At 65.3% G+C, this 57,671-nt stretch carries 50 protein-coding genes and 1 pseudogene (2 of these 51 cut by a window edge); 24 read left to right on the top strand and 27 right to left on the bottom strand.

Going from position 1 to position 57,671, the window contains the following annotated elements:
• From KK137_RS11765 to KK137_RS11755, 3 genes are all read right to left on the bottom strand, one after another.
• On the bottom strand, positions 1-539 hold the 5' portion of the coding sequence (locus KK137_RS11765; protein WP_214536607.1) for a hypothetical protein. Its footprint begins 202 nt before the window's first position; the window shows 539 of its 741 coding nt (coding positions 1-539); its start codon is at positions 537-539; its stop codon lies off the left edge, out of view.
• An 81-nt stretch (positions 540-620) separates the two neighbouring features.
• The gene (locus KK137_RS11760; RefSeq protein ID WP_214536606.1) at positions 621-2,627 is read right to left on the bottom strand and encodes an adenylate/guanylate cyclase domain-containing protein; all 2,007 of its coding nucleotides are present in this window, start codon (positions 2,625-2,627) and stop codon (positions 621-623) included.
• Positions 2,628-2,643: 16 nt separating this feature from the next.
• Positions 2,644-5,721 (bottom strand): CHAT domain-containing protein, encoded by a 3,078-nt coding sequence (locus KK137_RS11755; protein WP_250893836.1) that lies wholly within the window; start codon positions 5,719-5,721, stop codon positions 2,644-2,646.
• A 175-nt stretch (positions 5,722-5,896) separates the two neighbouring features.
• Here KK137_RS11755 and KK137_RS11750 point away from each other — a divergent pair, with 175 nt between their 5' ends.
• A complete protein-coding gene (locus KK137_RS11750) occupies positions 5,897-6,682 on the top strand; it encodes an enoyl-CoA hydratase-related protein (protein WP_214536605.1) in 786 nt (261 codons plus the stop codon).
• Between the two features lie 58 nt (positions 6,683-6,740).
• On the opposite strand, the gene KK137_RS11745 is transcribed toward KK137_RS11750, so the two are convergent.
• Positions 6,741-7,553: a class I mannose-6-phosphate isomerase gene (locus tag KK137_RS11745; protein WP_214536604.1), complete on the bottom strand. Its 813-nt coding sequence runs from the start codon at positions 7,551-7,553 to the stop codon at positions 6,741-6,743.
• 17 nt (positions 7,554-7,570) lie between these two features.
• On the bottom strand, positions 7,571-8,641 hold the full coding sequence (locus KK137_RS11740; RefSeq protein ID WP_250893835.1) for a glycoside hydrolase family 130 protein: 1,071 nt from the start codon (positions 8,639-8,641) through the stop codon (positions 7,571-7,573).
• Between the two features lie 15 nt (positions 8,642-8,656).
• Between KK137_RS11740 and KK137_RS16635 the strand changes: the two genes are divergently transcribed.
• Positions 8,657-8,812, top strand: a complete 156-nt coding sequence (locus KK137_RS16635; protein ID WP_250893834.1) for a hypothetical protein — start codon at positions 8,657-8,659, stop codon at positions 8,810-8,812.
• 22 nt (positions 8,813-8,834) lie between these two features.
• Here the strand turns inward: KK137_RS16635 and KK137_RS11735 are convergent, their stop codons facing one another.
• The 5 genes from KK137_RS11735 to KK137_RS11715 form a co-directional block, all read right to left on the bottom strand.
• Positions 8,835-11,183 (bottom strand): glycosyltransferase family 4 protein, encoded by a 2,349-nt coding sequence (locus KK137_RS11735; RefSeq protein WP_214536602.1) that lies wholly within the window; start codon positions 11,181-11,183, stop codon positions 8,835-8,837.
• 336 nt (positions 11,184-11,519) lie between these two features.
• Positions 11,520-11,711, bottom strand: a complete 192-nt coding sequence (locus tag KK137_RS11730; protein WP_214536601.1) for a helix-turn-helix transcriptional regulator — start codon at positions 11,709-11,711, stop codon at positions 11,520-11,522.
• The gene (locus tag KK137_RS11725; protein WP_214536600.1) at positions 11,708-12,124 is read right to left on the bottom strand and encodes a hypothetical protein; all 417 of its coding nucleotides are present in this window, start codon (positions 12,122-12,124) and stop codon (positions 11,708-11,710) included. The genes KK137_RS11730 and KK137_RS11725 overlap by 4 nt, the downstream gene beginning before the upstream one ends.
• Before the next feature lie 3 nt (positions 12,125-12,127).
• Entirely contained in the window at positions 12,128-12,304 is a 177-nt protein-coding gene (locus KK137_RS11720) for a hypothetical protein (protein WP_214536599.1), read from the bottom strand.
• A gap of 135 nt (positions 12,305-12,439) precedes the next feature.
• On the bottom strand, positions 12,440-14,524 hold the full coding sequence (locus KK137_RS11715) for a TonB-dependent receptor (RefSeq protein ID WP_214536598.1): 2,085 nt from the start codon (positions 14,522-14,524) through the stop codon (positions 12,440-12,442).
• 140 nt (positions 14,525-14,664) lie between these two features.
• On the opposite strand from KK137_RS11715, the gene KK137_RS11710 reads away from it, so the two are divergent.
• Positions 14,665-15,885, top strand: a complete 1,221-nt coding sequence (locus tag KK137_RS11710; protein WP_214536597.1) for a helix-turn-helix domain-containing protein — start codon at positions 14,665-14,667, stop codon at positions 15,883-15,885.
• 104 nt (positions 15,886-15,989) lie between these two features.
• Positions 15,990-17,930 (top strand): ATP-dependent zinc metalloprotease FtsH, encoded by a 1,941-nt coding sequence (gene ftsH / locus KK137_RS11705; RefSeq protein WP_250893833.1) that lies wholly within the window; start codon positions 15,990-15,992, stop codon positions 17,928-17,930.
• 43 nt (positions 17,931-17,973) lie between these two features.
• Here ftsH and KK137_RS11700 read toward each other — a convergent pair whose 3' ends face one another.
• The 3 genes from KK137_RS11700 to rpoZ form a co-directional block, all read right to left on the bottom strand.
• Positions 17,974-19,020 carry a DUF3667 domain-containing protein gene (locus KK137_RS11700; protein ID WP_214536596.1) on the bottom strand — a complete coding sequence of 349 codons (1,047 nt, stop codon included), beginning with the start codon at positions 19,018-19,020 and terminating at the stop codon, positions 17,974-17,976.
• A 60-nt stretch (positions 19,021-19,080) separates the two neighbouring features.
• A complete protein-coding gene (locus KK137_RS11695; RefSeq protein WP_214536595.1) occupies positions 19,081-19,818 on the bottom strand; it encodes a ParA family protein in 738 nt (245 codons plus the stop codon).
• Positions 19,819-19,950: 132 nt separating this feature from the next.
• Positions 19,951-20,295, bottom strand: coding sequence for a DNA-directed RNA polymerase subunit omega (rpoZ, locus tag KK137_RS11690; protein WP_214536594.1), 345 nt, complete (start codon positions 20,293-20,295; stop codon positions 19,951-19,953).
• Between the two features lie 102 nt (positions 20,296-20,397).
• Between rpoZ and KK137_RS11685 the strand changes: the two genes are divergently transcribed.
• On the top strand, positions 20,398-21,570 hold the full coding sequence (locus KK137_RS11685; RefSeq protein ID WP_214536593.1) for a phospholipase D-like domain-containing protein: 1,173 nt from the start codon (positions 20,398-20,400) through the stop codon (positions 21,568-21,570).
• Positions 21,571-21,659: 89 nt separating this feature from the next.
• Here KK137_RS11685 and KK137_RS11680 read toward each other — a convergent pair whose 3' ends face one another.
• Positions 21,660-23,168 carry a replicative DNA helicase gene (locus KK137_RS11680; RefSeq protein WP_214536592.1) on the bottom strand — a complete coding sequence of 503 codons (1,509 nt, stop codon included), beginning with the start codon at positions 23,166-23,168 and terminating at the stop codon, positions 21,660-21,662.
• Between the two features lie 259 nt (positions 23,169-23,427).
• On the opposite strand from KK137_RS11680, the gene KK137_RS11675 reads away from it, so the two are divergent.
• From KK137_RS11675 to KK137_RS11655, 5 genes are all read left to right on the top strand, one after another.
• Entirely contained in the window at positions 23,428-23,862 is a 435-nt protein-coding gene (locus KK137_RS11675) for a MarR family winged helix-turn-helix transcriptional regulator (RefSeq protein WP_250893832.1), read from the top strand.
• 137 nt (positions 23,863-23,999) lie between these two features.
• On the top strand, positions 24,000-25,271 hold the full coding sequence (locus tag KK137_RS11670) for a methyltransferase domain-containing protein (RefSeq protein ID WP_338028057.1): 1,272 nt from the start codon (positions 24,000-24,002) through the stop codon (positions 25,269-25,271).
• 136 nt (positions 25,272-25,407) lie between these two features.
• Complete coding sequence (locus KK137_RS11665) at positions 25,408-26,379, top strand: glycosyltransferase family 2 protein (RefSeq protein ID WP_214536590.1); 972 nt, start codon at positions 25,408-25,410, stop codon at positions 26,377-26,379.
• A 63-nt stretch (positions 26,380-26,442) separates the two neighbouring features.
• Positions 26,443-26,925, top strand: a complete 483-nt coding sequence (locus tag KK137_RS11660) for a UPF0262 family protein (RefSeq protein ID WP_214536589.1) — start codon at positions 26,443-26,445, stop codon at positions 26,923-26,925.
• Between the two features lie 23 nt (positions 26,926-26,948).
• Entirely contained in the window at positions 26,949-27,647 is a 699-nt protein-coding gene (locus KK137_RS11655) for a glycoside hydrolase family 25 protein (RefSeq protein ID WP_214536588.1), read from the top strand.
• A gap of 82 nt (positions 27,648-27,729) precedes the next feature.
• On the opposite strand, the gene KK137_RS11650 is transcribed toward KK137_RS11655, so the two are convergent.
• Positions 27,730-28,101, bottom strand: coding sequence for a hypothetical protein (locus KK137_RS11650; protein WP_214536587.1), 372 nt, complete (start codon positions 28,099-28,101; stop codon positions 27,730-27,732).
• 174 nt (positions 28,102-28,275) lie between these two features.
• Here KK137_RS11650 and KK137_RS11645 point away from each other — a divergent pair, with 174 nt between their 5' ends.
• Positions 28,276-29,544, top strand: a complete 1,269-nt coding sequence (locus KK137_RS11645) for a Rieske 2Fe-2S domain-containing protein (RefSeq protein ID WP_214536586.1) — start codon at positions 28,276-28,278, stop codon at positions 29,542-29,544.
• Positions 29,545-29,657: 113 nt separating this feature from the next.
• On the top strand, positions 29,658-30,380 hold the full coding sequence (locus tag KK137_RS11640; protein ID WP_214536585.1) for an HAD family hydrolase: 723 nt from the start codon (positions 29,658-29,660) through the stop codon (positions 30,378-30,380).
• A gap of 6 nt (positions 30,381-30,386) precedes the next feature.
• On the opposite strand, the gene KK137_RS11635 is transcribed toward KK137_RS11640, so the two are convergent.
• Both KK137_RS11635 and KK137_RS11630 read right to left on the bottom strand, forming a co-directional pair.
• Positions 30,387-31,190, bottom strand: coding sequence for a lipid II flippase Amj family protein (locus KK137_RS11635; protein WP_214537490.1), 804 nt, complete (start codon positions 31,188-31,190; stop codon positions 30,387-30,389).
• A gap of 83 nt (positions 31,191-31,273) precedes the next feature.
• Positions 31,274-32,404 carry an aminotransferase class V-fold PLP-dependent enzyme gene (locus tag KK137_RS11630; protein ID WP_214536584.1) on the bottom strand — a complete coding sequence of 377 codons (1,131 nt, stop codon included), beginning with the start codon at positions 32,402-32,404 and terminating at the stop codon, positions 31,274-31,276.
• Positions 32,405-32,577: 173 nt separating this feature from the next.
• Between KK137_RS11630 and KK137_RS11625 the strand changes: the two genes are divergently transcribed.
• On the top strand, positions 32,578-32,979 hold the full coding sequence (locus tag KK137_RS11625) for a hypothetical protein (RefSeq protein ID WP_214536583.1): 402 nt from the start codon (positions 32,578-32,580) through the stop codon (positions 32,977-32,979).
• A 130-nt stretch (positions 32,980-33,109) separates the two neighbouring features.
• Complete coding sequence (locus tag KK137_RS11620; RefSeq protein ID WP_214536582.1) at positions 33,110-33,514, top strand: hypothetical protein; 405 nt, start codon at positions 33,110-33,112, stop codon at positions 33,512-33,514.
• Position 33,515: 1 nt separating this feature from the next.
• Here the strand turns inward: KK137_RS11620 and KK137_RS11615 are convergent, their stop codons facing one another.
• From KK137_RS11615 to KK137_RS11590, 6 genes are all read right to left on the bottom strand, one after another.
• A complete protein-coding gene (locus KK137_RS11615; protein ID WP_214536581.1) occupies positions 33,516-33,917 on the bottom strand; it encodes an acyl-CoA thioesterase in 402 nt (133 codons plus the stop codon).
• A gap of 612 nt (positions 33,918-34,529) precedes the next feature.
• Positions 34,530-35,780, bottom strand: coding sequence for a cytochrome b/b6 domain-containing protein (locus KK137_RS11610; RefSeq protein ID WP_338028056.1), 1,251 nt, complete (start codon positions 35,778-35,780; stop codon positions 34,530-34,532).
• Positions 35,761-36,555 carry a hypothetical protein gene (locus KK137_RS11605; protein ID WP_214536579.1) on the bottom strand — a complete coding sequence of 265 codons (795 nt, stop codon included), beginning with the start codon at positions 36,553-36,555 and terminating at the stop codon, positions 35,761-35,763. Before KK137_RS11605 ends, KK137_RS11610 begins: the two co-directional genes overlap by 20 nt.
• Positions 36,555-36,929, bottom strand: a complete 375-nt coding sequence (locus KK137_RS11600; RefSeq protein ID WP_214536578.1) for a DUF6152 family protein — start codon at positions 36,927-36,929, stop codon at positions 36,555-36,557. The genes KK137_RS11605 and KK137_RS11600 overlap by 1 nt, the downstream gene beginning before the upstream one ends.
• A gap of 11 nt (positions 36,930-36,940) precedes the next feature.
• Positions 36,941-37,345, bottom strand: a complete 405-nt coding sequence (locus KK137_RS11595; RefSeq protein WP_214536577.1) for a DUF6152 family protein — start codon at positions 37,343-37,345, stop codon at positions 36,941-36,943.
• Positions 37,335-38,210: a hypothetical protein gene (locus KK137_RS11590; protein ID WP_214536576.1), complete on the bottom strand. Its 876-nt coding sequence runs from the start codon at positions 38,208-38,210 to the stop codon at positions 37,335-37,337. The genes KK137_RS11595 and KK137_RS11590 overlap by 11 nt, the downstream gene beginning before the upstream one ends.
• A gap of 155 nt (positions 38,211-38,365) precedes the next feature.
• Between KK137_RS11590 and KK137_RS11585 the strand changes: the two genes are divergently transcribed.
• From KK137_RS11585 to KK137_RS11575, 3 genes are all read left to right on the top strand, one after another.
• A complete protein-coding gene (locus KK137_RS11585) occupies positions 38,366-38,944 on the top strand; it encodes an ANTAR domain-containing response regulator (RefSeq protein WP_055925183.1) in 579 nt (192 codons plus the stop codon).
• Positions 38,941-40,155 (top strand): ABC transporter substrate-binding protein, encoded by a 1,215-nt coding sequence (locus tag KK137_RS11580; protein WP_214536575.1) that lies wholly within the window; start codon positions 38,941-38,943, stop codon positions 40,153-40,155. Before KK137_RS11585 ends, KK137_RS11580 begins: the two co-directional genes overlap by 4 nt.
• Before the next feature lie 310 nt (positions 40,156-40,465).
• On the top strand, positions 40,466-41,680 hold the full coding sequence (locus tag KK137_RS11575) for an alginate export family protein (RefSeq protein WP_214536574.1): 1,215 nt from the start codon (positions 40,466-40,468) through the stop codon (positions 41,678-41,680).
• A 5-nt stretch (positions 41,681-41,685) separates the two neighbouring features.
• Here the strand turns inward: KK137_RS11575 and KK137_RS11570 are convergent, their stop codons facing one another.
• On the bottom strand, positions 41,686-43,383 hold the full coding sequence (locus KK137_RS11570; protein WP_214536573.1) for a bifunctional protein-serine/threonine kinase/phosphatase: 1,698 nt from the start codon (positions 43,381-43,383) through the stop codon (positions 41,686-41,688).
• 92 nt (positions 43,384-43,475) lie between these two features.
• Here KK137_RS11570 and KK137_RS11565 point away from each other — a divergent pair, with 92 nt between their 5' ends.
• The 5 genes from KK137_RS11565 (at position 43,476) to cobA (ending at position 51,416) form a co-directional block, all read left to right on the top strand.
• Positions 43,476-44,684, top strand: coding sequence for a nitrate/nitrite transporter (locus KK137_RS11565; RefSeq protein WP_214536572.1), 1,209 nt, complete (start codon positions 43,476-43,478; stop codon positions 44,682-44,684).
• Positions 44,685-45,022: 338 nt separating this feature from the next.
• The gene (gene nirB / locus KK137_RS11560) at positions 45,023-47,512 is read left to right on the top strand and encodes a nitrite reductase large subunit NirB (RefSeq protein WP_214536571.1); all 2,490 of its coding nucleotides are present in this window, start codon (positions 45,023-45,025) and stop codon (positions 47,510-47,512) included.
• A 1-nt stretch (position 47,513) separates the two neighbouring features.
• Positions 47,514-47,870: a nitrite reductase small subunit NirD gene (nirD, locus tag KK137_RS11555; RefSeq protein WP_214536570.1), complete on the top strand. Its 357-nt coding sequence runs from the start codon at positions 47,514-47,516 to the stop codon at positions 47,868-47,870.
• A 101-nt stretch (positions 47,871-47,971) separates the two neighbouring features.
• A complete protein-coding gene (locus tag KK137_RS11550; protein ID WP_338028113.1) occupies positions 47,972-50,569 on the top strand; it encodes a molybdopterin-dependent oxidoreductase in 2,598 nt (865 codons plus the stop codon).
• The gene (gene cobA / locus KK137_RS16630) at positions 50,562-51,416 is read left to right on the top strand and encodes a uroporphyrinogen-III C-methyltransferase (protein WP_250893831.1); all 855 of its coding nucleotides are present in this window, start codon (positions 50,562-50,564) and stop codon (positions 51,414-51,416) included. Before KK137_RS11550 ends, cobA begins: the two co-directional genes overlap by 8 nt.
• 18 nt (positions 51,417-51,434) lie before the next feature.
• On the opposite strand, the pseudogene KK137_RS11545 reads toward cobA, so the two are convergent.
• Positions 51,435-52,661 (bottom strand): annotated as a pseudogene (locus tag KK137_RS11545) (mannitol dehydrogenase family protein); the annotation flags it as partial.
• 23 nt (positions 52,662-52,684) lie between these two features.
• Positions 52,685-54,085 carry a glucuronate isomerase gene (gene uxaC, locus KK137_RS11540; protein ID WP_214536568.1) on the bottom strand — a complete coding sequence of 467 codons (1,401 nt, stop codon included), beginning with the start codon at positions 54,083-54,085 and terminating at the stop codon, positions 52,685-52,687.
• Positions 54,086-54,159: 74 nt separating this feature from the next.
• On the opposite strand from uxaC, the gene manD reads away from it, so the two are divergent.
• Entirely contained in the window at positions 54,160-55,368 is a 1,209-nt protein-coding gene (gene manD, locus KK137_RS11535; protein ID WP_214536567.1) for a D-mannonate dehydratase ManD, read from the top strand.
• Position 55,369: 1 nt separating this feature from the next.
• Positions 55,370-56,338, top strand: coding sequence for a sugar kinase (locus KK137_RS11530; RefSeq protein ID WP_214536566.1), 969 nt, complete (start codon positions 55,370-55,372; stop codon positions 56,336-56,338).
• Between the two features lie 11 nt (positions 56,339-56,349).
• Here the strand turns inward: KK137_RS11530 and KK137_RS11525 are convergent, their stop codons facing one another.
• Positions 56,350-57,671, bottom strand: partial view of a tryptophan 7-halogenase gene (locus KK137_RS11525; RefSeq protein ID WP_214536565.1) — the 3' portion only. 133 nt of this gene lie beyond the right edge of the window; the window shows 1,322 of its 1,455 coding nt (coding positions 134-1,455); its start codon lies off the right edge, out of view — the gene reads right to left on this strand; its stop codon occupies positions 56,350-56,352.

Here is a 57,671-nt window from a genome sequence, read left to right as displayed (position 1 = left end):
CACGGCGTCAGCATGTCACCGTCGGCAAAGTTGATCGTCTCGGTCTTGCCACCGCCCGCTGGGCTGAGCGTAAAGCTCGCGTCGCCTTCGGTGGTGTTGCGCCAGATGCGCACCCGGTCGGTCTCGGCCAGGCAAACTTTTCCGGGCTTGGCCACGTCCACGTACCACAGGTTCGGTGGCTGGACCTGTGCGCTCACCTCGTCGCCGCGAACCGCCCCGGTGCGCATCCTCTGGGCCGAACGTCGTTCTGTCAGGACCGCGAATGTGCCGCTCTTGCTCGGCCCGGCCTGCTGGTCGAGCGAGAACGTCCCCGCTCCGCGCAGGACCCGAGTGCCCTTGCCGTCGAGCACTGTGAGCGCATCGCCTGCGCGCAGAACGATCTTCTCGCTGTCGCCGAGCTTCTTGCCGACCGGAAAATGGGAAGCCGAAGGTCCGCTCGACGCCACGACCACGCCCGCCGAGGCCATCGCAGGCGCGAGCACACAGGCGGCCGCAGCCAGCGCGAACGGCAACAGCCGCTTCGTCTTCGCTTGGTTCACCCCACGTTCCCCTTTCATCGACCGAGACCCCCCTATCAAAATTCGCCCGGAGTTGTCAGTGAAATTCCGGGAGTTGTGCATTCAGCCAAGGGCGAAAGCGTAGTTGTTCGACAGGCGCTCGGTCCGTTCCACGAGATTGGCCAGCGCCGCATCGTCGGGATGCTTTTCGGCGATCCTGCGCAGTACCTCGAGCGCGGCCGGCCGGTCTTTCTCGACCAGGATCATCGCCTGATGGAGCGCCGCGCGATCCTCCTGCGGGAAGTCGGGCGCGGGCTCGAACAGGTCGACCGGTTTCATTCTCCCGCGCAGGACCACCCGGCCCATCGGTCGCCACCAGTCGAGGCCGGAGCGGTCGGCGAATTCGCGGCTCGCCATGACGCTCGAATAGAGGGCCTTGTTGGCCGCTTCCAATCGCGAGGCCGTGTTCATGCTGTCGCCAAGCGCGGTATACTGGATGCGGCTCTTGCCGCCGAAATTACCGATCACGGCCTCGCCGAAATGCAGACCCACGCGGGTCTTGCCGACGGGGGGGAGGCTGGGATCGATGCTCTTGCGGAACGCCTCGCCCGCCTGCCACACCGCATAGCCAGCCCGGGCCGCGCGGGCGCCGTCGTCTGGCCGGGCGATCGGTGCGCCCCAGAAGGCGACTACCGCATCACCGACGAATTTGTCGATCACGCCGCCATGTTCGAGCACGACATCGCTCAGCATGTCGAGATAGCGGTTGAGCAGCTTGGCGACCATTTCCGGCTGCAACGCGTGGCTCATCTTGGTGAAACCCTCGAGGTCGCTGAAGAGGACGTAGATATCCTTCTTCTCCCCGTGGAGTGAGAGCCGCTCCGGGTGTTCGAGGATCTCTTCCGCCATCTCGCGCGGAAGATACTTGCCCAGCGCTCCCTGCGCGAACCGGCGCTGCACCGCGCTCGAGGCGCGGGCGGCCGATGTCACCGCGCTGAAGGCGACGATCCACCCGAGCAGCCATCCGGCCGCGGGCAGGCCGTAAGTGTCGATGCCTCGCCACTGAAGCAGGAAGGGGACACCCAGCAGCGCGGCAAACTGGATCGCCAGCAGCGGATAGATCCTGAGGCTCCGAAGCTCGACCAGGCCCGTAAGCGCGGCCGTGAGGACCACGACCACCCCGAGAAACCACAAGACCACCGGCGCAGGCTTCGACAACCGCGCGCCATCGAGCATCTGCGCGATCATTTCCGCGTGAACCTGCATCCCGGGGGGTGTTTCGCCAGTCGCGGCCGTGAGCGAGGTTGCCACGCGGTCGTAATCGACAATGTCCCCGCCGATCAGGACATAGCGTCCTTCGATGGCGGGCCGCAGGTATGGAAGGACGTCCGGATTGACCAGGCTGTCGATCTGCAGCGGACTGTAGATCGGAATCTCGTCGCTGGCGGGGCGCCGATAGCGGATCGACCCTTCGTAGCCAGGAAAGGTCCTGGCGCTCTCGCCCGCCGCCGAGAGTATGTTCCGGCCCAGTGTCGGTGGAAGCTGCGGCGAGAGCTTGGGCCACACACGCGTGACGCCGTCCGCATTGCTAAGGGCAATGCTCGCGGGATGGGCCTTGCTGCCCTCCAGGCGAGCCAGGAATTGCTCGAGATATTGCTGCTGCTCGTACTTGATGTCGCCTTCGTTGACGGAGGTTTCGGCAAAGGCGACGGATACCGGCGTCTTCATCGCCCGCAGGGTGTCTATCAGCTCGTCATCCTCGTCTTGCGGCTGGTCGAACAGGATGTCGATACCGATGGCCTTGGCGCCCATGGCGTCGAGATTTCGTAACGCCTGGGCCAGCAGCCCGCGGTCCAGCGGTGAACGCTTGCGGGCGTTGATGAGGGTCTGGTCGTCGTAGACGACGAGGGCGATGCGATCGTCCTGGCCGACCTGTTCGGCGAGCACGAAGCTACGCAAGTCGTAGAGCCGGTTCTCGGCCTGGTCGGTTACCGGCAGGTACCAGCTAAAGCGGGCCAGCAGCAGAGCTACGATTAGCAGCAACGCCGTCAGCACCAGGCGCCGCGTTCCCGCCTCGCGGACGTTGTGCCATCCGCGTGCCACGAAGTTCGAAGACCGGTCCCCCGCCATCTCCCCCCGAGCCCCCTCAGGATCCTGAGAACAGGGGGCGGGAGCCGTCGCCGATCAGGGCAAAGCCGGCCCAGTAGAACGGATGCGAGGTCGCCGGATCGTCCATCAGCAGGTGCTGGGCCGCCAGGAGCGCATCTCCCTGGCTGGTCCCCGCGGGCGCGCGGAAGAAGCTGGCGAACAGCCGCCCGGTCGCCTCGTATTGCTCGGGTGCGGGCCAGTGGCTGGCGACGACCTGCCTGCCGCCAGCGCCGATGAAGGCGCGGACCAGTCCGTCGAGCGCCTGTCCCCCGCCGTTTTCGAGCCCGGCTTCGCGCGTGGCTTCGAGTCCTGCCGTGCTCGCGGTGTCGCAGGCCGAGAGGATGACTAGGTCGGCGTCGAGGTTGAGGTCGAACACCTCGCCGAATTGCAGCAGCCCGTCCGAGCCCTGGTCGCCGAACGAAGTGACCAGCGCCGGTTGTGCCGGGCACCCTTCGCGGGGCGGTGTCACCACGGCGTGGGTCGCGAAGTGGAGGATACGGAAGGAATTGAGGTCACCGCGCCGCTCGATGGCGGTGTCGTTGAACGCGGCTCGGGTGAGGAGGGTCGATTGGCCGGCGCCGAACACCTCGCTCGCCGCGACAAGCTCGTCCGAGGGGATTGGGCGATTCCAGGAGGCTACCGGCAAGGCACAGCCTGGGTCCGTGAACTGGGGGAGACCGCGCGTCAGCGCGGCTTGCGTCACCGGCCCGATCGGCTCGTTCTGGCCGAGCCCGAGATAAGCCTTCGCCGCTCGCGACGAGGGGGCCCGTCGTGCGTCGCGGAAGCCCGCTGGGGACAGGGCGGTGCTGATGGCCTTGTCGCGGCCGAGCCAGTTCACGCCGCGAAAATCGAACTCGTCGCCCCCGGCGGCCACTCGCGCGTGGTAGGCGTCGACGCCGGCCTGGTCGGCCACCAGCAGATTGATGGGCAACTGCAGCAAGGCGCCGTCGGGCTCGAAGATCAGGTGCTCGACGCGGCCAAGATCGGCGGCGACCGGCCCGAACAGAGCCCGATAGAGCTGGCGCGAGCTGTCGACATCGAACGGGTAGGTTGCGGTCACGCCGTTGATGCTGAGCGCAATCGAATCGCGCAGCTTCTGGACCAACCCAGCGACCTGGCCCGCGCTCGCATCGACGCGCCATCCCGTCGAGCGGGTAGGCGAGAGATAGACCGCGAACATCTCGTCACCCAGGCGCACGAGCTTGAGATAGGCCTCGTCCGGCTTGAGCAGGGCCACGAGGTCGTCGGCCGCGACGTAAATGTGAGAGATCGAGCGGTATTCCGGATAGGCCCCCAGCGCCTCGATCAACTCGATCTGCGCCTGTTCGAGGCGGGCGCGACGATCTTCGAGTTCGGGCAGCAAGGCGGCGGCCTCGCCCTGTCCCATATCGTCTGGCGCGCGGGCCTGGGCAATCGACAGGTTTACCCGGGTCAGTTCGCGGTCCACCGTATTGGCTCGGCGGAACAGGTCCGACGCCTCGTCAGTCCCGGCCGATAACTGCCGCGAGAGCTGCGCGAGCGTCTGGGCCGCTCCGGGCCGTTCGACGAGCTGGGAGGCGAGGAACAACTCGGACACCAGCGCCGGCTGCGTTTGCACATCCTCCACCAGCATGCGCATGAAGGGCCGGACCTGGTTCTCAAGCCCGACCAGTGCGGAGCGCTTGCCCGTCACGTCGCTGACGAGTTCGCGATAGAGAGCCAGCGACTGCGCGCGTTCACCACGCCGCGAGAGGAAGGCCGCGAGACGAGCCTTGGTCGCGTTCACCGAGGCGGATTCCGGATAGCGCCGCTCGGTTAGCGCCACGGCGTCGCGAAGCAGCCCCTCGGCTTGGCCGTAGCGGCCGGCGGCCTCGTGGACTTGGGACATCTCGGCCAGAATCTGGGCCTGCAGCCGCGCCGCGCTCAGAACGCGCCCCCCCTTGATCCGCATGATGTCGTCTCTCGCAGCCGTCAGTTCGGCCAGCGCCGCGTCATTCTCGCCCCTCAAGCGTAGCGCCGTGCCACCGATTTGCCGGGCCTGCGCGTCGATGATTGCGGCGCGTTCGGCCAGGGTCAGGCGGGTTTCCTGCTGCACGGAATCCGTCAGACTGGCGGCAAGTCCCGAATTCAGCCCGGCGGACAGCGGCGTATCGATCAGGACCGCCCCGTCATTCGCCGTAGCCGGCTGCGCCACGTCCGGCACCGGACGGGCGAGGATCGGCGCAACAGCGGCGAGATCGCCACGATTGAGCGCGTCGATCGCTTCGAAATTGCGCAACAAACGTGGCTGGATCGGATCGCGCAACCCCATGGCGCGGGCTTCTCCGAACAAGCGCGTCGCCTCGTCGAAGCGGCCGAGGTTGGACAGCTGGAGCGCGCGGTTGACCATGGTTTCATGGCGCTGCGCGGCGATGGTGGCTGCGCCTTCCTGGCTCGTGTCATCGATCCGCCCCGGCCGGAAGAATTCCTCGGCCTCGGTATATTCGCCGGCGTTGTTGCGACGGTAGCCCTGGCCGATCAGCAAGTCCTGTCCGCCCAGTCCCGCGCGTGCCTGCGCCAGCGAGCCGGAGCCGCCGGTGGTCACGATATCTAGCGTGCCGGGTACGATACGGTTCTTGACAAGGTTGGCCATCGCCAGCCGCAACGCGCTGTCGAACGCGGCCACGCCCTCGACCACGAGAACCCGATCTCCGGACTTTACGGCATAGCTGTTCCATTCGAGGTTGCTGCCCTGTTCGCGGCACCGGCGGACGACCGCGCCGGCAGCGATGTCGGAGGCCGAGGTCGCCTCGCCACACTCGATCAGGGCATCTCGCCCGCGCCCAACCCAGGCGGACGCGTCGCCTCCGGCCCGCCAGCTGAAGGCGGCGCCGACCGGGCGGTCCACATCGCTGCAGATCAGCGCCCACTTACGGTCGAACACGGAGGTTCGGGCCGACCCGAGCATCACGCCCTGGGCTTCGCACAAGGCGCCCTCGGTCCCCACCGGAAAGCTTTCACTCTCAAGCGGCGTCGCTGCGAGCGCGGGCGCAGGCAAGGCGAGCGTGGCCGCGCTGCAGAACGCGGCAAACGATACACGGGAGAAAAACGGCAGCATTCCCTGACCCCTCTGTCGGAACGCGACTTCCAGATTTTCCAAGCGCTTTGCGCCAACCCGCACGGGGAGGCAAGCGCGGGCGCTCGTCCCGTTACCGCCTTTCCAGCGTCGGATGGGCCGTTCATACTCTTGTGAGTCGCCAACCGGCAGACACCATGCTCGCCATCGGAATAGTATGACCCAATACTCAAATATCCTCGTCGACACCCGCGGAGCGGTGACGCTGGTCACGCTCAACCGGCCACAAGCGCTCAACGCACTGTCGAGTTCTGTGCTGGAGGATCTCATCGCCGCCTTTGCCGCCTTCGAGGCTGACGAGAGCCAGCGCTGCGCCGTGGTGACCGGATCGGGCGAGAAAGCCTTCGCTGCCGGCGCCGATATCAAGGAGATGGCCGAGAAGCCCGCGGCCGAGTTCTATGCCGACGACATGTTCGTGCGCTGGCAAAGCCATCTCGTGGGCGCGGTGCGCAAGCCGTGGATCGCGGCGGTGAATGGGTTCGCGCTTGGCGGGGGGTGCGAACTTGCGATGATGGCCGACTTCATCATCGCCGCTGACACTGCCCGGTTCGGCCAACCCGAGATCAAGCTGGGCGTTGTTCCCGGAATGGGTGGCAGCCAGCGCCTGACCCGCGCGATCGGCAAGGCCAAGGCGATGGAGATGATCCTCACAGGCCGGATGATGGACGCTGCGGAGGCCGAACGTTCGGGCCTGGTGGCAAAGGTCGTGCCTTCCGCGGAGCTTCTCGACTGCGCGCTCAAGACCGCCGAGGCGATCGCGGCCATGCCGCCGCTCGCGGTTCTCGCCGCCAAGGAACTCGTCAACGCCGCGCAGGAGTTGCCACTTGGCGAGGGTATCCGGCTCGAGCGGCGCCTGTTCCACGTACTCGCGGCGACCGAAGACAAGGCTGAAGGCATGGCCGCCTTCGTCGAAAAACGCCCGGCTGTGTGGCAGGGGCGCTAACGGTCCTCATCCAAGTCGGTTAGCCCCGCGACGCGAGTACGCGGCGCTACGAGGGCGATTAGCGGGCCCCCGCAATCGGCTGGGTGATGAGGCAGGTTCCAGCCTCCGCAAATGTGACGGACGCCAGCGACGCAGCGAATGCACACTCACCCGGAGCCACCACCTCGCCGGAAACGACCGCCGAACCCTGGCGCGGAATGACCAGAAGGGGCCCGTGATACTTCGCTGCGATGGCGGGCGGGGCTCCACCGTCGATCCGGTCGAGGCGGAACCACGGCCCTTCGACCAATGTGATGTCGCCGCGATCGGGAACGTGCATCGAGCACCGTTCGTCATAGGGGCGTCCCTGCGCCACTCCTATCGCCTCATCGAGATGCAATTCGCGCGGACGGCCGTAATCGTAGAGGCGATAGGTGATGTCGGAGTTCTGCTGGATCTCGATGATACTGACCCCGCCGCCGATGGCGTGGACCGTGTTGGCAGGGATGTAGAAGAAATCGCCCGCCTTCACCGGGTGCCAGACCAACAGGTCTTCGATGCTGCCATCGAGCGCGGACTGGCGCAGGGTCTCGCGGTCGACCTCGTCTGCGAACCCCATGCCAAGAACCGCGCCGGGATCGGCGTCGATCACCAGCCAGCATTCTTCCTTCCCCTGCTTGCCAAGCCCGGCCGCCTCGGTCTGCGTATCCGATGGGTGAACCTGGACCGAGAGTTTTTCGCTGGTGAAGATGTACTTGACCAGCAACTCGGGCAGCTCGTCCGGTGGCTGGAACCAGATCTCGCCGATACGCTGGCCGGCGGGCGTTTCGAACGGCGGGGGGAGCAAGTCCTTCCCCCAGGGTTTCTCGACGGTCTTGGTTTCAAGAAGCATGACCGCCTAACTCCTGGCTAGACCATCAGGTCCAGCAGCGCCTGGATTTCGACCGTGGCGAAACCCACTGCGCTATCGGAGATACCGTAAGGCACCAGCAGCCGCTCGCCGACCCTCAGAGCCCCGCAAGTGTAGACCACGTTGGGCACGTAACCCGAACGATCCGCATCGACGGCGGTCAGGACCGGTTCGGCCGTGCGGCCGATCACCTTGGCCGGATTGTCGCGGTCGAGCAGCGCACACCCCAGCGAGTACTTGCGCATCGCTCCCACGCCATGCGTGAACAGCAGCCAGCCGGCATCGGTCAGGATAGGGCTGCCGCAGTTGCCGATCTGGATGAACTCCCACGGATACTTGGGCTCCATCAGCAACGTGCCGTCTGAGTTCCACCGATCGAGCCGGTCGGACTTGAGCAGGAACAGGTTCTTTCCGTCCTGCCGCCCGACCATCATGTACTTGCCGCCGATCTTCTTGGGAAACAGCGCCATGCCCTTGTTGCGCCCGGCCTTGCCGACAATCGGTTCGAGCAGGAAGCGCTTGAAGTCGACGGTCCGCATCAGTTCCGAACGGATCGATTGGCCCGAGTAGGCGGTGTAGGTGCCTATCCACTCGTAGTCGCCGTTACCGTGGTCGAAGCGAACCAGGCGCAAGTCTTCGAGGCCGCCGCGCTGTTGCTCGGTGATCGGGAAGATCACCGTGTTGGACAAGCTGGAATCCGGATGACGGTGAACGATCACGCCCGCATCGCTGTCATGCAAGCTGGCATCGTCGAGATCCACCGAGGTTGCCAGCGAGCCCTGCGGCCAAAGGCTGAAGCTGCCGTCGGGATTGGCAATGCCCTCGCGGAAGGCGACCGAGCTGATGTGGCCCTCGCCGACCGCTCTCAACGACATTACGAACCGGCAGGAGCCGCCGCTGATCCCGCTCTGATCGGGATGGGGCACGATCGACGGGTTCATCAGCGCGGCCGCTGCGTAAGTGTATTCGTGGCAGAAGAAGGCGCCGATCAGACGCTTGCGAGTGCGCGAGAAGCCGCTGCAGTCGATATCTGCCGTCAGCTCGACTTCCTCGAAGCGGTCGTCGAACATCTTTTCTGTCTGCCAATGCCGCGCAACGAAGTCGCCGCGGACGCGGTCGTACTCGGTGGCAACCTGTTCCTCGCTCAGCGCGGCAACGTCGTGCAGCAGCTTGAGCGCGCGGCCGCCGGGCGCGTTACTTGCCTGCCACCCGAGATGGAAAGGCCGAAGAACGACACGTGAAGGATCCGCGTGAAGCCGCTCGTCAAGGATTTGCAACGGACTGTTCTGAGCGCCCTCTAGACCCAATGTTATCTCCCACCGATTCGCGTCGCTGCGCCTGCGAAAGCGCTAGCATGGAATAATGCGCGAGTTGAAAGGCGAGAATCGATTCTGCACCACAGTTTTCGTTCGCTCCACGCGGATTAATACCGTCTCGGCTACGACCGGTCGTCAGGTCCCCAAGGATAACTCCGCGATCGTTGGCGCCGAAAAACCACTTCCAGGCGGCCGTTGCATGATCGACCCAGCGCTTGTCGCCTGTGGCTCCATACGCGGCACGCGCGGCTTCGATTGCGGCCTGGGCTTCCAGCGGTTGCTGGTCGAACGGCAAGTACGAATGGGGTTTGCCGAAACTCTCCGAACCGATCGGACGGAAATGCCCGCTCGCGGCGACCTGCTGCTCCGCGATCCATTCCAGCGTTTCCAGCCCCGCCTCGGCGAAGTCGAGACGGTTCAGAACCAGACCAGCCTCAATCAGCGCCTGCGACAGGCGCGGATTGTCGTAGCCGAGTACGGCTTCGAACCACGCCCAGTCGGGGCGCCGCTCCTTTTCCAGCAGGCGGCTCAGCACTTCGCCGCCTTGATTGAGCATATCGGCGGAGGCTCGATGACGCGGGAGCGTGCGCAGCACTGCCGCGGCGCCGAGCATGATGAAGGCGATGGTCCGGGGTGAACCGAACGAGGCGCAATGGGGCAAAGCGGTTTCGAACCAGCGCAAGGCCCAGTCGCGCAAGTCCTCGTCCGGCGCATTCTCGACCGTGTGGCCGAGCGCCCAGAGGGTGCGGCCGTTCGAGTCTTCGGAACCGCAGTCCTCGCACCAGGTCCGCTCGAAGCTCATGAAATTGCGGAAGGCCTTGAGGTCCTCGTTCCAGGCGTGCTGAACGAACGAGGCGTACGTGAGGCTCCAACGCGCTCGCTCCTGATCGGGCAGGCCCGCGGCAACATTCATCAGCATGAGCGCGCGGGCGTTATCGTCCACGCAATAGCCATGACGCCGGTCGGGCACCACGCCGATGCCGTGCTGCAGGATGCCGGTCCTGTCGCTCATGGCGAAGACCCCGCTCAGGCCGGGCGTGGCGGTGATCGGTGCCGGGCGCCCGTCCGGAGCGATGGCGGTTTCAATCAGCGCGGCGGCGCCATCGGCGAAGCGCGGCCAGATCGTCTGGCGGCCCTTGGCATAGGCCCGGCGTTGCAGGGCGAGCAGTTCCTCGCGGTCGTCGAGCAACGCGTTGACGGCTGCGGCGATGGCGGGGGCGGAATCTGGCTCGATCAATCGCCCTGCGTCGCCGGCCAGCAACTCGCGGGCGTGAAGGTAGGGTGTCGATACCACCGCCTTACCCAGCGCGACCGCGTAGCTGAGCGTGCCCGAGGTCGACTGCTGGAGATTGAAGTAGGGGGTGACGTAGATGTCGCAGGCCTCGAGCTGATCAAGCAGGCCGTCGGTCTCGACGAAGCGGTTGTCCCACAAGACCTGGTCCGCCACGCCGACTTCGGCCGCCAGCGCCTGGAGCCGCTCGCGATAGGCCTCACCCTCCTTGGCAACGAGGTTGGGATGGGTCGCGCCGACGATGCGGTACACGGTGTCAGGATGACGGGCGACAATCTCGGGCATCGCCTCGATCACGCGTTCCAGGCCCTTGCCAGGGCTCAGCAGGCCGAACGTCATAAGGACATTCTTGCCCGAGAGGCCCATGCGCTCCTTGAAGGTCTCGCTGCGGCCGAAAGGCCGGTCCGGGGCGCCATGCGGGATGATCTGGAGAATTTCCCGCGGGGCGCCATAGTGCTTGACCAGCAGCTCGCATGAATGGCGGCTCATCACCATGATCCGGCTGGCCCGGGCGACCAAGTGTTCCAGGATGGCGCGCTGCCGCTCGCTCGGCTCTGTCAGCACAGTGTGCGGCGTCAGGATCAGCGGAGCGGCAATGCGGTCGACGAAATCGCATACCATTTCGCCATCCGGTCCGCCGAAGATACCGTACTCATGTTGCAGCCACACCGCGCCCACGCCGCTTTCGTTGATGCGGCGCGCTGCGGTCAGGTAGGACTGAGGGTCGTCGCAGGCGATGGTGCCGGCGATGTCCTGATACTCGAGCGGATTTTGCGGATCGTCGAGCGCATAGACGTCTACCTGGATACCCGGGTGAAACTGGCCGAGCTTCTCGAAGATATCGTTGCCGAACGTGGCGATGCCGCATTTTCGCGGGACAAAAGTCCCCACCATGGCAACGCGCGTCTGATGCAGCGGACTGTCCTTGAGTCGAGTGAAGAACGAACTGACGTCAACAATCCTCGAATTTAGAGCAGGACGGATATTGGTTTCATCGACAATCATTGGCGTTCCCTAGAAACTACGTTCTTCCGCCAAGCGCCCTCCATTCTTGACGGATTCGGTATGTTGTGCAGTGCAACATATCTTGCCTGTTTTGACAAGCGGGTTGCTATTTTATGTCGCGGTGTCGGTTTTGATCCCCAAATTCCAGGCGCTTGGTCATGTTGCACCGCACACGCGGAAGCTTTCACTCCGATTAACCGGAGCCGGCTTTGGGGGTTCCGGAACTAATCAATGACAGATTCGCGGCGGCACGGGGGCGGGGGCGCCGGGCCGGGGCCGTCTTGGGCCGAGTTGCGGACATTGGCGGAATTTGCGCCCCCGATCGTATGGGCAGACTCAATCGCGCAGGAAGATTTGCTCGATCGTGAGACCAAAAACGTCCGCAATGCGAAAGGCGAGCGGCAGCGACGGGTCGTACTTGCCGGTCTCGATCGCGTTGACGCTCTGACGCGAGACCTCTAGCCGGTCTGCCAGTTGCTGCTGGCTCCACTCCCGTTCGGCCCTGAGAACGCGCAGGCGATTCTTCACGGGCACTCGCCCCAGACGCCGTGGGTGATCCGGTTGGAGAACTGGCCGACGAACAGGCCGATGGCCCAGAGCACGACGATGTAGAAGGCCTCGACATGCTCGACGAGGTCGAACATCTCCAGGCATCCCCAGACGCTGGCCACGGCCAAGGCGAAACCGGCGGCAATGAGCTGCTGACGCACGGCCAGCATGCGCATGAACTCGTCCTGGGTCGCGGTGATCATGGAGAGTGTGTTGTAGAACATGCCAACCATCGCAAGTCCCGGAATCAACGCCACACCGAAAGCGATGGGGCGGGAGACCCCGACTTTGACGATCAGGTACCAAGCCGCAAAGATCCCCGCCGCGTAGATGGCGGTCACGACTAGGGTGCGGACAAGGTATTGCCGCCTCACGGGGGTAAACCGGCTCATGGTTCAGCCCTTCTTGGCCAGCGGACACGAACCGCGCCCGCTGACGGCCATCCATCCCGCGACGGGCAGTGCGATGAGCAGGGTCGTGGTCGAAGCCTGGTCGATCACGTCAAACATTCCCGCCAGCGCGACGCCGATAATGGCGGCAGCCCAGCAAAGTGCGTTCCGGTAGGAGTTCATTGGTCAAGCTCCCTTGCAATCATGTCAAGGAAGCTAGACTAAATTCAATGCATGTCAAGCGTCCTGGACATGTGCGCAAAAAAGGGGCCCGCCCACGGATGTGAGCGGGCCCGAAGTGTGAGCCGGGTGGGGGGCTCAGAAAGTCTTCTTAAATCCTACGCGCAACTGCCGCGGCTCGACGATGCGGCTCTGGCGCCCTTCGATTCCGTCGACCGGCTCGCCCGGGAGGCGCGTGGCGTAGAAGTAATCGATGTCGTGGGCCTTGCTGTCGAACAGGTTAAGCACCTCGCCATAGATCTCCCACCCCTTGTATCGGCTCGGCGTCCAGGCGGCGCGCAAGTTGACCAGGAGGGTCGGTTCACCACGTTCCGAGTTGTCCTCGATCAGCGCGTGTGGCCCGAGGTAGCGGAAGCGGATGGCGGCATTCCATTCGGGGAAGATGCTGGAAACGCCCAGTTCCCCAGCGCTTTCGAGCGCGCCTGGCACGTAGTTCTCGCCATCCGGAAGGCCGACGTAGCGCGCCTTCGATCCGGTCCAGACGCCGTCAAGGGCGAGCCAGCTGTTGGGCTTCCAGAATGCGGTCAGCTCATAGCCGTGGCGCCGGCCAGGATCGCTGGGTTCGACCGCGCCCGCGTCGCCGACGTAGATCAGCTCGCTGTCGATGTAACTCCACCAATAGACGCCGGTGAGGATCAGCCCGCCGCGTTCGAAGCGCGCCCCGACTTCCTTCATCGTTCCCTGCACCACACCGGGAGCGGGATCGATCGGGCTGGTCACGCCGCGGGAGTCGTTCGAATGGAATCCTTCGCCCCAATTGGCATAGAGCGCGACACCGTCGGCGACCTCGTAGTTGACGCCGATCTTGGGGAATACGCCGTGGTCCTTGACTAGGCCGTCCCAGCTGGCGTCGCCTTCGAGGGCGGTGGTACGGAAACGGTACCAGTCGCCCCGTAGGCCGCCAATCACCATCAGGCGGTCGACAGGGCGGACGATGGCCTCGGCATAGAAGGCGGCGCTCGATTCCTTGACGTCGAACGCGCCGACGGTGAAGTTCTTCACGCCGGCAATGGTCCGGTCGAGGCCAACGCGGGGCTGGGAGTCCTCCCGCAGCTCCGTACCGGCGCGGAGCGACAAGGCATCGTTCACCTCGACCGTCCGCTCGATACGGCCGCCGTAGGTCCAGCGCTTGTCATACTGTCGCAGCTGGTCGCCGTTGACCGGATCGTCGAGGAAGAAGGTGAAATTGGAGAGCAGGTTCCAGTCGTAGTGCTGGAGGTAGCCCGTGATGCGCCAGGTGTCCGACTTGTAGCCTACTGTCAGGATTTCCCGCTCGGTAGAGCCGCGCAAGGTGGGATCGAGCGTCCCATAGGCGTCGGTCACCAGGGTGCCGATCGCGCGCTCGGGGATCTGCTCGGTCGGGGCCCAGGTAGCGCTGTAGATGTTGAGCGAGGCCTGGAATTCGCCGTCGAACAGGGGGGCCGAGTACTTAAGCAGGCCCGAGTAGCCGTCATAGTCTTCCGGCAGATCCCACGGACCGTTGTTGTACTTGGCCTGGCCGACGAACAGCAGGTCGCCGCTGCCGACCTTCAGCGAGCCGCCCGCGACGAACCGGGCGTAATCGTACATGCCCACCTCGACCACCGCGAACGGGTCCATCTTGTCCCGCGTCGTGATGTAGCTGGAGCCGACGAAACCGAAGTCGCCGGTGTCGGCGCGGTAGGGACCCTTGCGGTAGTCGAGCCGCTCGACCGCCTCGGGGATCAGACCGTTGACGTCGAGGTACCCCTGGCCGTGGCCGTGGGTGCGGAAATTCATCGGCATGTCGTCGATGTAGACCGCGAAATCGGTGCCGTGGTCGAGGTTGAAGCCGCGCAGGAAGTACTGGTTGGCCTTGCCGCCACCGGAATGCTGGGTCGCGATCAGGCCCGGCGTCGCCTCCAGCAGCTCGGCCGGACGGAGGAGCGGACGGACTTCGATGTCTGCGCCGGCCACACCGCCTTCGCTGGCCGCGCCGGCCTGGCCGATGAGCCGTTCGGCGCGCCCGAAGACCAGGATCGTGTTGTCGGTCTCAGATGGCTTGTCGGCAGAATCGTCCTGCCCATCGGCAGCCGCATCGCCGGCTTTGTCCTGCGCCCATGTGGTGGCCGGAACCGACAAAAGCGCAACCGAAGCAACACCGGCAAGCATCGCCTGCCGGCCGGAAAACCCAATAAACCCCATGACTTGAAAAATCCCCATCCCTGTAGAGAGCAATGCGAGACTCGGATTGGTTGGGGCGGCTCGCCAAACCAAGTTAATTACGGTAATCCCTACGTTACATCGCGTTACACCGGGACGGGCCGCGTCTATGCGCCTTGGGGATGACCGAATTGGCTGAGGCACTATCGCAGGACGAAGCGGCATTCGCGGCGGAGGTTGGGCGGGTTCGCGCAAGCGGCACGCTCGGCGAGGGCGGGCGGCTGCTCGAACTGTTCGATTTCCTCGCGGGTCGTGGGGGCAACAAGCCCTCGGCCTCCCAAGCCGAAATCGCGGAAATGGTCTTCGGCCAGACCGAGGCGGGCGCAGATGACGCGACCGTACGGGTCTACATCCATCGCCTGCGCAAACGGCTCGAAGAGTTCTACGCCGCCAAGGGCGACGCTCCCGACGGCTCCCGGCTGACGCTACCCTCGGGGACCTACGCCCTCCGCCTGGTCCGCGCGGCGGGTGAGCCGGAGACGGAGGATGCCATCCAATCCTCGCGCCGGCCCCTAACCCTGATCATCGGTCTGGTCGCGGTGGCGGCGCTGGCGGCCGCCTTTTTCGCGGGCTGGGCCGTTCCCTGGCGTGACGAGGCGCCGCCAGCCAACGCCCTCTGGCAGCCGTTCATCGACTCCCCCCGCCCGAAGCTGATCGTCGTCGGCGACTACTACATGTTCGGCGAGATCGATTCCGTCTCCCCCGAACGCGGGCGTCTGATTCGCGACTTCCGGGTCAACTCGCCGAGCGACCTGATCCAGATGCAGGACCTGGAGCCGGAACGGTACGGCAACGCCGAAGATGTTGGGCTCAACTACCTGCCGTTCTCGGTCGCCTACGGCATCAGCGGCATCGCCCCGGTACTCGCGGGTGGCGGCAGCCAGGTCAGCGTAATCGCGGCCTCGGAGCTCGAGCCCGACATGCTCAACTACTTCGACGTGGTCTACGTCGGCCTGTTCAGCGGCATGGCGCTGCTTGAAGACGTGAACTTCATGGATTCGGGTTTCCAGATGGGCGAGAGCTACGATGAGGTGCTCGACAAGGCTTCCGGAAAGACCTTTACCAGCGGCGAGGCGCGCAGCCTGGCCTCACCAGCCTACTACTCCGATTTCGGGTACATCGCGCGGTTCCGCACGCCGAGCGGTGCCTTGGTCGCCATCGTGGCGGGCGCGCGCGACACCGGCCTGCGAGGTGTCGCGCCGATCGTCGCCGCACCGCGCCTTCCGGGCGACTTGGACAAGATAGCTCGCAAGGGTGATTTCGAGGCCTTGTTCCAGATAACCGGCCAGCAAGGGGCCGACCTCGCCGAAAAGCTGATACTGGCCCGGCCACGCGGCGATTGACGCCGCTCGGCGAAAGGTTGACGCGAACAGACGTACTGCGCACCCGTTAGCTTGCCATTCACAGGCGTAGACCTACATTGGCTGGCGAACGAAAAGGATTCCTGATGAGCGCCAATCGTGAGCCGGAAGGCAACGGCAACCCCTGGATGAAGAGCCTGCTCGTGTGGGGCGGGATTTTCCTCGCCCTCCTGCTGGTCGTTTCCATGGTCGGCGGCCCGCGCGAGACCGCCGGTACGCAGCTCCGTTATTCGGAGTTCCGCGAACGCGTGGCCGAAGGCAGCGTCGAGGAAGTCCAGATCGCGCCCGATCGCATCAGCGGCAAGCTCAAGAACGGCTCGACCTTCACCACCGTGCCGGTCCCCAACGACACCGAACTCACTCGCCTGCTCGATGACAGTGGCGTGAAGTATGCCGGCACCGCGCCGGAAGAACCCAATGTCCTGCTTTACATCCTGATCCAGTCGCTGCCGTTCCTGCTGATCCTCGGCGTGGCGTTCTTCGCCCTGCGCCAGGTGCAGAAGGGCGGCGGTTCGGGCGCCATGGGCTTCGGCAAGTCCAAGGCCAAGCTGCTGACCGAAAAGCAGGGCCGCGTGACGTTCGACGACGTGGCCGGCATCGACGAAGCGCGGGAGGAACTGCAGGAAATCGTCGAGTTCCTGCGCGATCCGCAGCGGTTCTCCAAGCTCGGAGGCCAGATCCCCAAGGGCGCGCTGCTGGTCGGCTCGCCCGGTACCGGCAAGACCCTGCTTGCCCGAGCCATCGCGGGTGAGGCGCGGGTGCCGTTCTTCACCATCTCGGGTTCGGACTTCGTCGAAATGTTCGTCGGCGTCGGTGCGAGCCGCGTGCGCGACATGTTCGAGCAGGCGAAGAAGAACGCCCCGTGCATCGTGTTCATCGACGAAATCGACGCCGTCGGCCGCCATCGCGGTCATGGCCTCGGCAACTCGAACGACGAGCGCGAACAGACTCTCAACCAGCTGCTGGTGGAGATGGACGGGTTCGAGGCCAATGAAGGCATCATCATCATCGCCGCGACCAACAGACCGGACGTGCTCGACCCGGCGCTTCTGCGCCCGGGCCGTTTCGACCGCCAGGTCGTCGTGCCGATCCCCGATATCGATGGTCGCGAGAAGATCCTCTCCGTTCACATGAAGAAGGTGCCGCTGGCGCCGGACGTCAATGCGCGCACCATCGCTCGCGGTACGCCCGGCTTCTCCGGTGCCGATCTGGCCAACCTCGTGAACGAGGCTGCGCTGCTCGCCGCGAGGCGCAACAAGCGTCTGGTGGCGATGCAGGAATTCGAAGACGCCAAGGACAAGGTCATGATGGGCGCCGAGCGCCGCAGCATGGTCATGACCGAGGACGAGAAGAAGATGACCGCCTATCACGAGGCAGGCCACGCGATCGTCTCGGTCAACGAGCCGGCTTCGGACCCGATCCACAAGGCCACGATCATTCCGCGCGGCCGTGCGCTGGGCATGGTCATGCGCCTGCCTGAGCGGGACAACTACTCATACCACCGCGACAAGATGCACGCGAACCTGTCGGTCAGCATGGGCGGCCGCGTGGCGGAAGAGATCATCTTCGGGCACGACAAGGTGTCGAGCGGCGCTTCGAGCGACATCCAGTACGCGACGAGCCTGGCGCGCAACATGGTCACCAAGTGGGGCATGTCCGATGCCATGGGCCCGCTCCAGTACGAGGAACAGGGCGAAGGCTACCTCGGCTATGGCGCGAACCAACGCGTCATGATGTCCGACGAGACCAGCAAGCAGATCGACAAGGAAATCCGCGCGCTGGTCGAAGGAGCTCACGCCCGCGCGACGGACATCCTGCGTACGCAGGAAGACAAGCTGCATCTCCTGGCCCAGGCGCTGCTCGAGTACGAGACGTTGACGGGTGACGAGATCAAGGCTCTGCTCGAAAACGGCAAGATCGACCGCCCGGACCAGCCCAGTGGCCCCGCGCCGGTGCGTCCGGTGCGCGGCTCGGCCATTCCCAAGGCCGGCAAGCGCTTCGGCGGCGAAGCTCCGCAAGGAGCGTGATAGCCGGGGCCCGTCCCCTCGCGGGCGGGCCCTTGCCGCTTCCTCAGGCCACCATCGCGCCGATGACCGCGGCAAACAGCCCGATCGCCACCCAGGCGAACAGGCTCAGCACCAGCATGCGCCAGATCGCCCCGAAACGTCCGAGCGCGTAAGTACCGCGCAGCTGCCGATACATGTGCCACGGGGCATAGAGCAGTAGCAGGAGCCCGACCGAGGTCAGGTTGAAGAAGATCAGCAGGCTGGCCACGGCCACCAGGGCGATCATGAAGCTGATCGAATAAGTCGCGAACACCGTATGGTCATAACCGCCGAAGCGGCGGCTGAAGGGAAACAGCAGCCACACGAACGGCACGCTCAGCGGGATCAGCATCCAGCTATATTTGTAGGCGCTGGTCTGGGCCTTGTAGATCGCCAGCTGCGGGTTCGCCTGGACGTGTTCGATCGCCTTGGTGATCGGGTTGCCCTTGGGTAGCGGGTTGGCTTCGAACCCCGCCTTGAAATTCTCTTCGAAGTTGCTTCCGACGCTTCCCAGGACCAGCCGCATCGCTTGCTGATCCCTCTGAATCTCGCCGACCTCCTCGTCGATGCGGGCCACTTCCTCCGCGTCACCCGCCAGGCGTGCGCGTTCGAGGCGCAAGTCGGCCAGCTGCTTCTCGTTGGACTCGTAGGCAACCTTCGCTTGCTCGACACCGGAAACGTTAGGCTTGAATGCGTCGGCGCCACCAAGCGCGCTGAACAGGGCGTAGCTCAGGAACACGACGAACAGGAACACCGCGACCGGGCTCACATAACTGACACGGCGCCCGTCGATATATTCCCGGGTGAGCTTGCCCGGGTTCCACACCAGCAACGGCAGCGTGCGCCAAGTCCGGCCTTCGAAGTGGAGCACGCCGTGGAGAAGGTCGTGGAAGAATGCGCCGAGCGTGCGGTGGACGTGCCCGCGCTGGCCGCAGGCGTGGCAGTGCGAGCCGACCAGCGGCGTTCCGCAGTTGAGGCAGGCGGCCTCGTGAGTGTGGCCATCGGCGGCTGGTTTCGCCTCTGTGCCCCCCGCTTCGAGCACCGCTACCGGTGCACCACTTTGTTCGTTCATGCTCTGCTCCGCCATCGAGGGAGCCTAGTCCAGCGTTCGGAAAGGCGAAAGAGCAGCACTCTAGACCTTGGGCTTGGCCAGCTTGCGCTCGATCGCGGTCCACAACTGGGCGAATGCCTTGGCCGCCGGGGACGAGGGGGCGAAAGCACCGAGCGGCTGCTGGCGCACCGCACATTGTTCGACCGCGCTGGCCATGGGAATCGCCGGCCAATTGGCGTTGTCCTCCCGCGCGGTGCGGTGGAGCGCACGGCGGGCGTCGGTCATCGAGAGGACCGGCAGCATCGGGGGATGGTCGGGGGCGTGGGTGCGGATCTCATCGGCCACGAGCTGGAACGCCCGCGAGGATAGCGGGGAGGGCGGCAAGGGCACGATCACGCAGTTCGCGGCACGAATGACCTGCGCGCTGATCTCGTTGAGCACCGGCGGGCAATCGAGAATGATCCGCTCGTAGTCCGAGGCTAGCGTTTCGGTCAGCTTGGCCAGGCGCCGTTTTTTGCCGATGCGGGCAAAGAGATTGTCGAGATCGCGCAGGGATTCGTCGGCCGGAAGCAGATCGAGCCGCTCGATCGAGGTGTGGCGGATCAAGTCGGCGGGGCGGGCGTCCTTGGCGAACAGGCTTTCGGCGCTGTGCTTCTTGCGCGGTTCGACACCGAACAGGAAACCGGCTCCGCCCGCCGCATCGAGATCCCATAACAGGGTCCGGCGGCAGGAGATGACGGCGGAGCACCACGCGAGATTGGCCGCGATAGTGGTCTTACCGACCCCGCCCTTGACGCTGTAGACCGCGATGACCGCCAACCGTCGCTCTCCCTTCAGGGAACAAGCCGTTGTGCCACGTCGGCGCCGGCTTGCAAGGTGTTGCCGGCACCAACGAAAAAGGGCCGCTCTTGAGAGCGGCCCCTAATTCGTGTTCGAACCTATCGGTCCGGATCAGCCGTCGTAGTCGCCGCCGACCGAGTTCGAGCGGGCCGGTGCGGCCGCCGAGAGGCGCATGGCCTCCGCCGACTGGCTCAGCGAACCGATGTCATCGGCCTCGTCTTCTTCGTCAGGCAGCACGCGCTGCAACGACTGGACCAGGCTTTCGTGCAGGACCTTGGGTCGCACGGTGATTTCAGCGATCTCACGCAGGGCGACGACCGGGTTCTTGTCGCGGTCGCGATCGAGCGTCAGTTCAGCACCGCCGGAAATCTCACGGGCGCGCTGGGCTGCAAGCAGGACCAGATCGAAACGGTTGGGAACCTTGTCGACGCAATCTTCGACAGTAACGCGCGCCATGAGCACTCCGGAATTTCGGGTTGTTCGGAAAGCGTTGCACTTAGGCGGGGAGGGCGGCGGAGTCAAGGTTTCGCACCGCCGCGATCTTGGTAGGAAGGGGGTATGGCCTCAAGCGACCTGCAGCCTGCGGACCCTGTAGACCCGGAACCCTTCGCCATCGAGGCGCAGGGCCATTCTCTGGCCTTCTTCCCCGGTGGGCAAGACAGGCTCGATGCCCTGCTCGATCTGATCGCCGGGGCCCAGACCCGTCTTCAGGTGGCGTTCTACATTTTCGCCACCGACAAGGCGGGCGTACTCGTGCGTGACGCGCTGACGGAAGCGGCTCGCCGCGGGGTGGACGTGCACGTGATTCTCGATGGCTTCGGTGCCGATGCCGACCGCCGGTTCTTCGCGCCGATGATCGAGGCCGGGGGCACGTTCAACTGCTTCATCGCCAAGTTCACGCGCCGCTATCTGATCCGCAACCACCAGAAGATCGTGATCGCTGACGGCAAGGTGGCGATGCTCGGCGGTTTCAATGTCGAGGACAGCTATTTCGCCCTCACCGGTGACAGGTGGAGCGACCTCGCCTTCACTGTCGAAGGACCGGTGGTCGAACGGATCGGGCAGTGGTTCTCGGAACTGGAGGACTGGGCCTCGCACCCCGATGCGCAGTTGCTCTCGATCCGCCGCAAGGTGCGTGAGTGGCGCGGCGGCACGGGCCCGGTGCAACTCCTGATCGGCGGGCCCACCGGCCGCCTCTCAAGCTGGGCGCGCAGTGTGAGCGCCGATCTTGTCGAGGGCGAGCGGCTCGACATGATCATGGCTTATTTCTCGCCCTCCCGGCGGCTCGCGAAGCGTATCCGCAGGATCGCGCGCAAGGGACGAACGCGGCTGCTGTTCCCGGCCAAGTCCGACAACGGCGCCACGATCGGCGCGGCGCGGGCCTATTACACCAGACTGCTCGAAGCCGGAGCGCGGATCTGGGAGTTCGAGCCGTGCAAACTGCACACCAAGCTGATCGTACTCGACGACGCGGTCTATCTCGGCAGCGCCAATTTCGACGCACGTAGCCTGTTCATCAACCTCGAGATCGTGCTGTTCATCCAAGACGCGGCGCTGGCGCGGCGCCTGAGCCAGTTCATGGAGAGCCTGCTTCCCGCCTCGATCGAAATCACTCCCGAACTGCACGCCAGCCGCGCAACTTGGTGGAATCGTTTACGCTGGCGTCTGTCGCGATTCCTGGTGGCGGCGGTGGACTATACCGTGACCCGGAGCCTTAATCTGGGGCAGTAAATGACTTGGTCCGCTCGTGCTGAGCTTGTCGAACCACCGGCTCAGGACCCCCACGGACCTTAGTTTCTAGGTACGCGAAGGCTCGCCCGTCACTCGAGGTCTTCACCTCGATATTCGCCGTCGGCGAGGTCGGAGAACTTGGTAATCTTGGGCTCGAAGCGCATGCGCACCTTGCCGGTGGCGCCGTGGCGTTGCTTGGCGATGATCAGCTCCGCAAGGCCGAAGACCCGCTCCATCTCGGCCTGCCATGCCGAGTGAGCCTCGTGCGCTTTCATGTCGTCGTCGCCCACCGGGACTTTCGGTTCGCGGGAGGCGACGTAATAGTCCTCGCGAAACACGAACCAGACCATGTCGGCGTCCTGTTCGATGGAACCGGACTCACGCAAGTCGGACAGCATCGGCCGCTTGTCCTCGCGCTGTTCGACCGCGCGGCTGAGCTGGGAGAGCGCGATCACCGGCACCTGCAGCTCCTTGGCCAGGGTCTTCAGGCCACGGCTGATCTCGGAGATTTCGTTGACGCGGTTGTCCTGGCTGCGACCGCTGCCCTGCAGCAGTTGCAGGTAGTCGACCACGATCAGGCCAATGTCGTGCCGCCGCTTGAGCCGCCGGGCGCGGGTGCGCAGCGCGCCGATCGTGAGCGCGGGCGTGTCGTCGATGAACAGCGGCAGCTCGGCCAGGCGCTGGCTCGCGTAGCTAAGCTGCTGGAAGTCGTCGCGGCTGATCTTGCCCATGCGCAGCGCTTCGCTGGGGATGGCCGCCTGTTCGGCCAGAATACGCGTGGCAAGCTGGTCGCACGACATTTCGAGGCTGAAGAAGGCCACCGGCGAACCGACCGACTTCTCGATGCCGTCACGCTGGTCGCGTAGCCAGCGGTCGGCGCAGTTGAAGGCGATGTTGGTCGCGAGCGAGGTCTTGCCCATGCCCGGACGCCCGGCGAGGATGATAAGGTCGGAATCGTGCAGGCCGCCGCATTTCTCGTTGATCGAGGACAGGCCGGTGGTCTTGCCCGAAACATGGCCGCCGGAATTGATCGCAGTCTCGATCATCTCCAGCGCCTTGCTCGTGGCGCCGCGGAAGCTCTCGGCCTCGCTGGCGCCGGAAGCGCCTTCAGCCACGCGGAACAGCGACGCTTCGGCCAGCTCGATCTGGCGCATCGGCTCGACTTCTTCCGAGGTATCGAGCGCGCCCTCGACCAGTTCGCGCCCGACGCTCACCAGTTCGCGCAGCAAGGCCAGGTCATAGATCTGTTGGGCCAATTCGCGCGGAGCCAGCAGGCCGTGTCCGTCGGCCGTCAAGCGCAAGAGGTAGCTGGTGCCACCAAGCTCGGTCATGGCCGGATCGCTCTCGAAATAGGGCTTCAGGGTCACCGGGGTGACGACCATCTGCCTGTCGATGAGGACCAGGATGCGTTCGAAAATCCGGCCGTGCAGCGGCTCGAAGAAATGCTCCGGCCGCACCGAGACGGGCAGCTCTTCGAGCACCCGGTTGTCGATCAGCACCGCACCGAGGAAGGCTGATTCGGCCTCCAGGTTCGCGGGGAGCGCCCGTCCGGCTGCGGCTTCTGTGGTAGGGTGATCGAGGACGGGGGTACTGGCCATGAGGTCCTGATGCGCTTGGTGGAGTCCGGCTTCAAGAGCCGCCGTGACGTGTCGGCCTGTGGATAGCGGGCACAAGCTTGCCCGGACCGGTGTTCCGCAGCGAGGGCAGCAGAGGGCGGCGGGAGCTCGGTGACACGAGCACGTGGCAGGCGGGGGTGGTCGCCGAACGGGCGATATTGAGAGCGAATCCGGAATAGCCATTGGACTCGACTTTTGGGCACGTGCGCGACGCCGTTATGTCGTCATACGATATTTATCGATGACTCAACTGATCATGAAGGCGATGGCCGTTGAACTGGGCGAAGCCGATTATGTGGCGCTCGCGGACATCCGATATTCGATCCGCGAGTTCCTGGCCTTCAGTGAGAAGAAGGCCGCCGATTGCGGCCTCACGCCGCAGCAACACCAGGCCTTGCTGGCCATCCGCGCCGCCCCGGTCGGAGCGGCAACTGTAGGCTATGTGGCGGAGCGGCTCATCCTCAAGCCGCACAGCGCCACCGGTCTCGTGGACCGGCTAGAGGCGCTCGGCCTGGTCAGCAGGCAAGTATCGGAGAGTGACCGCCGGCAGTCGCTCTTGCGGTTGAGCGACCGGGCGATTTCGATCCTCGCGAGGCTTAGTGTCACCCATCGCGAGGAAATCCTGCGCATTCGCCCTTTGCTCGTTCAATTGCTGTCGAACCTGGAGCACCGATGACGCTTTGCCCCGCGCCGGGATCGGCGAACCCTCATCGCTCGGGAACGGTCGAACACTTGAGATGTAGACACTTGACCGTGCCAATCGTGGAACTCGGGAGCTGAAAGCGGCCCATGTCTCGTTCCGAACTCGATCCAGTGGATTTCGAACAGGCGCGGGAGGAGCCCGAGGAGTGCCAGGACTCGGTGCTCGCATGCCAATACTGCCGTTCGCCCTTGAAGACCAACTGGGCGGACCTTGGTCTGCAACCCTTAGCGAACGATTACATGGGAACGCGGGCGGCGGCCCGAGCCGAACCCACCTATCCTCTCCACGCCCGCTTTTGTGACAATTGCCTTCTCGTGCAGGTCGACCGGGTCATCTCTCCGGAGACGATCTTTGGCAACTATGCCTATTTCTCGTCGAATTCGGCGAGCTGGCTGGCTCATTGCCAGCGTTACGCCGCCAGGATGGTCGAGCGATTTTCCCTCGGGCCAAAGGATCTCGTCGTGGAGATCGCGAGTAACGATGGGTATCTCCTGCAATATTTCATGTGTTCCGGCATCCCGGTCCTGGGGATCGAGCCCGCCGCCAATGTCGCCCGGGCCGCAACGGAGGCGGGCGTCCCGACGGAGGTGCTGTTCTTCGGCGAGGAGACCGCGAAGCAGCTAGTCGACCGTGGGCTCGCGGCCGATCATCTCAGTGCAAAGAATGTCCTGGCGCACGTGCCCGACATCGGTGACTTCGTGCGAGGTGTTGCGGTAATCCTGAAACCCGAGGCGGTATTCACCGTCGAGTTTCCCCACCTCCTGCGGACGATCGCGGGTTTGCAGTTCGATCAGATCTATCACGAACACTTCTGCTATCTGTCGTTGCTGGCGGTTGCTCGCATCCTAGGTGATCAGGGCCTTCGCGTGTTCGATGTCGAGGAGCTCGACACGCATGGCGGGTCGCTGCGCGTCTATGCGTGCCATCAGGACGCGCACCACCCAACGACTGATGCCGTGCAGGCCGTCATCGATGCCGAAATGGCCGCCCATCTTCACCGCCCGGCCGGCTATGACGGCTTTGAAGCCAGAATGCGGAAGGTGCGGGACGAATTTCTCGCGTTCCTCGAGCAAGCCCATCAAGCGGGAAAGGTGGTCGCCGGGTACGGCGCCGCAGCCAAGGCCAACACCTTCTTGAACTACTGCGGTCTGGCGGCCGCGAGCCTGCCGTTCATTGTCGATCGAAGTCCGGCCAAGGTCGGCCGATTCATGCCGGGCAGCGGGGTCAAGATTTTCGACGTGAGCGCCGTCGAGGATGTTCAACCCGACTATTTGCTGGTTCTGCCTTGGAATCTGCGACAAGAAGTCATGTCGCAAATGTCATTCATCACGGAATGGGGCGGGAAATTCGTCACGGCGATCCCCTACTTGCAGATCTTCTGAGCGCCGGGGCGAAGGGCGGCGCTCGCAGGCCACGCGCACCGCGACGCGATCACGGCCTGCTTGGCCGCATCCCCACGAGCCCGCCTGATCACTCTGATCAGGTCGCCAACATTCCCGCCTTTACCGGAGCAACGCGATGCCTGTGATCACCGTCGTTTCGCCGTGCTACCAAGAGGAAGATAACGTCGAGATTTGCCACGAAACGGTGAGAAGGATCTTCGAAGAGACACTGCCCGGCTATACTCGCGAACACATTTTTGCCGACAACGCATCCACTGACGGAACGCTCGAGAAACTGCGCCAGATCGCCCAAGCCGATCCGGCAGTCAAAGTGATCGTCAATGCGCGCAATTTCGGCCTGTTCCGCTCTACCTTCAACGCTTTTCGGTACGCGACCGGCGATGCCATCCTTTTGATGCTGCCGGTCGACCTTCAGGATCCGCCGGAGATGCTTCCCGATTTCGTGAAGCTATGGGAGCAAGGCTATCAGGTTGTCGCCGGAGCCCGGCTCGAGCGGCAGGAAGGGGCGATCATGCGTGCCTGCCGCCGGCTGTTCTATGCCATCGTCAACAAGCTGGCCGATTTCGAGATTCCGGAAAATGTCGGCGAATTCCAGCTCGTCGACCGCAAGGTCCTCGACGCGATGATCGGGCACGAGGATCAATACCCTTACATCCGCGGCCTTGTCGCGTCCGTCGGCTTTCGTCGCGTGATCGTCCCTTACACCTGGGTGACGCGCGAGCGGGGCAAGTCCAAGTTGCGCATCTGGACACTGGTGGACCAGGCGTTGAACGGAATCTTCGCCTTCACCAGCGCACCGATGCGCCTGGCCACTCTCGCCGGGTTTACCCTGTCGGCGCTGTGTGTCGCCTACGCGATAGCGATGCTCGTGGCCTATTTCGTCCTTCCAAACGCAGCACCTCGGGGCATTACGACCTTGTTGGTCTCCCTGTTCTTCCTGTCGGGGGTCCAGATCGCGTTCATCGGTATGCTCGGGGAGTACGTAACCGCGATCCATGCCCAGGTCCGCCATGGCGGTGTCGTGACCGAGCAGGAAAGGATCAACATAGATCGTCCGGATACTCCCGGGGGCCCACCACCGAAATGACTTGATCACGCGGTCCTTCGGGCCTTGCCCAATCCCTGCTGCATCTGCGAAAGACGCTGGGTCATGTCTGACGACCGCATCGCCAAAATAGAGCTCGACGAAGCCACGATCCTCAAGCGCAGCTCCGATGTGGAGCAAGAGCGTGAGGTCGCGATGCGCGATCTCGAGGCGGACAACCGGTTCCGGCCCACGCTCGCGGCGTCGAACGGCTTCGAGGGACCTTGGACGCTCAAGCTGACGGTCGCGGACGGAAGGCTGTCGATGACGCTGCGCGATCGCGATGGAGCGGATGCGGGCGGGATCGGGCTCGGGCTGGCGCGTTTTCGGCGCGAGGTGCGGGAATACTTTGCGATCTGCGATTCGTATTACCGGGCCTTGCGCAAGGCCTCGGCGAGCGAGATCGAGACCGTCGACATGGCCCGACGCGCGATTCACGATCGCGCCACGCGTCATTTGCTCGAAGCGCTGGAGGGAAAAGTCGAAACTGACTTCGCCACCGCGCGTCGCCTCTTTACGCTCATCTGCGTCCTCCATATCAGGGCCTGAGGAGGCGGGACCAAGTTAGTTCGATGGGGAGGAAGCGCGCGATAGGATGGCGCGGCCGCGTGGCCGCGACGGTGGTGCTGGCGGCGATGGTCGGCAGCGCCTGGACGTGGTGGGTCGCCCGCCACTGGGCACCCGCGCGCGCCGAATTCCCGGTCCAGGGCGTGATCGTCGGCGCTGACGACGGAGAGACCGATTTCAGGGCCTTGCGCGCGATCGGCGCGGATTTCGCCTACCTCGAAGCCAGCAGCGGCGCCTCCGCGCGCGATCCGGCCTTTGCCCGCAACTTGCGCGAAGTGCGCGGCACGGGGCTGCGGTTCGGTGCGGTCCACATATACGACCCCTGCGTCCCGGCCGACCGGCAGGCCGCCAATTTCGTAACCATCGTCCCGCGTGACGCGGCACTGCTGCCGCCAGTCATTTCCCTCTCGCGCTCCACCGAAGGTTGCCACGATCCGGTGAGTGAAGCCGGCGTCGAAAGCGAGCTGACGACCTTCCTCAACCAGGTGGAAGCGCACACCGGCCAGCCCGCCGTGCTCAAGATCGCGCCGGAATTCGAGGATCACTACCACATCGCCGCGCGGGTGGAGCGCGGCCTATGGCTCGAACGCGACTGGCTCCAGCCCGACTATGCCGGGCGGCCCTGGACCTTGTGGACGGCCAACTCCTCGCTGCGGACCGAAGCGGGATCGACGCCGTTCCGCTGGGTCGTTTTGCAGCCTTAATGGGGTGAACAGCGTCGCTGATGGCGAGGATACTCCCCGTTGCCCACGCGACAGGGAGGATCCAAACGGATGCTCAGGCTAATTAGCGAATGGAGTTGCCGGAATCACCGATCGTCCAGGCGCTCACTTCGCAGACGTTGACGTTGCGCTGCTCGACGGTCTTCTCGTTGCTCAGCACCGCTTTGAGGTCATAGAAACACTCCTCGGTGCCGTTATCGATATCGGCCTCGATGGTTTCGCCGGGACCCAGGGTCCGCTGGCCGAGCAAGTCTTCTTCCCAGGTGTCCGAAGAAACCGGGGAGGCGTAGAGCTCGCGCAGCGTCACGCTCGTGTAGTTTTCGACCACCACCTTGCGGTTCTTGCCGTCGGACGCCGCCCAGGCCGTTCCCGGAATTGTCGCGGCGATAGCCAGTGCCGCCACGAAAGCTTTCGCCCCGCGCATGCTTGCTTGCATTACTGCCCCCTTCGAATTTCTGCCCTCTGCTGTGGGGGCACAATACGCGTGAGGGGCACCCGCGACAAGCGCACCTGCAGGGGGTTCTTTCGCCAGAACGTTCGCGTGCTAAAGTGACACCGAACCGCTGACGGCGCCGCCCGAGCAGCGGCGTTTGGGAAGAGGACTTTGGCGATGATGACCTCGGCCGACAACGAGTTGCTGACCCGGATCGGACCCGACACCGCGATGGGCGCGATGCTCCGCGAGTATTGGGTCCCCGCTTGCCGCTCAGCGAAGCTCGAAGCCGATGGCGCGCCCGAGCGACTGCGCCTGTTCGGAGAGAACTTTGTCGCTTTCCGCGCCACCGACGGTCGCGTCGGCTTCATGCAGGAAGCCTGCCCGCACCGCTGTGCCAGCCTCGCGCTCGCGCGCAACGAGGGGAACGGCCTCCGGTGCGTGTTTCATGGCTGGAAGTTCAGCGTGGAGGGCAAGTGCGTCGATGCCCCGACCGAGCCACGGGTCCAGCGCGAACGGTTCGCCGAGAGCGTCCCGGTGCGCAGCCACCCAACCCATGAGGCCGGAGGTCTGGTCTGGGTTTACATGGGCCGGAAGGAAAGCCCACCGCGCTTCCCCGACTACGAGTTCACCAACCTGCCCGAAGGCCACGTCCAGCCTTACCGTGGGATCATTCGCACTAATTGGCTGCAGGGCCTGGAAGCGCTGCTCGACTCCGCACACGTCACTTTCCTCCACTCGGCCAATCTCAACTCCGATCGCGGACGCGACTATTTCAAGGCCGAGAGCGACTACATGCTCAACGACGGGGCACCGGCCTTCGAGTTCGACGAGCGCCCCTACGGTTTCCGCGAAGGCGCGATCCGCGAGGAGGGAGCGGCGCGGAGCTATGCGCGGGTGCGCGAGGTCGCGTTGCCGTTCTTCTCGTTCATCCCGTCCGCGCCGCGCGGTGCCAGGATCGTGTGCTGCTCGATCCCGATAGACGATGTGACCACCGCACAGTGGTACATCGCCTACGACACTGACGCGCCGCTCAAGCCGAACTTGTTCGGAGCCTTTGGCATGTGGTCGGGCGATCCCGACCACTTCAACTCGGACATGGGTGACGCCTCCAACCTCTGGCACCAGGATAGGCAGGCGATGAAGGAAGGCCACTGGTCCGGGATCACCGGTCGCGGCAATGCCTATGAGGACTTTGCCGTGCAGGAATCGATGGGCCCGATCGTCGACCGCAGCCAGGAGTATCTCGGCACCTGCGACAGGGTGATCTACCGTGCCCGCAAGCTCCTGCTCGCAGCGGTGAGACGGCATCGGGACACGGGCGAGCTCTCGTTCGTCGGCGACGATATCGACTACCGGGCTATCCGCGCGGTCAGCTTCGCCTTTCCGCGCGGGGCGGACTGGCGCCAGGTCGACCCCTACGAACTGCAAGAAGCGGCGGAGTAGCGGTGTCTCTGAAACGGTGTGTTCGCTGGCCCGTGGCGGCGCTGTGTGCGCTCGCGTCGCTCCTGGGCGGTTGCGCGGCGGCTGTGGTCGCTCCGGTCCTTGCGGCTGGCACCATGGTTGCCGCGGGTGAGAAGAATGACCGGCGTGAAGAACCGGCAGCGGAAGCACCCGCCGATGCGCCTGCCCCGCATTTGACTCTGGTCGATCCGGCCGCTTTTACGCCTCGCTCAACGTCACCGGGAAGCGCGCCGCCCATGACGGGCGAGGGATGGCGGTCTTTTGTGGACTTCGCGCTGGAGAAAGGTCGCGCATTGACGGGGGGCGAACCAGTTCCCTCGGCGCTCTTGATGCCGGGTGTGGCGCTCGGCCGGCCGGAAAGGGTGCCTTGCAAGAATCTTACACCTGGGGTCATCGTCGATCTCGATTTGGGAGACGCGGTCTTTTCGCCAAAGGACGACACTCAATCCACCTGGGGCTTGGCCGATAGCTTGGCGCGGTTGCGCGCCGCCGGGGTGGTGGTGATGTGGGTATCGGGGGCGGACGCCAACAGCGTGGCTGAAATCGGAGCCGCGCTGCGCACCTCGGGACTCGACCCGGCGGGTAAGGACCCGCTGCTGCTGGTCCGCAATCCGGACGAGCGCAAACAGGTGATGCGGACCGAGGCCAACCAGGTCAGCTGCGTCATCGCCATTGCCGGCGACCGCCGCGGCGATTTCGACGAGTTGTTCGATTATCTGCGCAACCCCGACTTCGCGCTGGAGCTGGACGCCCTTCTGGGCGACGGATGGTTCATCGTCCCGCCGCCATTAAGCAAAGCGTGGACACCGACGAACTGAGCAGCCTCAGACGTAGTTTGCGACCCAGGCCACAGCCATCGCCGAAGGCACGAACAACGCCTGCGCAAGCACGGTTCCCACCAGGCGGCTGAACGAAATCCACACGATCGTGCGGCGGAACAGCGGCTCGCTGACCCGGCCTTCGACAACGTCGTCGGTCATCACCGATAGCTGCGGATCGATCAGGGCGAACAGCAGAATCGTCGCGAACCCATTGATCACGGCGGACAACTGCGAGGCGGTGACGCGGAACTCGGGGTTCAGGTAGCCGGCGTAGAGCGAGGCCAACACGCCGACCGTCAGCAGCGCCTGGGCCAGACAATTGGCTAGCAGCACGCCCCAGCCAACCCCGCGGGGAAGGGCGAGGTCGCGCAACTGGCTGGCACGCGGCATCGCCAGCGAATCCCGGATGGTCCGCATGCCGGCCGGCGTTGCGCTCTGCAGCAGCATGCGGGTGGTCGAGCGGTGCTCCTGGAAATAGCCGATGGCACGGGCGAACAGCCGCTGCGCCGTCGGAACCAGCAGAATTCCGACGAACACCGCGATCGATGCCGACATGAGAACCAAGCGGAAATCGCCGAGCAGCGCTTCGCCGCCGTTGTTGGAAATTCGCACTTCGATCCGCTTGGCCAGGAACGGCCCGAGGAAGCTGTTCGACATGCGCGAGATCAGAACGAGGATGTTGAACAGCGCGAAGCTCATCGCGATTCGCCGCGTGCGCACGCCTGCGATGCGCGCGGCATAGGCCAGCGTGCCGATGAGGTTGATGCCGGCCGTCAGCAGGCAGATCACGAGGAGCTGGGGATCCATGTCCATGACGCCAGATTAATCGAGCGTAAGCGGGGCCGCCAGCAAGCGCCGGCGGCTATCCCCCTTTGCGACAGACCGGAGTTTCAGCTCAGCACCGCGTCGAACGCATCCGAAAGCCGTCCCAGACTGCCCGGCACGTCCTTGAGCTTGTCGAGCCCGAACAGGCCGAGGCGGAAGCTCTTGTAGTCCGGCCCTTCGTCCACCATCAGCGGCACGCCCGCGGCGATCTGCAACCCTTGAGCGGCGAACTTCTTGCCGTTCTGGATTTCGGGATCGTCGGTAAAGCTGACCACCACGCCCGGCGCCTGAAACCCCTCTGCCGCGACCGACCGGATTCCACGCTGCTCGAGCATGCGGCGCACGGCATTGCCCTGCTCCCATTGCGCGGTCTTGAGGGCTTCGAATCCCAGAGCCTTGGTCTCCATCATCGACTTGTGGAACGCCCGCAACGCATCGGTCGGCATGGTCGCGTGGTAGGCATGGCCGCCGCTGAGATAGGCTTCCATGATCGCGTTCCACTTGTTGAGGTCCATCGCAAAGCTGGTGGTCTGCGCGGCCTTGCACTTTTCGAGCGCCGTTTCGTTCATCATCACCAAGCCGGCCGAGGGCGGGGCGGACCAGCCTTTCTGCGGGGCGGAAATGAGGATGTCGACGCCGGTGTCCTTCATGTCGACCCAGACCGTGCCCGAGGCGATGCAGTCGAGCACGAACAGCGCGCCGACTTCATGCGCGGCCTGGGCCACGGCGCGGATGTAGTCGTCAGGAAGGATCATGCCCGAGGCGGTCTCGACGTGCGGAGCGAAGATCATGTCGGGGCGGTCGCTGCGGATACGCTCAACCACTTCCTCGATCGGTGCAGGAGCGAACGGCGCCTGCGCGCCGTCACCTTGGCGACGGGCCTTCATCACGATCTCCTCCGAAGGGATCGAGCCGGTCTCGAAGATCTGCGTCCAGCGATAGGAGAAGAAGCCATTGCGGATCACCAGCGCTTTCTTGCCGGTGGCGAACTGGCGGGCGACCGATTCCATCGCGTATGTCCCGCCGCCGGGCACCACGACCGCACGGTGAGCGCCGTAGACCTCGCACAGCGTCGCGTGGATGTCGCGCATGACCTGCTGGAAGGCCAGGCTCATGTGATTGAGCGAGCGGTCAGTGAAGACCACCGAATATTCGAGCAGGCCGTCGGGATCGATGTCGTTGCGCAGCGCGGGCATGGGGTTCTCCTTCTGCCGTGCCCGATTCACCCGATTTGCGTGGTAGTCAAATTTATCCGAGCGTCGCGGCGCGCCGGTTCCTCTTGAGCTCGTCGAAGGACGTTGTCGGCCCTCACGCACTGAGTTACAAAATCCCGGAGGCGCAACGACGCCTGACGATGGAGGGGTATCCGATGTTCAAGACAATCCGTTTCGCGGCGATTGCCGCGACAGCTTCGCTGATCGCCGTGCCGGCCCTGGCGCAGTCTTCGCCGGTGCTCGGCACCTGGGCCACCGCGGTCGACGTGCAGGGCCAGAAGATCGAAGCCGAGATGACCTTCTCCCAGGCTGGCGGCGCCTATGCCGTGGCGATCAAGGACGGCCCGATGCCGGGCGCTCCGGCCGATGCCCCGCCAATGGAAAGCAAGATCTCCGACGTTGTGGTCGACGGATCGAAGTTCACCTTCAAGCGCGCGCTGACCACGCCGCAGGGCGCGATGAACCTGACTTACACCGGCACGGTCGAGGGCGACAAGCTGACCGGCGAGGTCGGCTCCGACTTTGGCCCAATCGCCATTACCGGCACACGCAAGTAAAGACTTAAGAGAAGGGGCCTGCCGGCATCCGTTGCCCCGACCGGCCAGATAGCTTTTGGCGCGTGGCACAAGCTGCGGTACAAAAGCGCTGGCCGGTATGGGGCGGCTCCTGACGATGGAGGGATGCTCGATGCTGAGGACAATCCGTTTCGCCCCATTCGCCGCCGTTGCTTTGCTGGCCGCCGCGCCTGCCATGGCCGCCGACTCTCCGGTCGTCGGCACCTGGGCCACCGAAGCCGTGACGGACTTCGGGACCTTCAAATCCACGCTCACCGTTGCCGAGGCGGCGGACGGCTATCAGGTCGACATCAAGGACGTGCCCCTCGAAGGCGCTCCGCCTGCGCCGCCCTCGCCACCTGGATCGATCAGCGATGTCGTGGTCGACGGTTCGAACTTCTCGTTCAAGCGCAAGCTGACGACGCCACAAGGTGAGATGCAGTTCTCGTACACGGGCACCGTCGACGGCGACAAATTGACGGCTGAGGTCGACACCGGCCAGTTCGGCAAGATCCCGGTCACCGGCGTCCGCCAGTAGGCTATTTCCCGGAGAGAAAGCTCTCGATCACCGCGCGCGCGGGTCGTGTCGGGCGGCGGGTTTCCGCGTCGAGGCAGCACCAGCTCGAGCGGACTTCGGCAACGACCTCTTCACCGCGGCGGATCAAGGTCTCGTAGAACGCACGGGCGCCCTGGACTTTCTCCAGCAGGACTTGCGCTACTGCGGTGTCGCCGAGGAAGGTAGGCCGTCGGTAAGTGATCTCGTGCTTGAGCGCGACCCACAAGTGCCGGGCCACTGCTTCGGCCGGTGCGCGCGAACGCCAATGGCCGATCACCGCGTCCTGCACCCACGACAGATAGCTGGCGTTGTTGACGTGCCCCATAAAGTCGATGTCCGCCGGATCGATCTCGATCGGATGCAAGTAAGGGGATGCGCTGTTCACAGTAGTGTAAATAGCACGGCGTCAAGTCGACGGGAAGAAGGATGCTTTGGATGTTGGTCTTGACAAATATAACCATATCGGTTATATGCCCCGCCGTCAGAATGCCACTGACACCAGCGACGGGTGCGGGAGCGGTTAGCGCTTCGCTTTCTCTCCCGCGCAAGGCCGGCGCCCTTCCGACATCGTCAGAGGGTGTCCGCAGGATACGGGGATGACAACCGCTGGCGGGACCTGCGAGCCCTAACCGCCAGCGCCCCCTATCCGACAGGGCCGAGCAGCGAGGTTTGCCGCAGCCCTCGCCGCCGTTCGCACTCCATGCTCGCGCAAGGCAATCCTGTGACGCCCAGGACGCGCCGGCCTTCGCCCGTCCGCGACTTTGGTCTTCCCGGCGTTAGGCCCGCACTCGCCCGCGGGTGGTTGGCTGTGCCTGCTCTCCCCTCCCGCTCGCGGGAGGGGGATACCCTCCAGATCCTCTCCGAGCTGGCTCGGGGAGGGGGACCGCCGACGCAGTCGGGGGTGGAGGGGCTCTTGTGCTGTTCCGCTTGCCCCTCCGTCACGCGCCTTCGGTGCGCGCCGCCTCCTCCCCGAGACGAGCTCGGAGAGGATTAGCGCTCACGGCTCTCGGCCAACCGCATCGAAAGCGAAGTTCAGCGCCACCGATCCGCCGAGGCCAGCCGCTGACTCTCCCGTGCCGACACCGAAGGCGTTGCGGTCGATGCTGGCGCTGCCTTCGACATGCCGGCGCAACCCCTCACCCGAAAGGGTGAAGGTCAACGATTGCGGCTTGCTGGCACCCTTGAGCGAAAGCGTGCCGTCGGCGCGGTAGCGGTTGGGACCGGTCTGGCGGACCGAGGTGCTGCGCCAGGTCGCGGTCGGATGGGCCGAGGCGGCGAGGAAGTCGGCGCCCACCAACATGCCGTCCATCGTCTCGTCGCCCACCGAGGCGCTGGCGAGGTTGATGTTCATGCGGATGTCGGCGCTTTCCGGGTTCTCCGGGTCGAACTTGATCGACCCGCTCCAGTCAGAGAAGCTGCCCTTGTAGCTGTCCGAACCGCTGGTGACGGTGAAGCCCAGGCGACCCCCGCGCTGGATCGCCCAGGTTGGCGGCGGGCCGGCTTCTTCCTCTTCGACCGCTTCGGTTTCCTCCGCCACCGGTGTTGCCTCGGCGATGGGAGTGGCCGTGGTGGCAGGGGCGGCCGCGGGAGTGACGGTGGGGCCGTAGCCGCCCGCCGCCACGACGTCGGTGGCGATCTTCATGCCGGTCCCGAAGTAGACCACGACCACCAGTGCGGCGAGCAAGCCCGCAAGTCCAGCCGATCCCCTCGGTCCCATGCGCTTAAGCAGTCCGTCCTTGACCAGGAACTGGTGCCGCAGAGCGCCCGCGACGTGGAGCAGGAACAGCGCGATGCCTATCCAGGCGAGCAGCTCGTGACCCTCCTCGGCGATTTCGTGCACGCCGTGGGGCAACGGCAGGTGCGGCCACGGAATGGCGCCCCAGAACATCGTCGGCACCTGAATGCGCGAGGTCGAGACCACCGCCCACCCGGTGAGGGGCGCGCCGATCATGAACACGTAGAGCAGGACATGCACCGCCTTGGCGAGAAAGCCGTTGAAGCCCCTCTCGACCGCAGGCGGCGGGCGATGGGTCAGCCGCCAGGCGAGGCGGGCCAGCGTGAGCAGCAGGATCGTGATCCCGACCGACTTGTGGAGCTGGTAGAGCGCAAAGCCTCGTTCGTCCTTGGGCATGGCGAAGCCGAGCGCGAGCTGAAACGCCAGCGCCAGCGCGATCGCCCAGTGGAGCAGCATCGCGACGGAGCTGTAGCGCTGCTGCGCGGCGGCGGAATCAATTGTACTCAGTTTCACCCTCCTCGTTGACCGGGTTGCGGTCATTCTCCGAGCATTGGAATTCGTAAAGCTTGCCGTAGCGGTCGCGCCGGTAGCGGGTCGTCACTTCGAAGGGTTCGACCAGCGCCTCAGGGTCCTCCATTCGCATCTCGTTGACAAGTATGTCCGGGTTGGTGGGATCGAGATGGATGCGCTCGGTCAGGACGAACTGGTCGGAGTGCGGCCAGCCGGTGTCGATCTCCAGGTCCGGGGAGACGCCGCGAGTTTCGACCACCAACGTATCGCCGTCCCAGCGTCCCACGGAATCGCCCATGAAGCTGGGATCGGGGTCCTCCTCGTGCGCGCGGCCGTCGGTCCAGATCGTGCGGGTCTGCATCCAGGCTTCCTGGTTCACAGTGACGCGGCCAGGGGCGAAGATGAACTCGTAAGGGTACTGCGCCAGCCGCATGATCCGCGGCATGCCAGGCGGGCTACAGTTGGAGCGGTTGCGCCGCACGACCCCCTCGCGAGAGCGGGCATCGGCGACCCATTGCTCGCGCTTGGCGAGATATTCGCCCTTGAGCTTGGGCTCGGCCGGCGTGGTGCCGGGCGCGGGCGGCCCGCCCATGACGAACCAGATCCCGCCCCAGTCGGGCAGCGCGTCGAGAGCGGCGTATTGCCCCTTGGGATTGGCCGCACCCTGGCCCTCCGTGACGCCCTCGGGCGGCGGCGACTGGGTCGCGGCCCCGAGCTGCGCGGCAGCGGGCGTGGCGAGGCAGAGAGCGGCGCAGGCGGCGCCTGTAAGGAGCCGCATCAGCTCACCGTGCCCAGGGTCGATCCGTCGGGCAGCTTCACGCCGGCGTAGCTGCCGCCGCGGTCGCCGCTGCGCAGCGGGTGGACCCAGATCTTCACCTTGTCACCCGGCTTGAGCGAAGTACGCTTCCAGCCTTCCTGGGCAAGGTTGTTGGGGCTGGTCATCTCGATCGCCCAGCGCTCCGTCCCCGCCTTGGTGGCAACGTCGGCTTCGATGAAGGCGTGCGGGTTCTGCCACTTGAAGCGCACGACCGAGGCGTCGAGCACCACGGTCTTCTGCATGTCGAACATGGCATAGCTGTGATGCGCGGCGGCGGGGATCGCCAGCGGTCCCAGCAGGAGCGCCGCGAGCGGGAGTAAGCGAGTGCGGGTCATGATCCTCTCCATCACAGCCGCGGGACATTCACCGGAGTGCCGTTCTTCGGCAAACCGGAATCGAGCACTTTGCCGTTGGCAAGCTTCACATCGAGGAACAGGCCCCCGTGCTTGCCGTCGCGCAGCGGGTTCATCCGCAGCGAGACCTTGTCGCCGGGCTTGAGGGCGGTGCGCGTCCAACCCTGGCGCTTGAGGTTGTTGGGGCTGTTGAGCTCGATGCTCCAGTGCACCGGCTTGCCTTCGGTCGGGACGTCGATCTCGATGAAGGCGTGCGGGTTGGTCCACTGGAATTCAGTCACCGTGCCGTCGAGCGTCATGATCTTGCGCTGGTCGAACATGGCAAAGCTGTGGTGTGCCAGGGCCGGGGTGGCGATCATCGCCGCGGCCGCAAAGGCTATTGCCGCCCTACTTTTCATTGGAAACTCCCTCGACTTCACTGTGCCCCCGTTCCTCGGCGGTCTCGCTGCCGAGGTTGGTGCCGGGCAAGTTGGCATTGTACTGCAGGATGCAGTTAGCCTCGTTGATGTCGGTGTGGTCCGCGCGATTGAAGCGCTTGGTCGATCGCCACTCACCCTGCCACATCTGCGGATCGATCAGGGTGTATTCGACCTCCATGACCTTGCCGCCGTCGACCAGCTTGATCCGTTCGATCAGTTCGAACTGGTCGGAGATCGGGATGCCGAGGTCGATGTAGTGGTTGTCGGTCTCGAAGTAGGTGGTGTGCACGACCAGCGTGTCGCCCTCCCAGCGGCCGATCGATTCGCCGTTGTAGCTCGGGACCACAAGGTCGGGATCGCTATGTTCGCGACCGTCGAGGTAAATCGTCCGCACCGAGTTGTTGAAACCGCTGATCACGTAGATTGCGGTCGGCAACTGGATGAACGCATGCGGCCACACGCGCGTCATCAGCATGGGCATGCCTGGGGGGTAGCACTGGCCGATCGCGTCGCGATAGGTCGTACCGCGAGCCTGGGCCTTGGGCGCCTCTATCAACGCCTCGACGCCCTCGGGGCCGAACTTGGGGTAGGGCGGACCGAACATATAGTCGGCAAAGCCCTTGGACAGGTCGATGAACCAGGTCCCGGTCAGGTCGAACGGCGCGGCTGGCCGCGCCTTCTTAAGGTTCTCGGGGGCCAAGGCCCCGAGGTATCCCGGGTGCTTGGGCACCATCTGCTCCAGCCGCTCCGCCGGGATCGGCGTGAGCGGACGGACCACTTCCGGTTGCTGTAACTCCCCTGCGTCCTGCGCACCGGCCGTCGCCGGAATCAGCGCAAGCGTCATCAATGCTATGCCTCGCCAGGCAGAACTTCGCCGCACCCTATGCCTCCCCTATGCCGCTTGTTGCGGCTGATTTTTCAATATCATTGCCCTGTCTTTTTGACTTTGACCAGCACCGGACTTGTCATTTACCCGTTGTGCACTGCAATAGGGCGGGAATGAGGATTGCGATCGTCGACGAAAGCGCCAGCCGGGCCTCGATCATCGAGGAGGGTCTCGCGCAACTTCCCGACATCGAGCTGTTCGTGCTGACCGAACGGCGCGGGCTGTTGGCGCGCATCGAGGAGATCGCGCCCGACGTCGTGCTGATCGACCTCGGTAACCCTTCGCGTGACGTGCTGGAGGAATACTTCACCGTCAGCCGCGTAGTGGCCCGCCCGATCGCGATGTTCGTCGACGAATCGGATGAGGAGGCGATTGGCGCTTCGATCGATGCCGGGGTTTCGGTCTACGTGGTCGATGGTCTCGCCTCGAACCGCATTCGTTCGGTGCTCGACCTCGCGGTGCGGCGCTTCAACGCGTTTGCCCGGCTGCAGTCGGATCTGGCCGAGGCGAAGGGCAAGCTGGCCGAGCGCGAGACCGTCGACAAGGCCAAGCGAATCCTGATGCAAAGCAAGGGCGTGACCGAGCCGGAGGCTTACGCCGAGCTGCGCCGCAAGGCGATGAGCTCGAGCCGCCGGATCGTCGACATTGCCGAGGCGGTCGTCACCGCCCATGAACTGATGGGGGGCGAATGACCGAGCACCTGACAATCGGCTTCCTGCCACTGGTCGATGCCTGCCTGCCGATCCTGGCGCACGAGCATGGCTTTGCCGAGGAAGAGGGCGTGGCGCTGAGCTTCCAGCGCGACGTAAGCTGGGCGACGGTGCTCGACCGGCTGCTCTACGGCCACAGCGACGCGGCGCACCTGATCGCGCCGCTGGCGATTGCGACGACCCTCGGCAGAGGACGGCCGGCGCAGCCGCTGGCGACCCCGTTCGTGCTGGGCCTTAATGGCAACGCGATCACCTTCAGTCCGGAGCTTGCGGCCAAGGTCGCGGAGCCGGGCAAGCTATCCGATCCCGTTCGTCTGGGTGCGGCCCTGGCCGACGAGGCGCGGGCGAGAGCGGCAGCGGGGAAGCGAATCCGGTTCGGCGTGGTGCATCGCTATTCGAGCCACAACTACATGCTGCGCTACTGGCTTGCGGCTTCGGGCATCCGTCCGGACGAAGACGTCGAGATTGTTACAGTGGCGCCGCCCTTCGTGGCCGATGCGCTGGAGACCGGGGAGGTCGACGGGGCCTGCGTTGGCGAGCCGTGGAATAGCGCCGCCGTCCAGCGCGGCGTCGGGGTGATCGTGTTGGCGACGGCGCAGATCTGGCGGCGCGGGGTGGAGAAAGTGCTCGCTTTCCGCGCCCCGGTCCTCGAGGCAAGGCGGCCGGCGGTCGAGGCGCTGATCCGGGCGATGCGCAAGGCGGGGGCGCATTTCGTCGACCAGGCCAATTGGGAGGCCAACGCGGAGATTCTCTCGCGGCCAGAGTACCTGGGATCCGATCCCAAGCTGATCCTTGGAGCGATCTCCGACCGCCTGGTCCTGGTCCAGGGCGCGGAGCCGGTGCAATACCACGACTTCATGTTCCAACACCGTGAAGCAGCCAACTTCCCCTGGGTCAGCCAGGCGCAGTGGCTCTACACCCAGCTGCTGCGTTGGGATCACACTCCCTACTCGGCAGAGGACGCGGCCGCGGCGGCGCGGGTGTTCCGGCCCGATGTCTACCGCAGCGCGCTGATCCAGACGGGCGACTTGCTGCCGGGTGCCAGTTCGAAGGTAGAGGGCGGAGTCGGCAAGCTCACCGCCGTGACCGCTCAGCAAGGCGCCATGGTCCTCTCGAAGGATACCTTCTTCGACGGGCGGACTTTCGATCCGGACGACCTTGAACGTTACCTCGAATCGCTGCGTCGCGGCTAATTTCGCTGCGCTGCAAAATTTCTCTTTCGCACCTGCAGCGATTGCGATAACCATCGTCTGTCCGGATGGCGCACCCGATGGCGGGTTAGCCTCTTTTTCCGGACCAAATTCACCATGCGTGGCAACGTCGCCGCCCGATCTGGCCCCTTCTTGCGGGTCTAGTCGAGGCGGCTTTTTCGTATTTTGCCCGCAGGAGAGGCGCGAGCGGCATGGGGGTCGTTCGCGAAGTTAGTCTTGTCGCGCTTCGGCGCGTTTCATCGCGGGCAATGGCGCTCGCTTCTCACGCGATTTCGCAAAGGGAGGTGTGCGCATGCGTTCGACGGTATTCCTGCTCACTATTGTATCTGCCCTGGCCTGGACCGCTCCGGCCGCCGCGGCGCCCGGCGATCCTGTCGACCTCGGCAACGGGGTCATGCTCGACCCGATCTTCGCGGCCCGGCTGCGTTATGAGACGGTCGACCAGGCGAACCTGCCCGACAGCGCCGACGCGCTGACCCTGCGCGCCCGGATCGGAATTGAGCTCAAATCTTCGGGCCTTTCGACACTGATCGAAGGCGAAGGCACCCTCGCTCTGGTCGACGATTACAACGACACGATCCCTGGCAATGGCGTCGAACCGTTTCCGATCGTGGGTGATCCGGAGAACCTCGAACTCAACCGGTTCCAGGTTTCCTATCTCAAGGATGGTACCGGCGTGACCCTGGGCCGGCAACGAATCATCCTCGACAACGCGCGCTTCGTCGGCAACGTCGGCTGGCGGCAGAACGAGCAGACTTACGACGCCGTGCGCGGGCAGGCCAAGCTCGGTCCGGTTACGCTCGATGCGACTTATTCGGTCTCCCAGCGGACCGTGTTCGGTAAGGATAGCCCGAACTCGCACTACGACGGCGACTTCGTGTTCCTGGGCGGCGGGGTCGACCTGCCGGCGGTCGACATCAAGGCCTTCGCCTACCTCCTAGACTACGATACGCGGCTAGCTTTCTCGAGCCAGACCTACGGCTTCCTTGCAACCGCGGGGCTCGACCTGCCGGCGATCGGCAAGCTGAGCGGGCAACTGAGCTACGCGTCGCAGTCCGACTACGGAGCCAACCCGGTCAGCTACCAGGCCGATTACTTGAACGCCCAGGCGACTCTGAGCCTTTCGAGCTTCAGCCTGACCGCCGGTTACGAAGAGCTCGGCAGCGACGGCGGTAGGGCCGCGGTCCAGACCCCGCTTGCAACCTTGCATGCCTTCAACGGCTGGGCGGACCTGTTCCTGACGACGCCAGCAAACGGCCTGCGAGATTACTACGCCACGCTCGGCACGACCTTCGGCGTGACGTTTTTGCCCAGTCTCAAGGCGGACCTGACCCACCACCGGTTCGACAGCGATTTCGGTGGGCTCGACTACGGTTCGGAGTGGGATGCCTCGGTCGGCTTCAAGCTCGGCCCTGTGGCGCTGCTGGCCAAGTACGCCAACTACAACGCGAAACAGTTCGCAATCGACACCGAGAAGGTCTGGCTCCAGGCGGAGGCGGCGTTTTGATGCGCTCAGCCCAGCAAGAGCGAGGCGATCAGCGCCGCCGCCAGCAGCCCGCTGACGATCTGCCAGAAACGCACCGGGTCGCGTTCGATCAACGGGCGTCCGCGCAAGGCGGCGAGCTTGAGTTGCGGGCCGCCGCCTTCGAGCGACTGCAGCAATTCGACCACGTCGTTGAAGCGCGCCCCCGGGTCGGGCTGGATCGCGGTGAGGATGGCGTCGTCGAGCCAGCTCGGGATCTCGGGCCGATGACGAGAGGGCGGCACGGGCCGTCCGAAGCGAGGGCGCTGGAAGGCCTCCTGTTCGCCGAAGGGCCATTCGCCGGTGAGCCAGCGATAGAGGGTGACGCCGAGCGCGAATTGGTCGGTCAGCGCGTCTCCGGCGTTCCCGTCGAACTGCTCGGGGGCCATGAAGCCGGGAGTGCCGGGGATCTCGTCGCCGTGGAAATCCTCGACCTTCGGCAGGCGCGCGACGCCCAGGTCGATCAGCTTCAGCCCGCCCTTGACGGTCAGCATGACGTTCTCGGGCTTGATGTCGCGGTGGACCACTTCGAGCCGGTGCAGCGCGGCGACCGCGCGGGTCAGGCTGATCGCCTGATCGAGCGCTTCCTGCAGGGGCGGGAGGCCGCGGCTTTCGAGCCTCTTGGCCATGGTTTCGCCTTCCAGCAGTGGCTGGACGCAATAGAGCGCGGTCTGGCGGTCGGGGCGGATCGGGTGTGCGGCGATGACGAACGGGCTCGACACGCGCTGGGCCAGGAGCAACTCGCGTGCGAAGGCCAGGCGGGCGGAGCGCGAACTCAGGGCATTGGGGCGCGGGAACTTGAGCACGACCTTGCTGCCGTCCTCGGTGTCGACCGCTGCCAGCAGGATCGCGTACCGCCCTTCGCTCAGCACGCGTTCCACGCGGAATCCGTCGATGCTGGTGCCGGGCGCGAGCGGCTCGATCGCAGGAAGGCTCGAAAGCCCGGCGAGGATCCCGTCGTGGTCGGGCTCGGGCAGGCGCACGACATCGATCACCAGCGCGGTCGCGTTGTCCTTGGTTCCGGCAGCCAGGGCGGCTTCGACGATCTCGTCGGCGGTGGCTTCGGCGGAAGTCTCGCGGGCGAGCAGCGCGGCGATACGGGTGGGCGAGAGGGCACCGTGCACGCCGTCGGTCGTCAGCAAGAGGCGGTCGCGCTCCGCCAGTTCCAGCGTCATGTGGTCGAGCCGCAGTTCGGGCTCCATGCCCACGGCGCGGATCAGCACGTGGCGCAAGTCGGGCTCGGGCCGGACGTGGTCGGTCGTGAGGCAGCTGAGCCGTCCACCGGAATAGCGCCAGGCTCGGCTGTCCCCCGCATGCACCAGATGCGCGCGCCTGCCACGCAGGGCGATCGCGGTCAGCGTCGTGCCGCTGTTGGTCATGGCCGAACCGCGCGCCTGGGTGTGCAGCCAGCGGTTGTAGGCGGCGAGCGGAATCTGCATTCCGCGCGCCGGCCCGAGCGTGTCGGGCACCGCATAGAAGCCCTCGATCAACGCCCGCACCGCGAGTTCTGCTGCCGTGCGGCCTTGCGCTCCGCCGCTGACCCCGTCGGCGACTGCGGCGATCACGCCATGGCGCACGCGTTCGAGCGCGGTGCCGAGGTGGATGCCGCCGAAGTCCTGGTTGTCGTCGCGCGGGCCCGTCGCTGTCGCGAAGCCCGCCGCCAACACCAGTTCGCCCGCAAACCGCATCAGTTCTCAACCCCTCGCGTGACGCGCCATGCGCCCGCACGTGAGGAAACCAGTCCCTGTTACTTTGCGTCAAGCCCGGTAAGGAGTGCAGCATGACCAAGAGCTTTTGGCAGTCGGGTCACAGACCCACCCTGCTCGCAGCGTTTCTCTATTTCGACGTCTCTTTCATGGTCTGGGTCATGCTTGGACCGCTGGCCCCGATCATCTCGGGCGAGCTTGGGCTCGATCCCGCGCAGAAGGGCCTGATGGTCGCGGTGCCGACCTTGGCCGGAGCGGTGCTGAGGATCGTCAATGGCCTACTGGTCGACAGTATCGGCCCCAAGAAGACCGGCACCCTCAACCAGCTGATCGTGATCGTCGGCCTCCTGATCGGCTGGTGGTTCGGCATCGACAGCTTTGCCGGAACGCTGGTGCTTGGCGTGCTGCTAGGCTTTGCCGGGGCGAGCTTTGCCGTGGCCTTGCCGCTCGCCAGCCGGTGGTACCCGCCCGAGCATCAGGGCAAGGCCATGGGTCTGGCCGGGATGGGCAACTCGGGCACAGTCCTCGCCGCGCTCTTCGCCCCGGGTCTGGCCAAGCTGTTCGGGTGGAACGCGGTACTCGGCCTCGCGGTGATCCCGCTCGCGGCAATCTTCGTGGTCTACCTCGTCCTCGCCAAGGACAGCCCCGACCAGCCCGCGCCCAAACCGCTCGCGGCCTATGGCGAAGTGCTCAAGGACAAGGACGCCTGGTGGTTCATGCTGTTCTACGGCGTGACCTTCGGCGGCTTCGTCGGCCTGTCCAACTCGCTGTCGATCTGGTTCACCGACAACTTCGGGCTGAGCCCGGTCATTGCCGGATACTGCACGGCCGCCTGCGTGTTCACCGGCTCCCTCGTGCGTCCTTTCGGCGGCGCGCTGGCCGATCGCTTCGGCGGTATCAGGACGCTGACGGTGGTCTACATCGTCGCGGCTATCGTGCTGGCGGTGATCAGTACGCATCCGGCCACGCTGCCGCTCGCCCTCGCTCTGTTCGTGGTGGTCATGGGCACGCTGGGCATCGGCAATGGCGCGGTGTTCCAGCTCGTACCGCAGCGGTTCCGCAACGAGATCGGGGTGATGACCGGCCTGGTTGGCTTTGCTGGCGGAGTCGGCGGGTTCTACCTCGCTTCGTCGCTTGGGTTTGCCCAGAAGCTCACTGGCAGCTCATCCGCGGGGTTCCTGATCTTCGCCGGCTTGTCGCTGGTGGCGCTGGCGGGGCTTACCGCAGTAAAGGGCCGCTGGCGGACGACTTGGGGGGCGGCCCTCCAGGGTGCCCGTATCTGAGGAGGGCGTACCGATCCTCCCTGTGAGCGAAGCTCATGGGGAAGAGGCGGTGGCGGAGGGGCGCCAGCCCCTCCGCCACCGCCTGCGGCGGAGGTCCTCCTCCCCATCGCTGCGCGAAAGAGAGGATTTTATGCTGCAGTGCAAAAATCGCTTGCCCGAGATTGCGCGAATCAGGTAAGCCTTAGCTCAAGCGGAACCGGCCTCGTCCACTGACGGACGAAACCAGGCCGAACCGCTCCAAATCAACATCGCGTGGCAATGGCGCCGCCAGTCTCCCCGGAAGGGCACGACTTGGCGGCTTTTTTTGCGTGCGCGATCGGTCCGAAGGGGTCTGACGAGTGAACGCACCCACGAGCTTCGACAAGGCCAGCGCCTTGAGGGAGAAATTGGTCGTGATCGGCAACGGCATGGCCGGTTGCCGCGCGGTCGAGGAGATTCTCGCCCGGGATCCCGAGAGGTTCGACATCACCATCTTCGGCGCCGAGCCGCGCGTGAATTACAACCGCATCATGCTATCGCCGGTGCTGGCCGGCGAGAAAACCTTCGAGGAAATCGTCCTCAACACCGCCGACTGGTACGCCCAGAACGCGATCGAGCTGGTCAGCGGCGATCCTGTCGATCACATCGATCGCACGCGGCAGACGGTGGTCAGCCGGTCGGGCCGGGTTGAGCCCTACGACAAGCTGCTGATTGCGACGGGCTCCGATCCGTTCATCATCCCCGTGCCTGGCCGCGACCTGCCGGGCGTGGTCACATTCCGCGACCTCGATGACGTGGACAAGATGCTCGCCGCGGCGGGACAGGGTGGCAACGCCGTGGTGATCGGCGGCGGACTGCTCGGGCTCGAGGCGGCCCATGGTCTCAGCCTGCGGGGCATGAAGGTTACCGTGATCCACCTGATGCCGACGCTGATGGAGCGCCAGCTCGACGAGGCCGCCGGGTGGTTGCTCAAGACCGAGCTCGAACGGCGCGGGCAGACGATCCTGACCGGTGCGGACACGCAGGAGATCATCGAGAAGGACGGCCATGTCGCCGGAGTGCGGCTGAAGGACGGGCAGGAGATCGCGGCGGACATCGTGGTCATGGCGGTCGGCATTCGCCCTTCCACCAGGCTTGCCAAGACCGCCGGGCTCGACTGCGAACGCGGGGTGATGGTCGATGACCACATGGTCACTTCCGACCCGAACGTGCTCGCGGTCGGCGAATGCGTGCAGCACCGAGGACTTTGCTACGGCCTCGTCGCGCCGCTGTGGGAGATGTGCCGCTCGCTCGCCGATCACCTGACCGGAAGCCCCAGCGGCTACCTTGGATCGGTAACCTCAACCAAGCTTAAGGTATCCGGAATCGACGTGTTTTCGGCCGGTGATTTCTCGGGCGGAGACGGCGCCGAGGACATCGTCATGCGCGACGCCGCCCGCGGGGTCTACAAGCGGGTGGTGGTCAAGGACGACAGGATCGTAGGCGCGGTGCTCTACGGCGATACCGCCGATGGCAACTGGTACTTCGACCTGCTCAAGAAGGCCGAGGACATCTCCGAGATCCGCGACGGCCTGATCTTCGGCCAGGCGTTCGCGCTGGGCGGGGGTGCCAACGCGGACCCTAATGCCGCCGTTGCCGCCCTTTCGGACGACGCAGAAATCTGCGGCTGCAACGGCGTATCCAAGGGCAAGGTCGTCGAAACCATCCAGGCCGGGGCGTGCAGCCTCGACGCCGTCCGCTCGCAGTGCAAGGCCTCGGCCAGCTGCGGTTCGTGCACCGGGCTTGTCGAAAGCCTGCTGGCCCTCACCCTCGGCGACGAGGTGCAAGCCGGGGCGAAGACGCTGTGCAAGTGCACCAGCTTCACGCACGATGACGCCCGCCGCCTGATCGTGGAAAAAGAGCTGCGCGCCATGCCGCAGGTCATGCAGGAACTGCACTGGACCACGCCCGACGGCTGCGCCTCGTGCCGTCCGGCGCTCAACTACTACCTGCTCTGCGCCTGGCCCGGCGAGTACGAGGACGACCAGAAGAGTCGCTTCGTCAACGAACGGCTCCACGCCAATATTCAGAAGGATGGAACTTACTCGGTCGTGCCCCGCATGTGGGGCGGCCTGACCAACCCGCGCGAGCTGCGGGCGATTGCCGACGTGGTCGAGAAGTACGATGCGCCGATGGTCAAGGTGACCGGCGGCCAGCGGCTCGACATCTTCGGCATCAAGAAGGAAGACCTGCCCGCGGTCTGGGCCGACCTTAACGCCGCCGGGATGGTCTCGGGCCACGCCTACGGCAAGTCGCTGCGCACGGTGAAGACCTGTGTCGGCAGCGAGTGGTGCCGCTTCGGCACTCAGGATTCGACCGGCCTCGGGGTCAAGATCGAGCAGATGACCTGGGGCAGCTGGATGCCGCACAAGTTCAAGATCGCGGTCAGCGGCTGCCCGCGCAACTGCGCCGAAGCGACGATCAAGGACTTCGGCGTGGTCTGCGTCGACAGCGGTTACGAGCTGCACGTCGGCGGTAACGGCGGGATCAAGGTGCGCGCCACCGACCTGCTGTGCAAGGTCAGCACCGAGGAAGAGGTGATGGAGCACTGCGCCGCCTTCATCCAGCTCTATCGCGAGGATGCGCACTACCTCGAACGCACGGCCCCGTGGCTGGAGCGCAAGGGGCTCGAGTGGATCAAGGCGCAGATGTTCGCCGATCCCGACGCGGTCAGACGGCTGGCGGCACGGTTCCGCCATTCACAGAAGTTCATGCAGGACGATCCCTGGGCCAAACGCGCAAGCGGCGATCGCAGCGATCTTCACCAGCACCTCGCCACCGTCCGCCCGGCGCAAACGGAGTACGCGTAACATGCAGGCCAAATGGCTCGACATCGGTCCGGTAACTCAGATCGAACCGGGAATGGCGGCGACGCTGCCGGTGATCGGCGGCGAGGAGATCGCGGTCTTCCACACGATGCGCGGCGAGTTCTACGCACTCGTCAACAAGTGCCCGCACAAGCAGGGACCGCTGAGCCAGGGCATCGTTCATGGCGACAGCGTGACATGCCCGCTGCACAACTGGCGCATCTCGCTGCGCAGCGGCGAGGCTCTGGGGGATGACCAGGGTTGCGTGCCGACGATCCCCGTCAAGGTAGACGCGGGGCGGATTTACCTGCTGCGAGAAGCGGTAGTGCCGCCTACGCCGGCTCAGAGGAAGGCGGCGTGAAGACTCCCCTCCCGCTGGCGGGAGGGGCTGGGGGTGGGCCAGTTGCGACCCGCGCTAACGCCTCTGACCCACCCCTAACCCCTCCCGCAAGCGGGAGGGCGATCAAGACCACCTGCGCCTATTGCGGTGTCGGCTGCGGAATTAAGGCCACCGTCACCGGCGAGCGCGAGGTCGCCATCGCCGGAGACACCGAGCACCCGGCAAACCGCGGCAAGCTCTGCTCCAAGGGTACGCACCTCGGCGAAACGGTTGGCCTCGAGGGGCGCCTGCTCTATCCGGAGATCACGGGACGGCGGGCCAGCTGGGACAAGGCGATCCGCCAGGTCGCCCGCACTTTCGCCGAAACCATCGAGCGTCACGGCCCCGACAGCGTGGCCTTCTACGTCTCCGGGCAGCTGCTGACCGAGGACTACTATGTGGCCAACAAGCTGATGAAAGGCTTCATCGGCTCGGCCAACATCGACACCAACTCGCGCCTGTGCATGTCGAGCGCGGTTGCGGGCTACACCCGGGCGTTCGGCGAGGATGTCGTCCCGGCGACCTACGAGGATATCGACGAAGCCGATCTCGTGGTCCTGGTCGGTTCGAACACCGCGTGGTGCCATCCGGTGGTCTACCAGCGGATCATGGCCGCCCGCCTTCTGCGAGGAACCCAGGTCGTGGTCATCGACCCGCGCCGGACCGAGACGTGCGAGGAGGCCGACCTGCATCTGCAACTGCGCCCCGGCACCGACGTGGCGCTGATGAACGGACTGCTCGCCTATTGCCGCGACGCGGGGGTGCTGGACGAAGCCTTCCTGGCCGAACACGTCGCGACCCCCGACAGCTTCTGGAGCGCGCTGGGAGAAGGGAACGACCTGTGGTCCACCGCCCGCACCTGCGACATCGCTCCGGTCGATCTCAAGCGCTTCTTCGAACTCTTCGCCGCAACTCCGCGTACGGTCACTCTGTTCAGCCAGGGCATCAACCAGTCCATCCGCGGGACCGATCAGGTCAATGCCATCGTCAATGTCCACCTCGCCACCGGGCGGATCGGCAAGCCCGGCGCGGCTCCGTTCTCGATCACCGGCCAGCCCAATGCGATGGGCGGACGCGAGGTCGGCGGCCTTGCCTCAACGCTGGCGGCGCACCGTGACTTCGCACCCGAAAACGTCGCAGAAGTTAAGCGCTTCTGGGCCGCGCCACGCGTAGCGGACAAGCCCGGCCTCAAAGCGGTCGACCTGTTCCGCTCGATCCGCGAGGGGCGCGTAAAGGCGCTGTGGGTCATGGCGACCAATCCGGCGGTTTCGTTGCCCGATGCCGCACAAGTGCGCGAGGCGCTGGCCCTCTGCCCGTTCGTCGTCGTGTCCGATTGCATGGCCGACACCGACACCTCACGCTTCGCCGACGTCAAGCTCCCCGCGGTGGGCTGGGGCGAGAAGGACGGCACGGTCACCAACAGCGAACGCCTGATCAGCCGCCAGCGCGCTCTGATGGCCGCACCGGGGGAGGCGAGGCCGGACTGGTGGATCGTCACACAGGTCGCCCGCGCCATGGGCTGGCGCGATGCCTTCGGTTACGAAAACGCCGCCGATATCTATCGCGAGCATGCCCGCCTTTCGGCCTATCGCAACGAGGGGCGGCGCAAGTTCGACATCGGCTTCCACGCCGCGATCACCAATCGCGAATACGAAGCGATGGAGCCGGTGAGCTGGGGAGGCGCTCCGTTTTCCGAAGGCCGCTTCTCGACCCCGGATGGCAAGGCGCGCCTGGTGGCGGTCGAACAGCGGGTATTGGATGAACGGCTCCCCAAGTGGCCGCTCACGCTCAACACCGGCCGCTATCGCGACCAATGGCACACGATGACGCGCACTGGCCTCTCGCCCCGGCTCTCGCAGCATCGTCGCGAGCCGCTGGTCGAAATCCATTTCCGCGATGCCGAAGAGCAGGGGATCGGCGACGGCGATCTGGTTCGCGTGGCAACCCCGCAGGGCGAGAGCGTGTTCCGCGCGGCCCTTAGTGAAGGCCAGCGCCAGGGCGAGATCTTCACCCCGATCCACTGGACGGACCGGCAGTCGAGCGGAGGGCGCACGGGCCTGCTGCCGCGTCCCCTCGTCGATCCGCATTCGGGCCAGCCCGGCTTCAAGTCCACCCCCGCCAGGATCGAGAAGCTGGCGGTCGAATGGCGCGGCTTCCTGATCGCGCGCGAGGTGCCCGAGCAGGTTCGCGCGGATTACTTCACCAAGGTCAGGGTCGGGCAGGGCTGGCTGGTCGAACTGGCCGGAAGCGGCGATCCCGATGCCCAGCTCGGCAACCTTCTCGCGGGTGGCCAGCGCATCGAAAGCCTTGACCGCGCGCGGGGCGGTTGGCGGGCGGCGGTGCTCGACAAGGGCGGACGGCTGAGTGCGGCGCTGTTCGTCAGCCGGGCGGGCCGCCTGCCCGATCGGGAATGGCTGATTACCCAGCTCTCGGCCCACGAGACGCCGTCCTCCGTCGAACTCCTCGCCGGACGTCCCGCGATCCCGCAGCCCGACCGCGGGCCGATCGTCTGCGTGTGCTTCGATGTCGGGATGAAGACGATTGTCCAGGCAATCGCGAGCCAGAGCTTGGTCAGCGTCGAGGCTGTCGGCAAGGCCCTGTCGGCAGGAACCAACTGCGGTTCATGCAAACCCGCGATCCAGCGCCTCATCGGCGAAACCAAGGAAGCTGCCCATGCGTGATCCCGACTTCGAGCCCGGAATGGTGTGGCTGGTCGGCGCCGGACCCGGCGATCCCGATCTGCTGACGCGCAAGGCCGAGCGGCTGATGCGGAGCGCGAGCGTGGTGTTTTACGATGCGCTTGTCGGCCCCGGCGTACTCGACCTCGTGCCGCGTGGCGTGAGGCTGGTTTCGGTCGGCAAGCGCTCGGGCCGACACTCGAAGGATCAGAAGACCATCGACACGATGATCGTCGAAGCGGCTCTCGCCGGGGAGCGCGTGGTGCGGCTCAAGGGCGGCGACCCCTCGATCTTCGGCCGCTCGACCGAGGAACTCGAGGCCTGCCGCGCCGCGGGAGTGCCGGTGCGCGTTTGCCCGGGCGTAACTGCCGCGAGCGCCGCGGCTGCGGGCCTTGGTCTTTCGCTCACCCTCCGAGGCCTCGCGCGGCGCCTAACCTTTGTCACCGCGCATGCGCGGGCCGGTGAGGCGCTCGATCTCGACTGGCAGGCTCTGGCGGACCCGCAGGCGACCTTGGCGATCTACATGGGCAAAGCCGCTGCCCCGGTCGTGTCGGGACAGTTGATCGAGGCCGGTCTCGCGCCTGACACTCCCGTCGCGCTGGTCGAGAACGCCAGCCTTCCTGAAGAACGCCACTTCACTACTCGCCTCGACCTGCTTCCGCTGGCCGCGCGCGCCGCGCTGGGCGAGGGGCCGGCGCTGATTCTGGTTGGGCGGGCGCTCGCCGTTCTAGCCGAGTCGACGCGTCAGTCGGGCGAGCGAAGCTTCGTCGGCTCTCCAGACATGCGAGAACAGCCCCTGAGGGCCGAACAGGGCGGCAGCGATTCCGCTGGAACCTTCGGTGGCCCATAGCGCGGCCAGTTGGGCGGCCATCGGATCGTCAACCGGCCTGCGATCCCCGCGGACATGCCTGAGCCACGCGACGATCGCCTCGATCAGCGCCGGGCACGGTTCGCCATACCTCTGATGATAGGCGAGCGTTTCAAGCCATCGCTGCGGAACTTTCTGGCTGCCGTCCATCGCGATCTGAATGAGCCGGTGATTGAGGGCCGGATCGGCAAAACGCGCGAGCAGGGCGTCGGCATAGGCCTCCAGATCCTGCCCTGCTGCGGGAGCCAGGCTGGTCGCCGCCTCCTGGCGCATCAGCCGTTCGATCAACCCGCGCAGCATGGGATCGCCAATGGCCTGGTGGACGAACTCGTGGCCTAGCTCGAGACCGCAATAGGCGAGCGCCGAATGGGCGCCATTGAGCATGCGCAGCTTGGCGGTTTCGTAAGGCGCGACGTCGCGGACCAGTTGCGCCCCATGTCTTTCCCACCTCGGCCGCGGACCGGCGAAACGGTCCTCGATGACCCATTGGCTGAACCGCTCTGTGAAGATTGCGCCTTCGTCCCGCACGCCGAGCAGATTTTCGAGCGCGTCGATGTCGGAGGGGGTCGTGGCCGGCACGATGCGGTCGACCATGGTGCTGGGGAACGCACATTCGGCGGCGACCCAAGCGGCGAGGTCGGGAGCCCGTTCCGTGAGCCATTCGCCGAACAGGCGCTCGAGCTCACGGCCATTCGCCGGGAGGTTGTCGCAGGACAGCAGCGTCAGGCCGGGCAGATCGCGCTCGCGCCGGAGCCGCAGCCCGTCCGTCAGCAAAGGGTAGAAGCTCGCCTCCGCCGCCGCGAGGTCCAGCGATCCACCGGTCCGGCGGGCGTAACCCTTTTCGGTCACGGTGAAGCTGACTACGCTGACGCCGGGTGAGCCGAGGCGGGCAATGATTGTCTCCCGCTCTTCCGTCGCGACCAGTACCTCGCGCACCGCCCCGATCACGCGCGTCGTGCTTTCTCCGCCGCTGCGTTCGGTCAGGGTGTAAAGGCCGTCCTGCGGATTGAGTTGTTCGGCGACGGTGGGCGAACGGAGCGAAACGCCCGAGATCGCCCAGCCGCGCTCGCCCGAGTCCATGCACAAGTCGGTGTACCAGGCCTGGTGCGCGCGGTGGAACGCGCCGAGCCCGAAGTGCACTATGCCGATGTCCTGCGCCGCGCGGTGGTAGGAATAGCGCGCGATGCCGGGCGGAACCTGTTCGAGACTTGTAGCCGAAAGCCTCATTTTCCCCTCCGTTGCGGTCTCGCTCACAGCTTGTAGGCTCCTTTCGCAAGGTCGTAGGTCAGCGCCCGGGCGAGTTCGGCCGCCTCCCAATCCTCGATCCGATGTTCGGCGACCAGTTCGGCCAGGAACCCGCAATCGATCCGCCGCGCGACGTCGTGCCGGGCGGGGATCGACAGGAACGCGCGGGTGTCGTCGTTGAAGCCGACGGTGTTGTAGAACCCGGCTGTCTCGGTGGTCATGCGGCGGAACCGGCGCATGCCTTCGGGACTGTCGTGGAACCACCATGCCGGACCGAGCCTGAGGCAGGGGTAATGTCCCGCCAGCGGCGCCAGCTCGCGGGCGTAGCTGCTCTCGTCCAGCGTGAAGAGGATCAGCGTGAAATCCCGCTCGTTGCCGAAGCGGTCGAGCAGAGGCTTGAGCGCGTGGACGTAGTCGGTGCGCATCGGGATATCGGCGCCCTTGTCGCGTCCAAAGGCGTCGAACAACTGGCGGTTGTGATTGCGGAAGCTGCCGGGGTGGATCTGCATGACGAGGCCATCCTCGAGGCTCATCGCCGCCATCTCGGTCAACATCTGCGCGCGGAACAGCTCGGCGTCCGAGGGGGCGTGACCGCCCGAGGCGACACGGCCGAACAAGCGCTCGGCCTCGGCCCTGGGGAGGTTCGCGGTTTGCGCCGTCGGATGGCCGTGGTCCGTGCTCGTCGCGCCCATCCGCGCGAAGAAGGCCCGCCGCTGGCGATGCGCGGCAAGGTAGCCTTTCCAGGTGCGGCAGTCCTCTCCGGTAAGCTGCGAAAGACGGTCGAGGTTGGCCTGGAAGCCCTCGAATTCGGGATCGATCACCGGGTCGGGACGATACGCGGTGACTACCCTTCCAGCCCAACCGCTTTCGCGGATCGCCTGGTGATGCTCGAGCGAGTCGAGCGGGCTTTCGGTTGTGGCGATGACTTCGATGCCGAACCGCTCGAACAGCGCGCGAGGGCGGAAGGCTTCGGTCTGGAGCGCGTCGGTGATGGTGTCGAAGTAGAGATCGGCCGTCTCGGCTTCGAACTGGACTTCGAGCCCGAATACCTCGGCAAAAACCCAGTCGAGCCAGGTGCGCGAGGGTGTGCCGCGGAACAGGTGCCAGCGTTCGGCGAGGATCTTCCAGGCCGCACGCGGGTCGGTCCGATGGCCGCCGATGCCCAGATCTTCCAGCCGCACGCCTTGCGAATAGAGCATGCGGAACAGGTAATGGTCGGGTACGAGCAACAGTTCGCTGGCATTGCCGAAGCGCGCGTTTCCCGCGAACCATGACGGATCGGTATGCCCGTGCGGGCTGATGATCGGCAGTTCCGCCACCTCGGCGTAAAGGTCCCGCGCCAAGTCCCTCACGCGGGGCTCTGCCGGGAACAGTCGATCCGGATGCAGTTCTAACTTGCGGGCCAAAGCCCCCCTCCTCCAGCTTGTGTTTTTTGCTTATCTAACGCAATGTTAGCGCTAACGGGAGAGGAGATTCCGAGATGAAGATCACATCGGCAAGGGTTATTGTCACGTGCCCTGGCCGCAACTTCGTCACTCTTAAGATCGAAACCGATGCGGGCGTAACCGGCATCGGCGATGCGACGCTCAACGGGCGCGAGCTGGCGGTGGCCTCCTACCTGGCCGATCACGTTGTGCCGTGCCTCATTGGCATGGACCCGCAGCGGATCGAGGACATCTGGCAGTACCTCTATCGGGGCGCCTACTGGCGGCGCGGGCCGGTGACCATGAGCGCGATCGCCGCGGTCGATACGGCGCTATGGGACATCAAGGGCAAGATGGCTGGAATGCCGCTCTACCAACTGCTCGGCGGCCGCAGCCGCGACAGGGTCCTGGTCTATGGCCACGCCAATGGCCGCGACCTGGAAGAGACGGTCGAAGCGGTCGGCAAATATATCGACATGGGCTACAAGGCTATCCGGGCGCAGAGCGGCATTCCCGGGATCGACAAGGCCTATGGCGTTGGGCGGGGGGACATGCATTACGAGCCCGCCGATGCCCGGCTGCCCACCAACACCGTGTGGGACACGCCCAAGTACCTCAACTTCGCCCCCCGACTGTTCGAGACGCTGCGCGATACCTATGGCTACGACCACGAGTTGCTGCACGATGTCCATCACCGGCTGACTCCGAACGAGGCCGCCCAGCTCGGCAAGGCGCTGGAGCCCTATCGACTATTCTGGATGGAGGACGCGACACCGGCGGAAAACCAGGAAGCGTTCCGCCATATCCGCCGCCACACCACCACGCCGCTCGCCGTGGGGGAGGTATTCAACACGATCTGGGACTGCAAACAACTGATCGAGGAACAGCTTATCGACTACATTCGCTGCACCGTGGTCCACGCCGGAGGGATCACTCACTTGCGCCGGATCGCGGACCTCGCCGCGCTCTATCAGGTGCGCACCGGCAGCCACGGGGCGACCGACAACTCCCCGGTGTGCATGGGTGCGGCGCTGCACTTCGACACCTGGGTGCCCAATTTCGGCATTCAGGAATACATGCGCCATTCGGAGGAGACCGACGCGGTCTTCCCGCACGACTACCGTTTCGAGGACGGCTTCCTTCTTTGCGGTGAAGCGCCGGGCCACGGGGTCGACATCGACGAGGCGCTGGCCGCGAAATACCCTTACGATCCTGCCTGTCTTCCCGTCGCCCGACTGGAAGACGGCACTTTGTGGAACTGGTGACATGAGCGGGGGAGTGGAAAAAGGCTTTCGCGTCGTCTGCCTTGGAGAGGCGATGGTGGAGCTGACGCCGCACCAGGGGCGGTGGAACATCTATTACGGCGGCGACACGCTCAACGTCGCGCTGCATCTGACGCGGCTGAATTTCGAGGTCAGCTATGTGACCGCGCTTGGCGGGGACCCCTTCGCGGGTTTCATGCGGGCGGCCTGGGGGCGCGAGGGGCTGGATGTTTCGCTTGTGCTTGGTGTGCCGGAGCTGACTACCGGGCTTTATTGCATCGACACTGACGAACAGGGGGAGCGCAGCTTCCACTACTGGCGGGGCCAGAGCGCCGCGCGGAGCATGTTCAACGCGCCGGGCATCGACCGCGCCGTCGTCGCGGCGGCGAGCGCAGACTTGCTGTTCTTCTCGCTCATCTCGCTTGCCATTCTGCCCGACGAGGGACGCGAGGCCGTGCTCAGCCTCGCCCGCCAGGTGCGCGAGCGGGGCGGGAAGGTGGCCTTCGACGGCAACTATCGTCCGCGGTTGTGGGAGAGCCAGGAGGAGGCGAGCGTGTGGCGCAATCGCGCGGCGGGGGTGGCCGATTTCGGCTTGCCTTCGCTGGATGACGAGAAGCGCAACGGCATGCCCGATGACGCTGCTGCGATACTCGAACACTGGCGCCAGTGCGGCTGTGGCGAACCGGTGCTGAAGCTAGGCTCGGCAGGTGTGATGCTGCCTGACGGTTCGATCAAGAGGCCCGACCTGCAGCTGCATCCGCTGGACACCAGCGGGGCAGGGGACGCATTCGATGCGGGCTATCTCGCGGCGCGTTTGCATGGACTGGAACCCGCCCAGGCTGCCGAGCAAGGGCAGCGCCTTGCGAGTTGGGTGGTGATGCGGCGCGGCGCCATTCCGGAACGGGATCACTCGGCTCCCTATGCTGCGCTGGCGGCCGAGTTGGCGGGCGAAGGGAGTTCGCGCGGGCCTTGATCGGGTACGATCTAGCTTTGTAGCACTTGTCGCAACCACGCTCCGTACGACGGCGCGGCCGCCAGCGCGGCTTGGACTTTCGCGGCAAAGCCAGCGCGGGCGGCGTCGCCCTCGCGCGGGTCGGCCGCCTGGGCCAGCACCCCTTCTCCCGCCGGATGTCCGAGGGCGCGAAACAGGGCCGAGGTCTCCTGCACCATCAAGGGGGCTTCCTCGAAAAAGGGCAGCCGGCCCCGGCGACGATATTGGTCCAGTCCGAGTTGCAGTTCCCCAGAGCGCGCCAATGATCCCAGGTGGGCCGCACCCGGCGCGGCATAGTGCGCGCTCAACAGGTCGCGCGCCCTGCTGGCCATCAGCCCCGCGCGGCGGTTGAACTCGTCGCGCTCACGCCGATCGGGCACGCGGCCCGGCAACAGCTCCAGCAACAGAGCGAGCTGACGGTGCGCCAGGTCGAGGTTGAGCCAGGCTAGCGGTTCGAAGTGCGCCGCCGCATCGCCAAGCGCGACGACATTGCCGATCCACGGCGCCGTCGCGCATCCGGGATCGAGCGGGACGGCGTTGCCCGGCTCTGCGGGAAGCGCGGCATAGGCGGCGTCCTGGGTGGTGGTTTCGACCATGGCCACCATGGCCTGATGCCCGTCGCGGCCCGAGAGCTCCGAAAGCCAGCCGACCGACGAGATGGCCACGCGATCCTCAAGGTCGAGCCGCGGCTCGCCCGGTTTGCCGAAGAGCAGGGCCCGGATCGGCAAGGCGGCACCCCAGTCTTCGCGTACGGCTCCGGGCAATTGCGACAGCAGGGTGGCGGCGGGGCCCGTACAGTCGACGAACAAGTCGGCTTCGAAAGTGCCGACGCCCTCCAAGGCGACTGCGGCGATGCCGCCCTGGTTATTCGGTTTGGCCGCGCCAATGGCGCCCCGGACATGCTGCACACCCAGCCGCCGTGCCTCGCGCACCAGCAAGTCACGATAAGCGGGCACGTTCCAGCGCAGGGCATAATCGACGTCGGCGAGTGGTGAGTTCGGTTCACCTGAAGGCGGCTGGAACCACCCCTCGCCCGCGAGCACTTCCGCCAGCGATCCAGGAGGCGCTTCGGTCGAGGCGTTGCGAGGGCCGCCCCCCCAGGCACGGGCGAAGCCGGTTTTGAGTTTGGGATCGATCACCGCGCCGTAGGGCGCCACCCCCTCGTGCCCCGCACCGCCCCAGCCGAGATAACGAACCACCAGACGGTGGCTGGCGCCGGCCTCGCGCACCAGCCGGTCCTCCTCGATCCCGAGCCGGTCATGCAGGCGGTTGGTAAACGGCAGCGCGGTGGGCGAGCGGTCGGCGAGGGCGGCGG

Source organism: Croceibacterium selenioxidans (genome assembly GCF_018599195.1).
GTDB lineage: Bacteria > Pseudomonadota > Alphaproteobacteria > Sphingomonadales > Sphingomonadaceae > Croceibacterium_A > Croceibacterium_A selenioxidans.
Note: the sequence above shows the minus strand (reverse complement) of the source record. Positions and strands in the feature narration are given on the sequence as shown.

Coding starts and splice junctions, on each gene's coding strand:
- KK137_RS11760 (WP_214536606.1), bottom strand. CDS start 2,627: ATGGCGGGGGACCGGTCTTCGAACTTCGTGGCACGCGGATGGCACAAC.
- KK137_RS11755 (WP_250893836.1), bottom strand. CDS start 5,721: ATGCTGCCGTTTTTCTCCCGTGTATCGTTTGCCGCGTTCTGCAGCGCG.
- KK137_RS11750 (WP_214536605.1), top strand. CDS start 5,897: ATGACCCAATACTCAAATATCCTCGTCGACACCCGCGGAGCGGTGACG.
- KK137_RS11745 (WP_214536604.1), bottom strand. CDS start 7,553: ATGCTTCTTGAAACCAAGACCGTCGAGAAACCCTGGGGGAAGGACTTG.
- KK137_RS11740 (WP_250893835.1), bottom strand. CDS start 8,641: ATGTTCGACGACCGCTTCGAGGAAGTCGAGCTGACGGCAGATATCGAC.
- KK137_RS16635 (WP_250893834.1), top strand. CDS start 8,657: ATGCCGCGCAACGAAGTCGCCGCGGACGCGGTCGTACTCGGTGGCAAC.
- KK137_RS11735 (WP_214536602.1), bottom strand. CDS start 11,183: ATGATTGTCGATGAAACCAATATCCGTCCTGCTCTAAATTCGAGGATT.
- KK137_RS11725 (WP_214536600.1), bottom strand. CDS start 12,124: ATGAGCCGGTTTACCCCCGTGAGGCGGCAATACCTTGTCCGCACCCTA.
- KK137_RS11720 (WP_214536599.1), bottom strand. CDS start 12,304: ATGAACTCCTACCGGAACGCACTTTGCTGGGCTGCCGCCATTATCGGC.
- KK137_RS11715 (WP_214536598.1), bottom strand. CDS start 14,524: ATGGGGTTTATTGGGTTTTCCGGCCGGCAGGCGATGCTTGCCGGTGTT.
- KK137_RS11710 (WP_214536597.1), top strand. CDS start 14,665: ATGACCGAATTGGCTGAGGCACTATCGCAGGACGAAGCGGCATTCGCG.
- ftsH (WP_250893833.1), top strand. CDS start 15,990: ATGAGCGCCAATCGTGAGCCGGAAGGCAACGGCAACCCCTGGATGAAG.
- KK137_RS11700 (WP_214536596.1), bottom strand. CDS start 19,020: ATGAACGAACAAAGTGGTGCACCGGTAGCGGTGCTCGAAGCGGGGGGC.
- rpoZ (WP_214536594.1), bottom strand. CDS start 20,295: ATGGCGCGCGTTACTGTCGAAGATTGCGTCGACAAGGTTCCCAACCGT.
- KK137_RS11685 (WP_214536593.1), top strand. CDS start 20,398: ATGGCCTCAAGCGACCTGCAGCCTGCGGACCCTGTAGACCCGGAACCC.
- KK137_RS11680 (WP_214536592.1), bottom strand. CDS start 23,168: ATGGCCAGTACCCCCGTCCTCGATCACCCTACCACAGAAGCCGCAGCC.
- KK137_RS11675 (WP_250893832.1), top strand. CDS start 23,428: ATGACTCAACTGATCATGAAGGCGATGGCCGTTGAACTGGGCGAAGCC.
- KK137_RS11665 (WP_214536590.1), top strand. CDS start 25,408: ATGCCTGTGATCACCGTCGTTTCGCCGTGCTACCAAGAGGAAGATAAC.
- KK137_RS11660 (WP_214536589.1), top strand. CDS start 26,443: ATGTCTGACGACCGCATCGCCAAAATAGAGCTCGACGAAGCCACGATC.
- KK137_RS11655 (WP_214536588.1), top strand. CDS start 26,949: ATGGGGAGGAAGCGCGCGATAGGATGGCGCGGCCGCGTGGCCGCGACG.
- KK137_RS11650 (WP_214536587.1), bottom strand. CDS start 28,101: ATGCAAGCAAGCATGCGCGGGGCGAAAGCTTTCGTGGCGGCACTGGCT.
- KK137_RS11645 (WP_214536586.1), top strand. CDS start 28,276: ATGATGACCTCGGCCGACAACGAGTTGCTGACCCGGATCGGACCCGAC.
- KK137_RS11640 (WP_214536585.1), top strand. CDS start 29,658: ATGGTTGCCGCGGGTGAGAAGAATGACCGGCGTGAAGAACCGGCAGCG.
- KK137_RS11635 (WP_214537490.1), bottom strand. CDS start 31,190: ATGGATCCCCAGCTCCTCGTGATCTGCCTGCTGACGGCCGGCATCAAC.
- KK137_RS11630 (WP_214536584.1), bottom strand. CDS start 32,404: ATGCCCGCGCTGCGCAACGACATCGATCCCGACGGCCTGCTCGAATAT.
- KK137_RS11625 (WP_214536583.1), top strand. CDS start 32,578: ATGTTCAAGACAATCCGTTTCGCGGCGATTGCCGCGACAGCTTCGCTG.
- KK137_RS11620 (WP_214536582.1), top strand. CDS start 33,110: ATGCTGAGGACAATCCGTTTCGCCCCATTCGCCGCCGTTGCTTTGCTG.
- KK137_RS11605 (WP_214536579.1), bottom strand. CDS start 36,555: ATGCGGCTCCTTACAGGCGCCGCCTGCGCCGCTCTCTGCCTCGCCACG.
- KK137_RS11600 (WP_214536578.1), bottom strand. CDS start 36,929: ATGACCCGCACTCGCTTACTCCCGCTCGCGGCGCTCCTGCTGGGACCG.
- KK137_RS11595 (WP_214536577.1), bottom strand. CDS start 37,345: ATGAAAAGTAGGGCGGCAATAGCCTTTGCGGCCGCGGCGATGATCGCC.
- KK137_RS11590 (WP_214536576.1), bottom strand. CDS start 38,210: ATGACGCTTGCGCTGATTCCGGCGACGGCCGGTGCGCAGGACGCAGGG.
- KK137_RS11585 (WP_055925183.1), top strand. CDS start 38,366: ATGAGGATTGCGATCGTCGACGAAAGCGCCAGCCGGGCCTCGATCATC.
- KK137_RS11580 (WP_214536575.1), top strand. CDS start 38,941: ATGACCGAGCACCTGACAATCGGCTTCCTGCCACTGGTCGATGCCTGC.
- KK137_RS11575 (WP_214536574.1), top strand. CDS start 40,466: ATGCGTTCGACGGTATTCCTGCTCACTATTGTATCTGCCCTGGCCTGG.
- KK137_RS11570 (WP_214536573.1), bottom strand. CDS start 43,383: ATGCGGTTTGCGGGCGAACTGGTGTTGGCGGCGGGCTTCGCGACAGCG.
- KK137_RS11565 (WP_214536572.1), top strand. CDS start 43,476: ATGACCAAGAGCTTTTGGCAGTCGGGTCACAGACCCACCCTGCTCGCA.
- nirD (WP_214536570.1), top strand. CDS start 47,514: ATGCAGGCCAAATGGCTCGACATCGGTCCGGTAACTCAGATCGAACCG.
- cobA (WP_250893831.1), top strand. CDS start 50,562: ATGCGTGATCCCGACTTCGAGCCCGGAATGGTGTGGCTGGTCGGCGCC.
- manD (WP_214536567.1), top strand. CDS start 54,160: ATGAAGATCACATCGGCAAGGGTTATTGTCACGTGCCCTGGCCGCAAC.
- KK137_RS11530 (WP_214536566.1), top strand. CDS start 55,370: ATGAGCGGGGGAGTGGAAAAAGGCTTTCGCGTCGTCTGCCTTGGAGAG.